This window comes from Sporosarcina gallistercoris (genome assembly GCF_014836415.1).
Classification (GTDB): Bacteria; Bacillota; Bacilli; order Bacillales_A; family Planococcaceae; genus Sporosarcina; species Sporosarcina gallistercoris.
Map to the genome: position 1 here is coordinate 1 of NZ_JACSQY010000014.1, position 54,430 is coordinate 54,430.

57 protein-coding genes, 1 tRNA gene, 1 other RNA gene and 1 riboswitch are annotated in these 54,430 nt (G+C 45.4%); of the genes, 2 read left to right on the top strand and 57 right to left on the bottom strand.

What is annotated here, in order from left to right; all coding sequences use genetic code 11:
• Window positions 1-303 precede the first annotated feature (303 nt).
• The 12 genes from lysS to H9659_RS14235 all read right to left on the bottom strand — a co-directional run bounded on the left by lysS (window position 304) and on the right by H9659_RS14235 (window position 14,177).
• Window positions 304-1,794 carry a lysine--tRNA ligase gene (lysS, locus tag H9659_RS14180; protein ID WP_191691765.1) on the bottom strand — a complete coding sequence of 497 codons (1,491 nt, stop codon included), beginning with the start codon at window positions 1,792-1,794 and terminating at the stop codon, window positions 304-306.
• A 185-nt stretch (window positions 1,795-1,979) separates the two neighbouring features.
• Entirely contained in the window at window positions 1,980-2,495 is a 516-nt protein-coding gene (gene folK, locus H9659_RS14185; RefSeq protein ID WP_191691767.1) for a 2-amino-4-hydroxy-6-hydroxymethyldihydropteridine diphosphokinase, read from the bottom strand.
• Window positions 2,492-2,860, bottom strand: coding sequence for a dihydroneopterin aldolase (folB, locus tag H9659_RS14190; RefSeq protein ID WP_191691770.1), 369 nt, complete (start codon window positions 2,858-2,860; stop codon window positions 2,492-2,494). Before folB ends, folK begins: the two co-directional genes overlap by 4 nt.
• Window positions 2,861-2,871: 11 nt before the next feature.
• Entirely contained in the window at window positions 2,872-3,723 is an 852-nt protein-coding gene (gene folP / locus H9659_RS14195) for a dihydropteroate synthase (protein WP_191691772.1), read from the bottom strand.
• A 129-nt stretch (window positions 3,724-3,852) separates the two neighbouring features.
• A complete protein-coding gene (cysK, locus tag H9659_RS14200) occupies window positions 3,853-4,779 on the bottom strand; it encodes a cysteine synthase A (RefSeq protein WP_191691774.1) in 927 nt (308 codons plus the stop codon).
• Window positions 4,780-4,909: 130 nt separating this feature from the next.
• Window positions 4,910-5,842: a peptidyl-prolyl cis-trans isomerase gene (locus H9659_RS14205; RefSeq protein WP_191691870.1), complete on the bottom strand. Its 933-nt coding sequence runs from the start codon at window positions 5,840-5,842 to the stop codon at window positions 4,910-4,912.
• Window positions 5,820-6,707 carry an Hsp33 family molecular chaperone HslO gene (gene hslO, locus H9659_RS14210; RefSeq protein ID WP_191691776.1) on the bottom strand — a complete coding sequence of 296 codons (888 nt, stop codon included), beginning with the start codon at window positions 6,705-6,707 and terminating at the stop codon, window positions 5,820-5,822. Before hslO ends, H9659_RS14205 begins: the two co-directional genes overlap by 23 nt.
• On the bottom strand, window positions 6,704-7,486 hold the full coding sequence (locus tag H9659_RS14215; RefSeq protein ID WP_191691778.1) for a type III pantothenate kinase: 783 nt from the start codon (window positions 7,484-7,486) through the stop codon (window positions 6,704-6,706). The genes hslO and H9659_RS14215 overlap by 4 nt, the downstream gene beginning before the upstream one ends.
• Window positions 7,487-7,594: 108 nt before the next feature.
• Window positions 7,595-9,601 (bottom strand): ATP-dependent zinc metalloprotease FtsH, encoded by a 2,007-nt coding sequence (ftsH, locus tag H9659_RS14220; RefSeq protein ID WP_191691780.1) that lies wholly within the window; start codon window positions 9,599-9,601, stop codon window positions 7,595-7,597.
• Between the two features lie 129 nt (window positions 9,602-9,730).
• Entirely contained in the window at window positions 9,731-10,273 is a 543-nt protein-coding gene (hpt, locus tag H9659_RS14225; RefSeq protein WP_191691782.1) for a hypoxanthine phosphoribosyltransferase, read from the bottom strand.
• A gap of 52 nt (window positions 10,274-10,325) precedes the next feature.
• Complete coding sequence (gene tilS / locus H9659_RS14230; RefSeq protein ID WP_191691786.1) at window positions 10,326-11,747, bottom strand: tRNA lysidine(34) synthetase TilS; 1,422 nt, start codon at window positions 11,745-11,747, stop codon at window positions 10,326-10,328.
• A gap of 9 nt (window positions 11,748-11,756) precedes the next feature.
• A complete protein-coding gene (locus H9659_RS14235) occupies window positions 11,757-14,177 on the bottom strand; it encodes a SpoIIE family protein phosphatase (protein ID WP_191691788.1) in 2,421 nt (806 codons plus the stop codon).
• 270 nt (window positions 14,178-14,447) lie between these two features.
• Here H9659_RS14235 and H9659_RS14240 point away from each other — a divergent pair.
• A tRNA-Met gene (locus tag H9659_RS14240) sits at window positions 14,448-14,521 on the top strand.
• A gap of 574 nt (window positions 14,522-15,095) precedes the next feature.
• Here the strand turns inward: H9659_RS14240 and H9659_RS14245 are convergent.
• From H9659_RS14245 to H9659_RS14385, 29 genes are all read right to left on the bottom strand, one after another.
• Window positions 15,096-15,521 carry a S1 domain-containing RNA-binding protein gene (locus H9659_RS14245; RefSeq protein WP_039043135.1) on the bottom strand — a complete coding sequence of 142 codons (426 nt, stop codon included), beginning with the start codon at window positions 15,519-15,521 and terminating at the stop codon, window positions 15,096-15,098.
• Window positions 15,522-15,650: 129 nt separating this feature from the next.
• A complete protein-coding gene (locus H9659_RS14250) occupies window positions 15,651-16,070 on the bottom strand; it encodes an FtsB family cell division protein (protein ID WP_191691790.1) in 420 nt (139 codons plus the stop codon).
• A gap of 56 nt (window positions 16,071-16,126) precedes the next feature.
• The gene (yabQ, locus tag H9659_RS14255; RefSeq protein WP_191691792.1) at window positions 16,127-16,594 is read right to left on the bottom strand and encodes a spore cortex biosynthesis protein YabQ; all 468 of its coding nucleotides are present in this window, start codon (window positions 16,592-16,594) and stop codon (window positions 16,127-16,129) included.
• On the bottom strand, window positions 16,591-16,887 hold the full coding sequence (gene yabP / locus H9659_RS14260) for a sporulation protein YabP (RefSeq protein ID WP_191691794.1): 297 nt from the start codon (window positions 16,885-16,887) through the stop codon (window positions 16,591-16,593). The genes yabQ and yabP overlap by 4 nt, the downstream gene beginning before the upstream one ends.
• 85 nt (window positions 16,888-16,972) lie before the next feature.
• A complete protein-coding gene (locus H9659_RS14265) occupies window positions 16,973-17,263 on the bottom strand; it encodes an RNA-binding S4 domain-containing protein (RefSeq protein ID WP_191691796.1) in 291 nt (96 codons plus the stop codon).
• A complete protein-coding gene (locus H9659_RS14270; protein WP_191691798.1) occupies window positions 17,250-18,722 on the bottom strand; it encodes a bifunctional methyltransferase/pyrophosphohydrolase YabN in 1,473 nt (490 codons plus the stop codon). The genes H9659_RS14265 and H9659_RS14270 overlap by 14 nt, the downstream gene beginning before the upstream one ends.
• Before the next feature lie 4 nt (window positions 18,723-18,726).
• The gene (locus H9659_RS14275) at window positions 18,727-20,322 is read right to left on the bottom strand and encodes a putative polysaccharide biosynthesis protein (RefSeq protein WP_191691800.1); all 1,596 of its coding nucleotides are present in this window, start codon (window positions 20,320-20,322) and stop codon (window positions 18,727-18,729) included.
• A gap of 123 nt (window positions 20,323-20,445) precedes the next feature.
• A complete protein-coding gene (gene spoVT / locus H9659_RS14280; RefSeq protein ID WP_191691802.1) occupies window positions 20,446-20,982 on the bottom strand; it encodes a stage V sporulation protein T in 537 nt (178 codons plus the stop codon).
• Between the two features lie 82 nt (window positions 20,983-21,064).
• The gene (gene mfd, locus H9659_RS14285) at window positions 21,065-24,598 is read right to left on the bottom strand and encodes a transcription-repair coupling factor (RefSeq protein WP_191691803.1); all 3,534 of its coding nucleotides are present in this window, start codon (window positions 24,596-24,598) and stop codon (window positions 21,065-21,067) included.
• A gap of 80 nt (window positions 24,599-24,678) precedes the next feature.
• On the bottom strand, window positions 24,679-24,906 hold the full coding sequence (locus H9659_RS14290) for an anti-sigma-F factor Fin (RefSeq protein WP_191691805.1): 228 nt from the start codon (window positions 24,904-24,906) through the stop codon (window positions 24,679-24,681).
• Between the two features lie 50 nt (window positions 24,907-24,956).
• Complete coding sequence (gene pth, locus H9659_RS14295) at window positions 24,957-25,532, bottom strand: aminoacyl-tRNA hydrolase (protein ID WP_191691807.1); 576 nt, start codon at window positions 25,530-25,532, stop codon at window positions 24,957-24,959.
• Between the two features lie 74 nt (window positions 25,533-25,606).
• Window positions 25,607-26,245 (bottom strand): 50S ribosomal protein L25/general stress protein Ctc, encoded by a 639-nt coding sequence (locus H9659_RS14300; protein WP_191691809.1) that lies wholly within the window; start codon window positions 26,243-26,245, stop codon window positions 25,607-25,609.
• A gap of 105 nt (window positions 26,246-26,350) precedes the next feature.
• Window positions 26,351-27,310 (bottom strand): ribose-phosphate diphosphokinase, encoded by a 960-nt coding sequence (locus H9659_RS14305; protein WP_191691810.1) that lies wholly within the window; start codon window positions 27,308-27,310, stop codon window positions 26,351-26,353.
• A 15-nt stretch (window positions 27,311-27,325) separates the two neighbouring features.
• Window positions 27,326-28,699 carry a bifunctional UDP-N-acetylglucosamine diphosphorylase/glucosamine-1-phosphate N-acetyltransferase GlmU gene (gene glmU, locus H9659_RS14310; RefSeq protein WP_191691812.1) on the bottom strand — a complete coding sequence of 458 codons (1,374 nt, stop codon included), beginning with the start codon at window positions 28,697-28,699 and terminating at the stop codon, window positions 27,326-27,328.
• A 198-nt stretch (window positions 28,700-28,897) separates the two neighbouring features.
• The gene (spoVG, locus tag H9659_RS14315; RefSeq protein WP_191691818.1) at window positions 28,898-29,182 is read right to left on the bottom strand and encodes a septation regulator SpoVG; all 285 of its coding nucleotides are present in this window, start codon (window positions 29,180-29,182) and stop codon (window positions 28,898-28,900) included.
• Window positions 29,183-29,328: 146 nt separating this feature from the next.
• Window positions 29,329-29,706: a RidA family protein gene (locus H9659_RS14320; RefSeq protein WP_191691820.1), complete on the bottom strand. Its 378-nt coding sequence runs from the start codon at window positions 29,704-29,706 to the stop codon at window positions 29,329-29,331.
• Window positions 29,703-30,536, bottom strand: a complete 834-nt coding sequence (purR, locus tag H9659_RS14325; protein WP_191691822.1) for a pur operon repressor — start codon at window positions 30,534-30,536, stop codon at window positions 29,703-29,705. The genes H9659_RS14320 and purR overlap by 4 nt, the downstream gene beginning before the upstream one ends.
• Window positions 30,537-30,594: 58 nt before the next feature.
• Window positions 30,595-31,458 carry a 4-(cytidine 5'-diphospho)-2-C-methyl-D-erythritol kinase gene (gene ispE, locus H9659_RS14330; protein ID WP_191691873.1) on the bottom strand — a complete coding sequence of 288 codons (864 nt, stop codon included), beginning with the start codon at window positions 31,456-31,458 and terminating at the stop codon, window positions 30,595-30,597.
• A 193-nt stretch (window positions 31,459-31,651) separates the two neighbouring features.
• Window positions 31,652-31,837, bottom strand: coding sequence for a small, acid-soluble spore protein, alpha/beta type (locus H9659_RS14335; protein ID WP_025783695.1), 186 nt, complete (start codon window positions 31,835-31,837; stop codon window positions 31,652-31,654).
• A gap of 124 nt (window positions 31,838-31,961) precedes the next feature.
• Complete coding sequence (veg, locus tag H9659_RS14340) at window positions 31,962-32,228, bottom strand: biofilm formation stimulator Veg (RefSeq protein WP_025783693.1); 267 nt, start codon at window positions 32,226-32,228, stop codon at window positions 31,962-31,964.
• 151 nt (window positions 32,229-32,379) lie between these two features.
• The gene (rsmA, locus tag H9659_RS14345) at window positions 32,380-33,282 is read right to left on the bottom strand and encodes a 16S rRNA (adenine(1518)-N(6)/adenine(1519)-N(6))-dimethyltransferase RsmA (RefSeq protein ID WP_225217871.1); all 903 of its coding nucleotides are present in this window, start codon (window positions 33,280-33,282) and stop codon (window positions 32,380-32,382) included.
• Window positions 33,276-33,836, bottom strand: a complete 561-nt coding sequence (gene rnmV, locus H9659_RS14350; RefSeq protein ID WP_191691824.1) for a ribonuclease M5 — start codon at window positions 33,834-33,836, stop codon at window positions 33,276-33,278. Before rnmV ends, rsmA begins: the two co-directional genes overlap by 7 nt.
• Window positions 33,837-34,042: 206 nt before the next feature.
• Window positions 34,043-35,293, bottom strand: coding sequence for a G5 and 3D domain-containing protein (locus H9659_RS14355; RefSeq protein WP_191691830.1), 1,251 nt, complete (start codon window positions 35,291-35,293; stop codon window positions 34,043-34,045).
• A 135-nt stretch (window positions 35,294-35,428) separates the two neighbouring features.
• Window positions 35,429-36,196 carry a TatD family hydrolase gene (locus tag H9659_RS14360; RefSeq protein ID WP_191691833.1) on the bottom strand — a complete coding sequence of 256 codons (768 nt, stop codon included), beginning with the start codon at window positions 36,194-36,196 and terminating at the stop codon, window positions 35,429-35,431.
• A gap of 123 nt (window positions 36,197-36,319) precedes the next feature.
• Complete coding sequence (gene metG / locus H9659_RS14365) at window positions 36,320-38,287, bottom strand: methionine--tRNA ligase (protein WP_191691834.1); 1,968 nt, start codon at window positions 38,285-38,287, stop codon at window positions 36,320-36,322.
• 279 nt (window positions 38,288-38,566) lie between these two features.
• A complete protein-coding gene (locus H9659_RS14370) occupies window positions 38,567-39,766 on the bottom strand; it encodes a M20 family metallopeptidase (RefSeq protein ID WP_191691836.1) in 1,200 nt (399 codons plus the stop codon).
• A 14-nt stretch (window positions 39,767-39,780) separates the two neighbouring features.
• Window positions 39,781-40,638 carry a MetQ/NlpA family ABC transporter substrate-binding protein gene (locus H9659_RS14375; RefSeq protein ID WP_191691838.1) on the bottom strand — a complete coding sequence of 286 codons (858 nt, stop codon included), beginning with the start codon at window positions 40,636-40,638 and terminating at the stop codon, window positions 39,781-39,783.
• Between the two features lie 37 nt (window positions 40,639-40,675).
• Entirely contained in the window at window positions 40,676-41,338 is a 663-nt protein-coding gene (locus H9659_RS14380; RefSeq protein WP_191691840.1) for a methionine ABC transporter permease, read from the bottom strand.
• Window positions 41,328-42,353 carry a methionine ABC transporter ATP-binding protein gene (locus H9659_RS14385; protein WP_191691842.1) on the bottom strand — a complete coding sequence of 342 codons (1,026 nt, stop codon included), beginning with the start codon at window positions 42,351-42,353 and terminating at the stop codon, window positions 41,328-41,330. The genes H9659_RS14380 and H9659_RS14385 overlap by 11 nt, the downstream gene beginning before the upstream one ends.
• A gap of 147 nt (window positions 42,354-42,500) precedes the next feature.
• A riboswitch (SAM riboswitch) is annotated at window positions 42,501-42,613 on the bottom strand.
• 296 nt (window positions 42,614-42,909) lie between these two features.
• Between H9659_RS14385 and H9659_RS14390 the strand changes: the two genes are divergently transcribed.
• Entirely contained in the window at window positions 42,910-43,185 is a 276-nt protein-coding gene (locus H9659_RS14390; protein ID WP_025783670.1) for an AbrB/MazE/SpoVT family DNA-binding domain-containing protein, read from the top strand.
• Between the two features lie 70 nt (window positions 43,186-43,255).
• Here the strand turns inward: H9659_RS14390 and rsmI are convergent, their stop codons facing one another.
• From rsmI to ffs, 16 genes are all read right to left on the bottom strand, one after another.
• Complete coding sequence (gene rsmI / locus H9659_RS14395; RefSeq protein ID WP_191691844.1) at window positions 43,256-44,128, bottom strand: 16S rRNA (cytidine(1402)-2'-O)-methyltransferase; 873 nt, start codon at window positions 44,126-44,128, stop codon at window positions 43,256-43,258.
• The gene (locus H9659_RS14400; RefSeq protein WP_191691847.1) at window positions 44,125-44,394 is read right to left on the bottom strand and encodes a GIY-YIG nuclease family protein; all 270 of its coding nucleotides are present in this window, start codon (window positions 44,392-44,394) and stop codon (window positions 44,125-44,127) included. The genes rsmI and H9659_RS14400 overlap by 4 nt, the downstream gene beginning before the upstream one ends.
• Complete coding sequence (locus tag H9659_RS14405) at window positions 44,378-45,130, bottom strand: tRNA1(Val) (adenine(37)-N6)-methyltransferase (RefSeq protein WP_191691849.1); 753 nt, start codon at window positions 45,128-45,130, stop codon at window positions 44,378-44,380. Before H9659_RS14405 ends, H9659_RS14400 begins: the two co-directional genes overlap by 17 nt.
• An 81-nt stretch (window positions 45,131-45,211) precedes the next feature.
• The gene (gene yabA, locus H9659_RS14410) at window positions 45,212-45,565 is read right to left on the bottom strand and encodes a DNA replication initiation control protein YabA (protein ID WP_191691851.1); all 354 of its coding nucleotides are present in this window, start codon (window positions 45,563-45,565) and stop codon (window positions 45,212-45,214) included.
• A gap of 21 nt (window positions 45,566-45,586) precedes the next feature.
• Window positions 45,587-46,405 (bottom strand): PSP1 domain-containing protein, encoded by an 819-nt coding sequence (locus H9659_RS14415; protein ID WP_191691853.1) that lies wholly within the window; start codon window positions 46,403-46,405, stop codon window positions 45,587-45,589.
• Window positions 46,398-47,405 carry a DNA polymerase III subunit delta' gene (holB, locus tag H9659_RS14420; protein WP_191691855.1) on the bottom strand — a complete coding sequence of 336 codons (1,008 nt, stop codon included), beginning with the start codon at window positions 47,403-47,405 and terminating at the stop codon, window positions 46,398-46,400. Before holB ends, H9659_RS14415 begins: the two co-directional genes overlap by 8 nt.
• A gap of 55 nt (window positions 47,406-47,460) precedes the next feature.
• On the bottom strand, window positions 47,461-47,901 hold the full coding sequence (locus H9659_RS14425; RefSeq protein WP_191691856.1) for a YaaR family protein: 441 nt from the start codon (window positions 47,899-47,901) through the stop codon (window positions 47,461-47,463).
• 21 nt (window positions 47,902-47,922) lie between these two features.
• A complete protein-coding gene (locus H9659_RS14430) occupies window positions 47,923-48,252 on the bottom strand; it encodes a cyclic-di-AMP receptor (RefSeq protein WP_025783662.1) in 330 nt (109 codons plus the stop codon).
• Window positions 48,253-48,299: 47 nt separating this feature from the next.
• The gene (tmk, locus tag H9659_RS14435) at window positions 48,300-48,929 is read right to left on the bottom strand and encodes a dTMP kinase (protein ID WP_191691858.1); all 630 of its coding nucleotides are present in this window, start codon (window positions 48,927-48,929) and stop codon (window positions 48,300-48,302) included.
• A gap of 1 nt (window position 48,930) precedes the next feature.
• The gene (locus H9659_RS14440) at window positions 48,931-50,370 is read right to left on the bottom strand and encodes an aminotransferase class I/II-fold pyridoxal phosphate-dependent enzyme (RefSeq protein WP_191691860.1); all 1,440 of its coding nucleotides are present in this window, start codon (window positions 50,368-50,370) and stop codon (window positions 48,931-48,933) included.
• Between the two features lie 102 nt (window positions 50,371-50,472).
• On the bottom strand, window positions 50,473-50,736 hold the full coding sequence (locus tag H9659_RS14445) for a pro-sigmaK processing inhibitor BofA family protein (RefSeq protein WP_191691862.1): 264 nt from the start codon (window positions 50,734-50,736) through the stop codon (window positions 50,473-50,475).
• A gap of 63 nt (window positions 50,737-50,799) precedes the next feature.
• On the bottom strand, window positions 50,800-51,030 hold the full coding sequence (locus H9659_RS14450; RefSeq protein ID WP_318240741.1) for a YaaL family protein: 231 nt from the start codon (window positions 51,028-51,030) through the stop codon (window positions 50,800-50,802).
• On the bottom strand, window positions 51,027-51,623 hold the full coding sequence (gene recR, locus H9659_RS14455; protein WP_191691864.1) for a recombination mediator RecR: 597 nt from the start codon (window positions 51,621-51,623) through the stop codon (window positions 51,027-51,029). The genes H9659_RS14450 and recR overlap by 4 nt, the downstream gene beginning before the upstream one ends.
• A gap of 11 nt (window positions 51,624-51,634) precedes the next feature.
• Complete coding sequence (locus tag H9659_RS14460; protein WP_191691866.1) at window positions 51,635-51,955, bottom strand: YbaB/EbfC family nucleoid-associated protein; 321 nt, start codon at window positions 51,953-51,955, stop codon at window positions 51,635-51,637.
• A 26-nt stretch (window positions 51,956-51,981) separates the two neighbouring features.
• A complete protein-coding gene (gene dnaX, locus H9659_RS14465; protein ID WP_191691868.1) occupies window positions 51,982-53,766 on the bottom strand; it encodes a DNA polymerase III subunit gamma/tau in 1,785 nt (594 codons plus the stop codon).
• A 195-nt stretch (window positions 53,767-53,961) separates the two neighbouring features.
• An RNA gene (ffs, locus tag H9659_RS14470) (signal recognition particle sRNA large type) lies at window positions 53,962-54,229 on the bottom strand.
• Window positions 54,230-54,430: the final 201 nt, after the last annotated feature.

Genomic DNA, 54,430 nt, shown 5'->3' on the forward strand with positions numbered 1-54,430 from the left:
GTTCCGCCGGCAGAACCGGTTTCCCAAACGATATTTCGTTGACATTTTGCTGTTCAGTTTTCAAGGTTCATAGTGTTTCTGTTGTATGCGCCAGTTGTTTTGGCAACTTTTATATAATACCACACTGTATAATCCGCGTCAACCAATTTTTTAAAGTTTGTTTCGCGTAAGCTGCAACACATAAATAGTTATGTGAAAAGCAACGTGTTCAAATATACCACGTGCGGAAAACTAACGCAAGTATTTTCTTCTAAGATAAAAGAAGCGTATCTCGATGAACGAGATACGCTTCTTAATTTCAGGTCAGTCTTTCGAACGCATTTGCGGGAATAGCAATACATCACGGATTGATTGAGCATTTGTCAGGAGCATGACGAGTCGGTCAATACCGATTCCAAGCCCGCCTGTTGGCGGAAGCCCATACTCTAATGCTTCAATGAAGTCATCATCCATTTCATGCGCTTCATCATTCCCTTGTTCTTTTTCCACAAGTTGAGCTTCAAAACGTTGACGTTGGTCAATCGGATCGTTTAGCTCCGTGAATGCATTTGCATGTTCACGACGTACGATGAACAACTCAAATCGATCTGTAAAGCGACCATCTTCTGGGTTTTTCTTCGCAAGTGGTGAAATTTCAACTGGATGGCCATAAACAAACGTTGGCTGAACAAGCTGCTCTTCCACTTTTTGCTCAAAAAATTCATTCAGTACATGGCCTACTTCCATAGTCGGTTGAACTTCCACTCCATGCTCCTTGGCTAGTGCATGCGCTTCATCTTTCGTCATTTCTGTCCAGAAGTCCACGCCTGTATATTCCTTCACCGCATCCGCCATGTGCAGACGTTTCCAACCAGGAGACAAATCAATGATGTCTTCTCCATATTGCACTTTCGAAGTGCCTAACACTTCTTCAGCGATATGTGCGATCATATTCTCCGTCAATGCCATGATATCGTTATAGTCTGCATATGCTTCATATAGTTCAATCATCGTAAATTCAGGATTGTGGCGCGTAGAGATCCCTTCGTTTCTGAATACACGACCGATTTCATATACTTTTTCTAATCCGCCAACAATGAGACGTTTCAAATGCAGCTCAATCGCGATTCGCATATATAATGTCATATCTAACGTATTGTGGTGTGTAATGAATGGACGGGCAGAAGCTCCACCGGCAATTGAATGCAGCATCGGTGTCTCAACTTCCAAGAAGCCTTGTCCATCCAAATAACGTCGCATCGATTGAATGATCCGGCTGCGTAAGATGAATGTCTCTTTACTGCCTTCTGTAGAAATCAGATCCAGGTAGCGCTGGCGGTAACGTTGTTCAATGTCCTGCAAGCCGTGGAACTTCTCAGGAAGCGGGCGTAACGCTTTTGATAAAAACGTAAACTCCGTCACCTTAATGGATAGTTCACCGACCTTCGTCTTGAAAACAGTCCCTTCAATTCCTACGATATCTCCAAGATCCGCCATCGTGAATAACTTGTACGTATCTTCCCCAATTGCATCTTGACGTACATAGATCTGAATCTGGCCACCAAGATCTTGAATATGTGCAAATCCAGCTTTCCCTTTACCACGCTTCGTCATAATACGGCCCGCAATTTTAGCAACATGCGGCGTTTCATCTAATTCTTCCTTAGATAACTCGCTATACGCTTCAATTAGCTCATTCGATAAATGAGTGCGCTCAAATCGTGCTCCGAATGGATCGCGTCCACCGTTACGAATCTCTTCCATCTTCTGGCGTCTCACCTGAAGTTGGTCATTCAACTCTTCTATATTCGACATCCTGTTCACTCCTCTGAATTGTTCATACGCTATTCGCCTATTATAGTCTTATTGTACACAATCTCAGCCTGTAAAAAAAGGCGCTGGATAAGCTGCTCCAAAAACCCATCAGGCAAGACTTCCATATATCGTTCATTCATTATCCATCACTTCTTATCAACAGAGTTTTAAATCCATCTACAGAGTCAGTTGCACTGACGGGAGCCCGCGTACTCTTCTGCTGTTTTCCACAATTTCACACCGTCATCATGCATTGCAGGCTCTTCCCGAAATGGACGTCCCTTTACCGGATCTATACACTCTGGCGCCAGTTCTGTTAGGGGTATTAACACAAATGCCCGCTCTCGCATACGAGGATGTGGAACAGATAGTGTCTCCGACTCAATCCTGTCGCTATTATACAGCAAGATATCGAGATCTGCTGTTCTCGGCCCCCAACGTATCGTCCTCACTCTTCCCAGCTCCATCTCGATGCGTTGGCATTCAGCTAGTAACTCAAGAGATTCAAGTACCGTCTCCACTCGGACAACCATATTTAAAAAGTCCGGCTGATCCGTAACCCCTACAGGCGCCGTCTCATAGATGGAAGACGTTTCAACCGACGCAATCCCATCCGTTGCACAAAGGGTAGTCACTGCAAGCTTCAAAAACTCTTCACGATCCCCCATGTTCGTCCCGATGGATATAAATGCTGTATTCATGATAACCGACCTCGTTCAATTTCAACCGACACAGATGAATAATGTCCAGGAATCGGCGGATCCGGTTTCACGACCAGTACTCGAACACCCGATACCCGGCCTTTGTAATCCGCTAGCAGTTTCACCGCAATCCGCTCCGCAACCGCTTCAATGAGCTTAACCGGCTCCCCTTCCACAATGGACTGGACAACAGAATACGCTTCCGCGTAGTTCACCGTTTTGGATAAATCGTCATTTGTTCCCGCCTCAGCCAAATCGACAGCCATGGATACAGTCACCGTAAAACGCTGTCCAAGAACAGTTTCTTCAGAAAGTGCACCATGATAGCCATAAAACTGCATTTCATTCAAATGTATAAAGTCCATCTGTGTTCCCCCTAAATCCTAATTTTCTGCTTACCTGTCAGCACATCCATCATGCGCACCATACGGGCGATCGCCTTCACATCATGGACTCGTACAATATGACACCCATGTTCAATACCATAGCAAACAGTCGCCCCGGTCCCTTCCATTCGTTCCTCAACAGGCAGGTCCAGTACTTTCCCAATCAATGACTTTCTCGACGTCCCGAGCAGTACAGGGTATCCCAGCTCCGAAAGTCGATCCAAACATTGCATCGCTGCAATGTTTTCATTCAAATCTTTTGCAAACCCGATACCAGGATCCAACCAAATATTACACTCCGCTACCCCTGCATTTCGCGCAATCGCAATACTCCCTTCGATATCCGTGATGAATTCATCTCCAAAGTTGCCTTCATAGATAGCCTGTTCTCTGTTGTGCATCAAAATGATCGGAGCACCGTACTGTTTTGCAACGTCAGCAATCCGAGGCTCACGTTTCGCGCCCCATACATCATTAATAATATGAGCACCTGCTTTCAGTGCCTCTTCTGCAACAGCTGCTTTATATGTATCAATTGAAATTGCACAATCCAATTCTTTTGCCAGCACTTCTATCATCGGGATCGTGCGTTGTAGTTCTTCATCTAACGAAACAGGTGTATGACCAGGTCGCGTAGACTCCCCACCAATATCGATAATCTTTGCTCCGTCCTTCAGCATCTCTGCAGCACGGCCAAGCGCTGCGTCCATATTGCTGTATCTCCCGCCATCTGAAAACGAATCCGGCGTTACATTCAATATTCCCATGACAACCGTTTCTTTGGAAAAATCGATGTCCGTTCCACCCAGCCGGTAAGGTTTTTTTGCATAATCCAATTCCACTGCATACACCTCTTTCTCCGCTATTCATCCTTAAACAGCTTTTTGTATCAGTTTACCGGTTACTCTCTCAATTTCCTACTGGAACGACATAAAAAAGAGGAAGCATTTACGCTCCCTCCCGTTTCTTCATTATTCTTCTTCAAATTGGTAGAGCGGCGTACTCAAGTAACGCTCACCATTCGAAGCCAAAATCGCAACGACGGTTTTCCCTTTCCCTAGTTCCTTGGCGGCTTTCAGTGCTGCAAACACAGCTGCACCAGATGAAACTCCGCCTAATATTCCTTCTTCTTTCGCCAACTTGCGTGCATACTCGTAAGATTCGTCATTCGTCACTTGTGTGATTTCATCATAGATATCGGTATCAAGCACTCCGGGAATGAATCCCGCGCCAATTCCTTGAATTTTATGGGGTCCTGGCTTCCCTCCCGAAAGCACGGGAGAGTCTGTCGGTTCAACCGCAATGATTTTCACGTCCGGGAATCGTTCTTTCAAGACACTGCCGACTCCTGTAATTGTACCGCCAGTGCCGACCGCTGATACAAATGCATCGACGCGATCGAGAGCATCTGCAATTTCAGGACCAGTTGTCAGTCGATGTACTTCCGGATTTGCTTCATTGTTGAATTGTTGGGGGAGGAACCATCCATTTTCCTTAGCCATTTGTTCGGCTTTTGCGATGGCGCCCTTCATCCCCTCAGATCCGGGTGTCAAAATAAGATCTGCGCCATATGCGCGCAGCAAGTTTCTGCGTTCCAGACTCATCGTGTCCGGCATCACAAGCACTGCTTTGTATCCCTTAGCAGCTGCAATCATTGCCAGCCCGATACCTGTATTCCCGCTCGTCGGTTCAATCAAGGTGCCACCTTCTTGCAACTCCCCTGATTTTTCGGCCGCTTCGATCATCGCTAGTGCTATGCGGTCTTTCACGCTGGAGCCCGGGTTGAAGTATTCCAGTTTCAAATAGACGTCAGCATCATTCGGGCCCACAAGACGATTCAGCTTCACCAAAGGCGTTTGACCGACTAAATCTGCAACAGAGTTTCCTACTTTCTTCATTTCCAACACTCCAATCCCTAGTTAATAGGTAGGTTTTATAATGTATTCAGTTTACAAGAGAAATGTGCCATTTGTCAAACTATACAAATCTACGCGGAATACAAAAAGCCCCGCTGCGAGAGCGGAGCTTTTACTTTCCATAGAACCAGTGCGCATCGAACTCTTTCCAGAATGTTTCCGGTGTAACCGATTGGGAGAGTTGCTGCAGAGCCAGTTCTCTACGTATATGTTCTTTTACTTCTTTCAGTTTAAACGAACGCCCTTTAAGAACATCGCGAACTTCTACAATGGCATACGTGTCGTCTGCAAGTCTGAACACATCACTTACACGATCTTTTTTCAGCTTTTCTACGGTTTTCAGGATCGCCGGATCAATCTCCTCCGTACGACTACTGATGTATCCGAGGTCGCCGCCGATAGAAGCGGAAGATGGATCGACTGAACGTTCTTTCGCGAGAACGTCAAAACTCGATCCCCCCTCCAATTCTTTGAGCGCTTGCTGTGCTTCTGATTCCGTGGATGCAACAAGCAAAGAGGTACGGTACGTCGTAGGGATTTCAAACTGATCCTCATTCTCGTTGTAATACGCTTTTACTGCTTTGTCGTCGATCACTATATCTTTCGTCAACACACGGTTCAGGATGAGTTCAGAACGCACTTTCCTACGCATCTGATCGGCGTCCAGACCTGTATAAGCTTTGCCGTCGAGCGAGGAGAGCAATGCCAATTCACGGTCGACGTCTTCATCGGAGACGTCAATTTTATATTCAGCAGCCGCCGTTTCCATGACCCTGTCATTCACTAAGTCCAGCAACACTTCACGGCCAACCTTTTTTTCCATTGCCGTCATCCATTCCTCACGTGTGATTGGTTTTCCAGCAACAGATGCCACTTCTTCACCAGCTTTGAATGGACTTTCTGCTTTGTCAGGTATAAGCCAGCCAATGAACCACAAAAGATTAGCCGCCGCTAAAATCGCAATCAGCAGCACAAGAGGCTTGGTTTTTAATCGGCGCTTCTGGGGCTCGTTCGCACCCCGATTACGATCCAGACCGGATTTCATCGACAAAGTCCTTTAACTCTTCTTTTGAATAGACATACTTTTCCAAGCAGAAATGGCATTCTGCCTCGGCCTGTCCATCCTCATTCATCATTGTAATGATTTCATCTTCCCCTAAGCTCTTGATCGCGGTTCCAAAACGTTCTTTCGAGCAGTTACAATCAAAGGCGACCTCCATCTGGTCGACGACTCGGACGTTTTCCTTCCCAAGAACTTCTTCCAAGACTTCTTCAGGTGTCAGTCCGCGGTCAATCATTTTAGAAATCGGTTCCATCTGACTGATACGCTGCTCTAATTGCGTGATGGTTTCATCCGTAGCACCCGGCATCACTTGGAGGATGAATCCTCCTGAAGCTTTTACTGTGTTATCCGGGTTGACCAGCACCCCTAGCGCAACAGCAGATGGCACTTGTTCCGAAACAACAAAGTACTGCGTGAAGTCTTCTGCAATTTCCCCAGAGACAATCGGAGTTTGCCCAGTGAACATATCCCGTAACCCGAGGTCTTTGACGACCGTGAGCATCCCTTCTGTTCCTACAGCGCGACGGACATCCAATTTCCCTTGCGCATTCAAGTCGAAATGCGTTTGCGGATTAAGTGCGTATCCGCGGATATGCCCTTTTGCGTTGGCGTCTGTCACAATTGCACCAAGAGGACCGTTTCCGTCCACTTTCACCGTCAACTTGTCTTCACCTTTCATCATAGCGCCCATCATGACCGTCGCAGTCATTGTACGGCCAATCGCAGCAGTTGCAGTGGGCCATGAATTATGACGACGCTGCATTTCACCTACTGCTTCTGTAGTTCTGGCGGCGTACGCACGAATTGTGCTGTCAAACGCTAGCGCTTTTATAAGATAATCATTCATTTTCCATTCTCTCCTTGTTGGTTACGTTCATAGATCAGTTTTAACCCTTTTAATGTGAGATAGTCATCCACTGCATCGATTACATCCGTCTCTTTGGCGATTAGTGGAGCCAGTCCTCCTGTAGCGATAACAGTTGGTACTTTCTTGCTTTCCGCTTTCATCCGGCTCACAATCCCCTCGACTTGCCCGACATACCCGTATAAGATACCCGCCTGCATTGCAGACACTGTATTCTTGCCAACGACGTGGTCCGGACGCGTCAATTCCACGCGAGGTAATTTAGATGCTCGATCGAACAGCGCTTCCATGGAGATGTTAATACCCGGAGCAATTGCGCCGCCCATGTATTCAGCATGTTCGTTCACATAACAATACGTAGTCGCTGTACCAAAATCGACAATTATGAGCGGACTGCCATATTCGTGGATCGCAGCTACTGCATTGACGATACGATCTGCCCCGACTTCACGAGGGTTTTCGTATTTGATGTTAAGTCCCGTTTTCACACCAGGTCCAACGATGACCGGTTCCTGTTTGAAGTATTTTTTACACATCTGTTCAAGCGGGAACATCACAGGTGGCACAACGGACGAAATGATAATACCAGTAATATCAGTAAACTCCAGTCCCACGTGTGTAAATAGGGACTTCACTTGCATAGCATATTCGTCTTCTGTTTTTTGTCGGTAGGTTTCCATCCGCCAATGGTGTTTCAACTCCGCGCCTTCATAGACACCGAGCACAATATTCGTATTACCTGTATCTAAAACTAAGAGCATGACTGATTCCTCACTAACCTCAATAGTCTTTTTTCCCTCACATCATACCACATATCATTTCAAAAAAAACAGCTGGCTGTCTTTTGACGGACAGTCAGCTGGATATTATTAATCTCTTCGTTTTTCGTCAATCGAGTCAAGCGGCTCGTTTGTTCCTTCGCTATTCGGTAAATCACCGACAGAAGGATCTGCAGGAGCTCCCGTAACATCTGGATTCGCCTCAGTCGATTCACTTTCAGTACCTTCGCCGACTTCCTTACGCCCATAAGGACGATCCGGAAGTGTACCGTGGTCTTTCAAGTGATTGATTTGTTCTGCATCGAGCGTTTCCACTTCCAGAAGCGTCTTCGCAATCAAATCGAGCAAGCTGCGGTTTTCAGTAAGAATCCGTTTTGTACGCTCATATTCCCCTTTAATGATTGACTGCATTTCCTGGTCAATTTCATAAGCGATGGAATCTGAGTAGTTCTGTTCGGAATTGAAGTCACGGCCCAGGAAGACGTTTCCGCCTTGCGCTTGACCAAACTGCATCGGTCCGAGCTTATCGCTCATTCCGTATTCCGTCACCATGGAGCGTGCAATACCTGTTGCCCGCTGGAAGTCATTGTGGGCACCCGTAGACACTTCACCGAGGACGATTTCTTCAGCCACACGTCCGCCAAGAAGTCCAGCGACCTTGTCGAGGAGTTCAGGTTTCGTCATGAAGTAGCGGTCTTCTTTAGGAAGCATGACCGCATAACCGCCCGCTTGCCCACGAGGTACGATTGTAACTTTATGCACGATTTCAGCATCATCGAGTATCAATCCGACAACAACGTGACCTGCTTCATGGTTCGCAACAATCTTACGCTCTTTCTCGGAAATGACACGACTTGTCTTCGCAGTACCTGCAATAACACGGTCTGTCGCTTCGTCGATGTCTGCCATATCGATTGTTGTTTTGTTGCGTCGCGCTGCAACTAGCGCCGCTTCGTTCAAGAGGTTCTCAAGATCTGCACCCGAGAATCCTGGTGTCCGCTGAGCAAGTGCTTTCAGGTTTACCGTTTCGTCAAGAGGCTTATTACGAGCGTGCACTTTAAGCACCGCTTCACGGCCTTTGACATCTGGACGGCCTACAGTGATTTGACGGTCAAAACGACCTGGACGCAGTAACGCCGGGTCCAGAATATCCGGACGGTTTGTTGCTGCTACGATGATGATGCCTTCGTTTTCACCAAAACCATCCATCTCAACGAGCAACTGGTTCAACGTCTGTTCACGCTCATCGTGTCCGCCGCCAAGGCCAGCGCCACGTTGACGTCCAACAGCGTCAATTTCATCGATGAAAATAATACAAGGAGCATTTTTCTTCGCATTCTCAAACAAGTCTCGAACACGGGAAGCACCGACACCGACAAACATTTCAACGAAATCAGAACCTGAAATCGAGAAGAATGGGACGCCTGCTTCTCCAGCAACTGCACGAGCCAGCAAAGTTTTACCGGTACCTGGAGGTCCTACTAGGAGGATACCTTTAGGAATACGTGCACCGACGGCAGCGAATTTACGAGGATCTTTCAGGAAGTCGACCACTTCGACCAATTCCTGCTTCTCTTCATCCGCACCTGCTACATCTGTAAAGCGAACTTTCTTGCGGTCATCGGTATGCAATTTCGCTTTGCTTTTCCCGAAATTCATGACCTTCCCGCCACCACCGCCACCTTGAGCTTGGTTCAACAAGAAGAAGAACAAGATGATGATAATGATAAATGGCACTAGGCCGGTAAAGAATGAAACCCAAGCGCTCGTTTCCGGCGTTGGTAAAATGTCAACTTCCGCGTTCTTTGCAAGTGCAAGATCACGAATATCGTTCATTGTCATCTCATCATTCATTGGAACATTCGTAGTGAATTTTTCATCGTCTTTCGCGTTTTTCATCTGCCCTTTAACTTCTAACACTAATTGGACAGGTTGAATCTCGACAGATTTCACTTTTCCTTGTTCTAATGCAGTGAGAAATTCATCATAACGGATCTTTTCCATCTTAGGGTTCGGATTGTTCAGCGAACTGAAAATTCCCATGATCGCTAGAAAAATCAGCCCATATAATAGAAAGTATCGAAATATTCGATTCATCCCAAGCCTCCTCATTTCTTCAACAGAAAACTATTGACAATCTTATCACATATGCAATTTGAATCACAAAGATAATGCCTTAAGAAAAAAGTCTTATGACACTCTTTCCTCAAAGGGTTCAAAAAGCACTTACGTTGTATAAATTTCTTTCTTCAAAACCCCGATATATGGAAGGTTCCGGTACTTTTCTGCATAGTCGAGCCCGTAACCGACAACAAATGCGTCTGGTACTTCAAAGCCCACCATGTCCGCTTTCAAATCGACTTTTCTACCTGTCGGCTTGTCAAGGAGGGTGACAATCTTAATCGACTTCGCTTTACGATACTTAAATAGCTCTACAAGATATTTAAGTGTCTTTCCGCTGTCGATAATATCTTCCACGATCAAAATATCGCGGCCTTCTACACTCGTGTTCAAATCTTTGATGATTTTCACTTCGCCTGAAGAGACTGTTGCATTCCCGTAGCTTGAAACATCCATGAAATCAAGTTCTATGTATGCATCGAACCGTTTAATAAGGTCGCTCATGAATGGCAATGCACCTTTAAGCACACCAATTGCAAGCGGAAACTTGTCTTGGTATTCCTCTGTCAACTGCTTCCCGAGTTCTGCAACCTTCTCTTGTAACTGTTCTTCAGAAATCAGGACTTCTTGAATATCTTTTTCCAACATGAAAAAATTCCTCCTAGAATGTGTAAGGTTGAACAAGTAACAGCGGGTGCCGTTATTTTGGCCAGACCATCATCAGTATGTACGCCTGTTCAGCAGACGGTTTTTTGGTAAATGATTCGCTGTAACGAACGCCAGGAATGGCACAGATGTCCCCCTTCTCAGATACGATGACTGGTAGAGTGTCCCGTACCGATTGTTTTACTTTCTCATCAATCAGCACGCGGCTTACCCGTTTAGGGTGTTCCATTCCATGTATTTGAATCCGATCTCCAGTACGTCTCGATCGAATAACGGAAGGAAGTGCTCTTTCTTCCGACGGAAAATAACGCCAGTCGGTCACATCGTCTAGCGCGGACGGTTCGACAGCAGAGGACTTGCACCAACATAACTTCCACTGTCCCCATTGAACCCATTCGTTTGGCGGAAATGGAATGACCCGATCGAGCGGCCCCTCCTCCTTACGCACAAACGTCGAAACGCCATAGTCCCTTTGAAGCAACCACCTATCCGGAAGGTTGATGGACGCACTTCCGGTGTCAGCAGACAATTGACGAATGAGCTGATTCAACAAGTCGGAATTATATATCGCAGGTATAGTTTCCCCATTGTAAAGATACTTTAATAGTAGAGGAACTACCCTCTTTTGTAAAGCCGGGTGCACGGTCTGGAATTCAGCAGAATGGATAACGGGTATCCCTTTATCCGTAAAGGTTAAGAGGCGTTCCAGATGTTCTTTTGCCAGGCTCTCGAGAAGCATATTGTCTTCTTGAAGTGCCGCCGCCATACGCACGGAGTTTTCAGCTGCCGCAGGGTTTTCATCTAACAAAACAGGCACAATGTGATGTCGATATCGGTTGCGGGTATAATCATCTTTTTCATTACTCGGATCTTCTCGAAACGGAAGCTTATGCAATTCAGCGTACTCATATAAGTCTGATTTTATAAGCGACAGGAATGGCCGGACGAGCCGCCCCTCACCAAATCTTCGTGAAACAGGCATTCCTCTTGGTCTTTGACCTTTTGCCAGCTGCATTAAAATTGTTTCCAATTGGTCTTCTGCGTGGTGGGCAACTGCAAGGACAGTAAACCCTCCGCTCTGCATCGTTTCTTCAAACAGCGAGTAACGTCCCGTACGACAGACTTCTTGAAGATTCCCCCCCTGCGCTTTCAACAAATCCGGAACAGGTAAGGTTGTTCCGTAAAAAGGAACGCCAAGACGTTCGCACAGTTTCTGAACAACCTTACCATCTGTTGCAGACTCTTCTCCACGAAGACAATGATCGACATGGATGGCTCCAATTTCAATATCCAACCGCTCTCTTTGTTCGCTTAAAAAATGTAATAGGACGACCGAGTCGACTCCTCCTGAGCACGCAATAAGGACTCGGTCGTCATTATGCAACAATCGTTCCTGGCGGATGAAGGCCGGGACCTTATTGAACAGATTATCCTTCACCTGAGTCACCTCCGCCATTTTCTATCTTCATCCTACCACTTTTTGGCGAAAAAGTGAGGGTGTACGAACTTTCACACTCGACCACCTTGGTACAATGTGGTCTATTTTCATCACCAAAACTGTACGGTCATCCGCAGTGGTTTTATATTTACGTTCCATTTCCCCCATAATCCGATCTGCCAGTGCATCACACTCCAGCTCTGCATGAACCTCAAGCATGTGCCGTAACGATTTCTCTTGCTGCTCAAGCGGCACATCCCCATTAAACATTCCGTCCGTCATCATGACAATGATGTCTCCTGACTTCAATTCCTCGTTCTTGGCTTCTACTGTAAAGGATGGTAAAAAACCGAATGGAACCGCTTTGCTGTCTACACGTAAGAACTCTTCCCCCCGCTTAATGTAGGTACTCATTGAACCTGCTTTCCATGACCACAGTCTTCCGTCCTGTAAATCAACAAGTGCTAAATCCAGCGTCGCATACATATCATCCAAACCATTTAACGCCATCATATAATGCAGCGTATGCATTGCTGTCTCCGGTCCCATTTTACGATCCAAACATTCTCGCATCAACCGAATGACTTTCTGGCTTTCATAATAGGCATTCATGTCTTGCCCCATCCCATCCGATAGCAAAACTGCAGTCAAGCCATCGTGGATCGGGAACACTTCATACGCATCTCCAGCGTAAAACGAGCCCCCTCCTGCCGTCGCCATAACACCGTATTGCATGGAAAAACGGACTGCTGAAGTGAAGGTTAACTGCAAGTGGGCAAATGGCTGCTCTCTCATCAGTGCTTTTTCCACTTGAAACGGTTCTTGGTACATTTCTTCAAGTACCGGGAGGATGAGCCTTTCTGCTACGGTTGTATCTGTTTCAAAAGTGGAGCGTCTTTCCGGAATGGAACACACGATACGCATGGCGCCTTTTTCCTCCGACAAAATGTCGATTTGGAAGAAGTCAATCCCTTGAGCTCGCAAATTCTTTCCAAGCTCTTCTTCAGATGGTCGATAAATTGTTACGTCTTCTTTGATCTCATTCATCATATTCTCTAAATGGGTGCTCATATCGCGTAGTTGTAACGCGAGCATTTTCCTTCCATGTTGCAATTGTCCCATCAGCAACCTGTCTGCACCGCGCTCTTCCAATTCTTCGAGCAATCCAGTATGACGTACACATTTATAGCGGATTTTCTCTTCCACCCGATGACGGGCCGCTTTTTTCGTAGCAGAGTAAGTCGACTCCCATTCCGATAGTAAATTCGCCATGCTGTCATCCTGCGATGCCCAACATTTAGTGTAGCGGAAACAAGACCGGCACGCACTTGGTGTTTCCTGTACCTGTTCCAGTTGACGCGACTCTTGAACCGGGAACTGATCGTTCACCATTGTCGACATGAAGGAAGCAAATTGCTGGAAGTCCGTCAGTTGCTCATCCAGCCTGCGCGCTAGCCATTGCTGACGTTTTTCGGATAAATCCTGCTGCTCCGGTACAAGCACTTCCCGAACAGAAGCGAGCCGTTTCGACGGAATCAGTAGAAATAGAAGTGTTGCCGCACCTATTGTCACAAAATGTGTTTCATCAAGCGGCAGCGTCAAATCATATAATAGGAAAAAGACTGATGCAAAAAGGCCTCCTGTCGCGACACCGAGCTTCCCGAACCCTTTCATAGACCCGGCTGCAAATCCGGTCATGCCGTAAACCGTCATCATGCCCGTGAACGATAGTTCAGCCATCCCCGTTATGGCTGCAATGAGCATGGCGATTGTCGTCGAAAACAAAACGCCCCCCGTTATGGCTGCAATAAGAATCGCCGTATAGAGTAATAATCCCGGAACTGAAATGTAGCCGATGATCAGATTGTTCATTCCCGTTGTAGCCATGGCGGCAACGATACAGGCGGCACCTAGTTGTTCAGCCCGCCATGGCGTATACAGTAATTTATCCACTTGAGGAAATGCGAGAAATAGAAACACGGTCATGAGTAATGCGAGGAGAGCCTCAAAACCGATTGCAAGCTGTACATGGAGAGGCGGTTGCCCCGCATACATAATAAGTTGCCAAAATACTTGCGTGAAAATCACAGTTCCCGCAACAGTAAGCGGTACCGATTTCCGCGTGAAAGAATGTCGAATGACCAGGTTGAATAATAGCAGCTGTAAGATGAATATAATAGATTGTCCCAAACCGACGAACAAACTTCCGCTGATCCCGCCAATGAAGACCGGCAACATGTATTTCGGATAGCGCATCGCGGCAAGTGCCCAAACAGGTAAGAAAAACGGTACTGCTGCGTCGAACAACACAGCCTGTGATAAAAAGAACGATCCAATCGTGAATAGAAACGTCGTCAGCAAGTGCACTTTCCGTTGTAAGATTGACCCTAACATACCTTGAACTTGTTGCCCCAGTGTTCTCTCTGTATTGCTGCTGATCATCTTCATTTCTCATTCCCCCTATGACCTATTGCCGTTAGTATACAGGCTCGTTGTCTAATAATTTGTCTGTTCCTGACACCTGGTCCTAAAAACATTTCGACGGTTTCCGGGGATGTTTTCTTTCCGGGGAGTCTGCGTATGGATAGTGACGATTTCAGCTCGACCTCGCAAGGTTTATGGGTCGTAATTTCAAATTCACAAGAAAGTGTTGACAGGGAAACGAATAATCTGTATGATGAATAAGGTCGTGAACATCCTGTTGACGAATCATAAGACGGCGGCGTAGCTCAGCTGGCTAGAGCGTACGGTTCATACCCGTGAGGTCGGGGGTTCGATCCCCTCTGCCGCCATATAAAAATGTTTTGGAAAGGACTTGTCCCCTTGGACAAGTCCTTTTTTGTGTTTCCACCTTTGTGCACGGCGCGATTGATCATAAACCTGGAGATCTGCTCATAAATCTCGAGATCTGCTCATAAATCTCGAGATCCGCTCATAAATCTCGGAATCCGCTCATAAATCTCGAGATCCGCTCATAAATCTCGAGATCCGCTCATAAATCTCGGAATCCGCTCATAAATCTCGAGATCCGCTCATAAAGAGGATTCCCTCAACCACTCCATATAGTTCTCGATCCGTACTCATGAATTTCTCAGCCACATCGTGGGATTTTCAACAAGGAGAAACAGTTCAACTACTTCAAGGGAGTCATTTGTAGCGCTTCTCTTGTTTTTGACGAGACATCATCGCATGTGCCATCCAATCCGCGCAATATTGAATCCTCCAGCAAACCCAGCAGTCCTCACTTTTCACCACAACAAAAAAGCTGAGGGTACGCAATGCGCATCCTCAGCTTTTATCTATAAGACATTTTTTCCTGCATTGAAACAGCTTAACAGGGTCGTTTCCAACCGTTATAAAGCGTTTTTAGCCTCTGCGTGCTCCGCGTCCTCCGCGTTTCGACTCAGTTGCTCGCTTAAGTGTCGTTAGGTTTTCTTCACTTTCCTTCATGAATTTCGCCATTTTCGTTTCGAAATTCTCAGGACGCTCAGGAGGACGTCCTCCTCCTTGACGAGGGCGTGACGGTCGCTGCGGACGCTGCGGTCGTTGTTCCGATTCCGGTTTTGCTTTCCGGATCGACAAACCAATCTTGCCATCAGAACCGACGTTCATGACTTTCACTTCCACCATGTCGCCGACTTTTAAATGGTCATTAATATCTTTGACGTAGTTGTCTGCCACTTCACTGATGTGGACAAGTCCTGTTACGCCGGTCGGCAATTCAACGAATGCCCCAAAATTTGTAATCCCTGTCACTTTACCCTCTAGCTTGCTGCCTACTTCAATTGACATAAAAAAAATGCTCCTCCTTAGTATTTAAGCGGGCTTCCGTTTCAGAAGCCTAGCAACCGTTTTTACGGGTCTTGCCTGCGCAAGATTCCTACTTTCATTATATCCAACAAAAAAAGAGTGTCAATAAGACTACTCTTTTCCGTCGTCTTTTTTGTTCAAATCTTTCTTCCCTTCCGGAAGAGAAAAGATGATTTCGTTCTTGTTCGAAACGAAGTATTCCTTACGTGCCAGCTTTGCAATGTATTCTTCATCATCCAGTTTCAACAACTGCTTTTTCAGTTGTTCCTGTTCACTAGTCTTTACCGCAAGCTGTTCGATCAATTCCTGTTTTTCTTGTTGTTTTGAGGCCAACATTTTTTTCTGTTGGTGATTGTAGCTCGCAATGCCTCCGAATGTAACTACAACAATCATTGCAAATATAAGCAGCTTCACTTTAAGCCGCTTCTTTTGCTTGCGTCGCCAGTCCTCTTTTCGTTGCATGGAGCGGACATATTCAGTTTCAATTGATGCAACCGATGAGGAAGTGAACTTCCTACCCTTTTGCTCCATCTCCTGCACATCCCCTCAATTACAATTTTACAGATGTCTTAATTATATAGTATACGTTACTTTGGCTTTTTTTTGAAGTGATAACTGAAGAATCTATGATAGATGAATCGAAAGGGCTGGGAGAGCAGCAAAATAAGTGCATGAATCACGCGGAATACATACCTGATGAACCAGAATATCATCTGAAAAACCAAAAGGACCGGCCGGATGAGCAAAGCAATAATAATTCTCCCAAGGAGTCTGAAAGGTCTGTGGAATACGGTGGCATACAACAACAATCCCGATAGCTGGGCGAGCGGGTCGTACATCCGCCACGCCCCATCACGAAAAACGAACAATACAGCAAATGCGAAGCCTCCCGTAAGTAACCATCCAACTGTTTCAAGCCAGATGGCCCTTCTGCGAATAATGGAAGTCTTCCCTGTATTGGCAATACCCGTTCCAAGCATATCCATGAATGCACCTGCGATGATTCCTGTCCCCATCATTGCAAGTAAGCTCACAAACTGCGCGGATATGCTCATCCGAACAATTTATGGAGGAAATTACGTGAACCAGTCTCTTCTTCATCGTACTGAAGCGTGGCAACAGAGCCTTCGAGTGTGAGAAGTCCCTTGTCCACATCCAAGTGAACGATGCGTAATTCTTCTCCTTTAATGGTCAGCATCCCTTGCGATGTACGGACTAAGAACTCTTCCTGATCAAACCGGTCAATCGTTTTAACAGATGTAAGATCCATTCGTTTACGGTTCCGCATGGTCACGACGTGATCACCGGATGGAATTGTGTAAGCTGGACTTTCAGTTTGAATTTGCATAGTCTGTCCCCCTGTCTGATTTGTACACTGCCATCCTATGCGCGTCCAACAAAAAACATGACAGGAAGTTTCCTGTCATGTTCAATCAGTCTTCGTCATCCAAAAACTCCGGATCCACTTTTTCGAGTTTTTCTTCTTTCAAAATCGTATACATCATCGCCGCATCTTCTTTTTTCGTAGATGCCTTCAGTTCGTTCACCTTAACTGTTACGATCTTTTGGCCGAAACGGATTGCCAGTTCATTCCCCGGTGCCACGTCTGATGATGCTTTCGCTACTTTCCCGTCAATCGTAATCCGGCCTTGATCCGCCACTTGTTTCGCAAGGGTTCTGCGTTTGATCAACCGTGACACTTTTAAAAATTTATCGAGTCTCATCCTGTGTTCCTCCTTCACGTTTTGCTTGTTGCCAAAATCCTTCAAGTTCATCCACAGTATAATCGTCAAACGATCCACGACCTGCAGTTACAGAACGCTCAATATAAGAAAACCGGTTCTTGAATTTCTGATTGGCGTGCTGCATCGCTTCCTCGGGAGACAATTTTAAGAATCGTGCGATGTTCACTAGTGTGAAAAAGACATCCCCCAGCTCATCTGTCCTGGAGGCCTGAGTTCCATCTGCCACCTCGTCTTTGAATTCTCGCCATTCTTCTTCGAACTTTTCGAAGGCACCTTCAACATCCGGCCAGTCAAACCCTACGCGTGCAGCGGCTTTCTGGTAGTTGAAGGACGTCAGGAGCGAGGAGCTCGACAATGCTTGTCCGTCCAGCAACGAATCCCTCTTCGGCTTCTCTTCACTCTTAATGTCTTGCCAGTTTTTTAAGACTTCATCGGCATCTGCCACATCGGTTTCTCCGAAGACATGGGGATGCCTGCGAATCATCTTATCGCCAATCGCCTGCAAAATATCCTCCATCGTGAAGTATCCATCATCTTCACCGATTTGAGCATGCAAGAACACTTGCAACAGCACATCGCCTAGTTCTTCAATCAGATCGTTATCATCTTCACGGTCAATCGCGTCCAACACTTCATGCGCTTCTTCAATCATATACCGTTTCAATGATTCATGTGTCTGCTCACGATCCCACGGACACCCCTCAGGACTCCTCAGTTTTGCGATAATCTCACGGAATGTCTGCCATTCTTTCAAACGGTCCGTCTGTTCAACAACAGGGGGCACGTAAACCGTCGTTAAATTATCTATACGCGTTTCCCGATCCAATTCAACGAGCGGCACCGTACGCACTTCTTCAGCAGACGTACCTGCAGCCGTCACAATCGTAACTGGGTGATCGACCGCGTACTTCTCCAGCAACGTCAACTTCACATCTGACGCAACAAATGCATCATACACTTGACCAATCAGTACGTGCTGTCGCATCTGTATATCATCTTGTCTCAATTCGGTACCATCCACGAGTTGGAACCCCTCAATCGGATCAATCCGAAGTGCCGCAAAAATGGGGTCTAGGAAGCTGTTCCCCCCAGCTATTTCGAGTACTGCTTGTCCCTCTTTCTCTCGCTCAATGAGCAACTGAACCGTACGCTCCGCAACGAGCGGGTGACCAGGGACCGCATAAGTCACAGGTTTCTCTTCCGCCATCTTCAGCAGCTTTGCAACGATTTCCTCATAGACCGCTTCAAACGCGTCCTTGGATTCATACACACTATCAAAACTCACCATTTGTATACCTTCAGACTTCAATTCATCCACAGCTGGATGCTGATCTGTCCGTACAACGAGTGTCTGTGCCTCTTTCAGTTTCCGATAAACCCCAACGGACAGCTGATCCAGTTCCCCTGAACCAAGTCCTACAATCGTAATTGGATACATGCCTTCACCTTCTCTTTTTCGTCAATAATAATTGTACTCGTGCGAACCGCTTACCGAACGGTAACAAATACCAGTCCTTTTCTGCCAAAATACGGGACTTCATAACAATGATTAAGAATACGGAGGCCCCTAACATCACTGCAGGAAAGGCGGACAGCGCTGCAACTGACCTTGAGTTTCCACCTTGAGTGAAGGTGCTGATGATCCATAACCACAGCTCAACCACAACAATCATTGCAATAGTTGCAAGTAATATCCAGCCGTAGAATCTACCAGGGGCCAGTCGCACTGGCCACATTCGTTTGAAGTAGACGAGCAATCCCGCCGCTGTTACTGCAAATCCGATGTTTCCGGCCAATGCAGCTCCAGTCACTCCATAAACAGGAACGAGCAGAACGTTCGCCAAAATTTTCACTGCGAGCCCAACAAGCAGTAACAATGCTGGTATTTTCCCTGAACCTGCCCCTTGCAAGATTGCACATAACGGTAATACGAGAGACAGCCAGAATATCTGCACGCAAAACACAGCAAGTGCAAAAGATTCTTCGCTCGTTTCAAATAACAGCACATTTACTTGCGGTAACAGAGCAGCGAGTCCAACTGCCGCTGCCCAACCGAACAAAATGGCCACGCGGAAGGTCAAACGAACAAATGGCCATGCACTGCGTCCCCCAGAAACCGTTGTATGGTATGAAATGAGCGGCACAATCGCCATTGCAAGTGTTGTTGCAATGAGACTGCCTAGCTGGACAAGCGGCTGCCCTCGGTCGTAAATCCCTTTTCCTGTCATTGCAACCTCTTCATGAACGCCGGAACTCATCAATAAATTCAAAATCGTAAACGCATCCGCCATCTGATACAACAGTAAAATAAGCGAACTCGCGCTGACACTCAAACTGACCAGCGTGAGTTCTTTAATTACTCTTCGTTTATCGATAGAGAATCCGATAGCAGGTGCATTCAACGAGTTGCGGCTCCACAACGCAAGCAGTACGACGCCTGCCGTCTGACCGATGACGGCTCCCCAAACAGCGATCGTTCCAGTTTCGTATAGCGATGCTCCTGATTGAACCGCTGCCCAAGTACCAATAAGGATGATGGCAACACGAATCCCCTGTTCCCCCACACCGGAAACAGCGATGGGTACCATTTCTCCACGCGATTGGAATGTTCCTTTAAATACTGCGAGAAACGGCATGACGAGCAGTACATACGCGCCAGTCCGCAACAAGGGTGCTAACTCAGGGTCTCCCATAAGAGACGCGATTAGTGACGCTCCTGAGAAAAGGGCGACGAATGCAATGATACTTAGCACACCTAAATAGACAAAAGATAGCTTTAAAATAGCACGACGTTCTTCAGGAAGTTGTGTACTTGCCAGCAACTTGGAAATCGCAACGGCCGCTCCATACGTTGTCCAGATGATGAAAATGCCGATGAAAGGATACACTTGTTGATAAATATAAAATCCTTTGTCCCCGACCAAGTTTTGAAAAGGTACGCGATAGACAGCCCCGAGCAGTTTCACAATGAGTGCAGATATCGTTAAGATCGAGGCACCTTTCATGAATGTTTTCATAGTCCATTCCGATGCTGCCATACTGAATCCTCTTTCGTCTTGTAGATGGTGTCCATTATACCATTCGAAGCTTGAAACGACAGCATGACACGATAAGCACAAAAAAACCCGCACATCCCGAGGTTCTCAGGTTGTGCAGGTGCGTTACTGTTCCATTTGTTTGGACAGAAACAGTGCTGCGGTTTCTGCGGTTTTCTGTTCGGGCTCACCGATGAAATGGACTTTTGAAAGCAGATAAATGGCTCCAATCGTATCACCGTTTACGACAATCGGCGTAACACAATACGATTTCACTTGTTCCGTTTGTCCTGGAACCCATTCAACCGTTTTCTCCATCTTTTCAGTGATCATAGTACGCTTCGTTAACATTTCTTCTGCATCTGCGGAGATTTGACGATTCATGTAGTCTTTTTTCGCAAGTCCTGCTACAGCAATCACTTCATCCCGATCACTGATGAGCGTCGGAGTGCCGAGTGTCTGATACAACGTTTCTGCATATTCGACCGCGAATTGACCTAGCTCAGAAATCGGGGAGTATTTCTTTAAAATGACTTCCCCATCACGGTCCGTAAAAATTTCGAGTGGATCCCCTTCGCGAATCCGAAGTGTTCGTCTAATCTCTTTCGGGATGACCACTCTTCCTAAGTCATCGATTCTGCGGACGATACCGGTTGCCTTCATGCATGATGCCTCACTTTCCATATGAAATCCGCGCTACGGTTTCAGTATGGTTCATACATGGGCATTTTATGCAGGGGTGGCGCTATCCGGCATCCACTTCCGTTGTTTCTTTGGATGCGTCTTGTAAAAGTCGCATAATCGCTTCCAGTATATCAAATTCAGTTTGTTGTCCAAGTCGTCGATCATCGATTGTAATAAGCAAATTTCCATTATCCATCGTGAAACCGACGGCGCGTCCGAGACTGAGCGTTTCTGACACAAGTTTCGCTCCATCAATTTTCGCAGTTCCTTCATAGGAGAAGCGAATTTCGATCATAGTTTGCCGTTTCTTGATCGAAACAACATCCGCAGCTTTCCCCCAAGCCTTTATCCGCCCAACACGAAGCAGCAATTCCGCTTCATATGGAAGATCCCCGAAGCGATCCGTCATTTCATCCCACAATTCGTTAAAGTCTTCTTCTGCCTCAATCGCTTTGACACGTTTGTACATTTGGATTTTCTGATACCCATCTTTAATGTACGTATCCGGTAAATAGGCGTTGATGGGGAGTGAAATTTCGAGATCCGGGCGATCTTCTTTCGAAATGCCTGTCTGTTTCTCTTCGACCGCGTCTTGAAGCATTTGAGAGTATAAGTCGAAGCCAACAGAGTCGATGAACCCATGTTGTTGGGATCCCAGTAGATTGCCTGCACCGCGAATGGACAAATCACGCATCGCGATTTTAAATCCAGATCCGAGTTCGGTGAATTCTTTTATAGCCTGAAGTCGATTTTCTGCGACTTCCGTCAGCACTTTGTCTCGCTCATAGAGGAAATACGCATACGCCACACGATTCGAACGTCCAACGCGCCCTCTTAACTGGTACAACTGAGAGAGCCCCATTCGATCTGCATTGTGTACAAGTAGGGTATTGACGTTCGGGATATCGATTCCCGTTTCGATAATCGTGGTCGTGACGAGAACGTCATATTCCCCCTCCAGGAAACTGAGAATGACTTCTTCTAGCGCTGCTTCTCCCATTTGTCCATGAGCGAAGCCAACGCGGGCTTCAGGGACAAGCTGGCGGATTTCATCGACCTTCTTCGCCATATCTTCTACACGGTTATACAAATAGAAAACCTGTCCACCTCGGGACATCTCACGTTCAATCGCTTCCCGTGTTAACGAAAGGTTATTTTCCATGACATACGTTTGTACAGGAAAACGATTCGCTGGCGGAGTTTCGATAATGGACAGATCACGTACCCCGATCATCGACATATGCAACGTCCGTGGAATAGGTGTTGCGGTTAAGGTTAAGACATCGACATTCGTCTTCAACTGTTTGAGTTTTTCTTTATGCGTGACACCGAAACGCTGTTCTTCATCCACAATCAGCAGTCCCAGGTCTTGATAAGCGACGTCTTTAGAAAGCAGTCTGTGCGTACCTACGACAACGTCGATCGTGCCGTTTTTTAACCCCTTCTTCGTTTCCGTTTGTTGTTTTTTGGATCGGAAGCGATTTAACAACGATACTTCTATCGGGAAGTCTGCGAATCTCGCCTTCATAGTGTCATAGTGCTGCTGCGCCAAGATAGTTGTGGGAACAAGAAAAGCAACTTGTTTGCCATCTGAAACCGCCTTGAATGCAGCACGAATCGCAACTTCCGTTTTGCCATATCCAACGTCTCCACACAGCAACCGGTCCATTGGACGTTCCTTTTCCATATCTTGCTTCACTTCCACAATCGAGCGGAGCTGATCTTCAGTTTCTTCGTAAGGAAAGGCATTTTCAAACGAACGTTGGAGGTCATCATCTTCAGAAAACGCATAACCTTTTTGCGCCTCGCGTTCGGCATACAACTTTATGAGATCATCCGCAATATCTTTTACCGCAGCAGTGACTTTCGTTTTCGTCTTCTTCCACTCAGCTCCGCCCAGTTTATGAAGTTTCGGTTCCTTCTCACCAGAAGCCACATATTTTTGGATTAAGTCGATTTGATCCGCCGGGACGAACAACTTGTCTTCGCCCCGGTATCGGATATCGAGGTAGTCTTTACTGATCCCACTGACTTCCAGCGTGACAACGCCATAGTACTTACCAATACCATGATTGACGTGTACGATGTAATCGCCAGGTTGGATCTCCGAATAATTTTTGATGCGTTCGGCATTCGATGCTTTTTGAGGACGTGTCCTCCGCTTCGGCTTCCCTTTGAATAGCTCCCCGTCAGTAAGAACGGCAAGACGATGCAATGGAAGTTCAAAGCCGGCATGCAGACTGCCATCTAACACCGTAATTATTCCTTCTTTTGTCGCGACTCCGTTCTCTGTCGCATCTATATCATAATCCCTCAAAATGGAGTGGACCTGATCGACACGTTCCTTCCCTTCAGCAAGGATGAAGACATTGAACTGATTATGTCGCCAACGTTCCATTTCCGATTTCAACAAGTTCATTTGACCGTGAAATTGCTGCATCGGTTTACATGAAGTCGAGATGATTTCCTTCACCGTGATTCCAGGCAGACTTCTAGTGAATAAAGAGAGATATAAAGTTTTCGTATTCAACGCGGCATGGGCTTCGGTAAATGAAACAGAGAGCTTGGCATCATGGACGATTTTCCCCTCTTCCAATAAGGACAGCCGCCATTCTTCTTCATCTTTTTCGAGAGTTGCTGCTGCTTCTTGTATGCGATTGATTTCATCGAAGACGACCAGTGCATGTTCCGGCAAGTAACTTCCGATCTCCGCTACTTGGTCTCCTGCAAATCCAGCATACTTCACCATGTTCTCAGGCTGAACACCAGCTCTCATCAGTTCAATATCCCCTGAGATCGCCAGTAACAAATTCTCCTTAACGAGCTCATCTTTCACTTTTTTCAAGCTATTTGAAAGAGCGCCTTCCAGTTTGTCCGCCATCTGCTGGAGGTCTTCTGCAGACCACGTAAACTCGGTTGCAGGTAACAGCGTCAGCTGTTCCAGCTTCCCCTTAGAGCGCTGATCTTCAGCCGAAAATGTTCGAATGGAATCGATATCCGTATCAAAGAGTTCAATCCGTACAGGATCTTCTGTTGTGAGTGGATAGACATCCAAAATACCGCCGCGCAAAGCAAATTCACCCGGTGCTGTCACCATTTCCTGACGGGTATATCCCATACTCGTCAGACGCTGGAGCCACTCACTTGTTTCAATCGAGTCGCCGACCGCAGCAGATAGTGTGCTGCTTTCCCATCTTTCCTTGGAGGGAACAATTTTTTTCAAGCCCGCAACAGGTGTGATATAAATGCCTTCTGTATGTGTTGCCAAATGGTTCAATGTATCAATACGTCCCGCACGGAGTTCGAAGCTGGCAAAAGCGAAGTCCGCAGCAACAAGCTCCTCTGCCGGATATAAGTGGACATGAGTTTCGCCCAACAGCTTGACTAGGTCTTCGTATGTACGCTGCGCTTGCAACATATTCGGAGAGACAATGAGCATCGGACGGCCCGTTTCTTGTTGCAGCGCTTGGAAGAGGAGTGTCTTTGCACCACCCGCTAATCCAGTGAGCAATTGGCGATCGTGCCCTTGTTTCAGTTCACTCGTCAATCGCTGAATCTCTGCAGTTGTTTCGTAGTAGTTTACTAGTGAATCCATTCGAATCCGTCCCTTTCTCCATGAAATGGATAAGCACAAAAAGCTTTGCACACCCTCAAAAGGTGCCAAAGCCAGGCTTCTTATTGAAGCCACTTATCAACTGTGTAGTAATTCGGAGACGCTTCCATCGAACACTCGCACTGTTCGCAAATACAACGAACTTCGAGTCCTCCATGATGAGCCACTTCGACAAAGCGCTCCTTGTTCGTTTCATCAGCCTTTAGTAATTCACGGATCGTTTCCTCGACGGATGCGAACGGAATTGAACCGATTTCAGTCTGGCAATGTTTGCAACGATAAGAAATCACCCATCAGACCGCCTCTCTTTTTGTACAAGTATAGGCAGATGTGGGCAGACTTATGCTTTTGCTCCGTTATATTCGTTCATAATTTCAAGAAATGGTCGGTCAGTCCCAGTCCATGCACGACAAGCGGACGCACTTCTTTCCACGGCTTCTTGAATCATCGGCTGTTCCTCTTTGCTGAATGCGCCTAATACATAATCCGCTACATTCATCGGTCCATCAGGTCTGCCGACACCAATGCGAATCCTATTGAATTCGTTCGTCCCCAAGTGGGCGATCAATGATTTCATACCGTTATGACCACCCGCACCACCTTTTTCTCGAAGACGCAGCTTTCCGGGGATAAGGTCCAGATCATCATAAATGACGACAATTTCGTCGTCGTTCACTTCGTAATAGTCCATGAGAGGACGTACGCATTCACCGGATAGGTTCATATACGTTAATGGTTTCACAAGCATGACTTTTTCCGTTCCTACATGCACCGTGGTGATCATTCCATTGAATTTTGTTTGCATAGCAGGGGCGTTCAGTTGTTCTGCAAGTAAGTCGATTGCTTGAAACCCGACATTATGACGGGTTGACACATATTGTTTGCCCGGATTGCCGAGCCCAATTATCATTTTCATCTAATTACTCTCTTTCTTTCAAAAAATCGACAAACGAAAAAACAAGCGCACGGAATGCCGTGCGCTCCTTGTAATTATTGTTGGTCTTCATCTTTCTCTTTTACAACTTCAGGTTCTGCAGTTTCACCAGCAGTCTCTTCATCGAGTGCTTCTAGTTCTTCAGCAGTCCGTGGAGCAGAAATGAGAACGACCGTCTCTTCATCTTCGTTCAGGATTTCATACTTCGCACCTGCGCGGAGGTCAGAAATTTGAATCGATTCACCAATATCCAGTTTGGATACATCTACATCGATGTGTTCTGGAATGTCAGATGGCTTCGCTTTCACTTTCACTTCCCAAAGTGGCTGTTGAACAACGCCGCCTGCTTTTTCACCAACAGACTCTCCCGTTAAGTGGATAGTAACATCCACTTCAAGCTCTTCAGACATGTTGATTGCCAAGAAGTCTGCGTGCTCGACTTTCCCTGTCAATACGTCAGCTTGATAGTCACTCAACATGACGTCTACTTGCTTTCCATCCACATTCAATTTGAATGCTCCGTTACGACCATGTGCTTGAATCGTTTTAAGGAGGTCTCGCTCTTCAACAGTGATGGATGTTGGATCTGTATTAAAACCGTATACGACGGAAGGAACTTTCCCTTCGTGACGTAATTGACGCAATGCTGATTGTGGTGCAGTTTCTCGTTTTTCTGACTGTAATGCTGTACTCATATGTTTAGTCCCCTTTTTTAGATAAAGTTTTCCTACATACTAAATACCCGCTACCAGACGTTCCAAAACATTTCGTGCACAATCACAGCCAACTTTGGTGCCGGCTCAGTCGAATAGTGTGCTCACTGATTTCTCTTCGAACACACGGACAATCGCATCACCAATAAGTTTTGCAACAGATAGCTGCTTGATTTTAGGTGAGTTCTTGTCTTCCGGAAGTTCAATTGTGTTCGTAATCACCAATTCTTTGATCTGTGAGTCATTAATACGTTGAATTGCTGGTCCAGATAATACTGGATGTGTACAACATGCATAGACTTCTTTCGCTCCACTTTCGATAATCGCATTTGCACCCGCAGTAATCGTACCTGCAGTATCAATGATATCATCGATTAGAATTGCGATTTTACCATCTACATGCCCGACAATGTTCATGACTTCACTGACATTCGGTCTTGGACGGCGCTTATCGATAATTGCAATCGGTGCTTTCAAGCGATCCGCCATCTTACGAGCGCGTGTCACGCCACCATGATCCGGAGATACAATTACGATATCGTCACCTTTGAAACCTTGGTTCTTGAAGTAGTCCGAAAGCAAAGGTACGGCAACCAAGTGATCGATCGGGATATCGAAGAACCCTTGGATTTGTGGTGCGTGCAAGTCCATTGCAATTACGCGGTCCGCTCCTGCTTTTTCAAGCAAGTTTGCAACGAGCTTCGCTGTGATCGGCTCACGGGAACGGGCTTTACGGTCTTGACGTGCATAGCCGTAATAAGGCATCACGACGTTGATCGTACGAGCAGATGCTCGGCGTAATGCATCGATCATTATTAGGAGTTCCATTAGGTTGTCATTGACAGGATACGATGTCGACTGAATGACAAAAACATCACAGCCACGGATACTTTCTTCGATGTTGATTTGAACTTCTCCATCACTAAAACGTTTTACAGAGCATTCGCCGAGTGGTCGACCAATAACGTCAGCTACCTCTTTTGCTAAAGGTTCGTTTGCGTTCAAAGTAAAAAGTTTAAGTTTGTGATTTGGATACTGATTGCCCATGATGGACCTCCTGTTTTATCGTTTAGAGTTTAGTTTTGCTGCATATCCTACTTTGTTCTCTTGGCGAGCACGTGCAATTGCAAGAGAGTCTTCCGGCACATCTTTAGTAACTGTTGAACCAGCAGCAATATAAGAACCTTTTCCTACTGTGACAGGTGCTACTAAGTTCGAGTTACAACCGATGAACGCTTCATCTTCAATGGTTGTCTTGAATTTGTTTTTACCATCGTAGTTGACTGTAATAGATCCGCAGCCGATGTTGACTGAAGAACCTACTTCCGCATCCCCGATATAGCTGAGATGGGAAACTTTACTTCCTTCTCCAAACGATGATTTCTTAATCTCGACGAAGTTTCCGACTTTTACATGGTTGCCGAGATCCGTATCTGGGCGTATATGAGCGAATGGACCAACTGTCGTATCCGAACCGATTCTGCTTGACTTGACTACAGACGAGTGGATCGATGTCCGATCACTGACTTCACTGTTTATAATGTGGCTATTCGGTCCGATTGTACATTCTTCGCCAATCTTACTGCGACCTTCGATAATGGTCCCGGGTTGAATGACCGTATCGCGACCAATGATTGCATCTGCACTGATCACAGTTGTTTCAGGGGCAATGATAGTCACTCCGTTGCGCATATGTTTTTCAGCGATACGGTGACGCATGACAGCCTCTGCTTGTGCAAGCACGACGCGATCATTAACACCTAGCGTCTCGCTGAAATCATCGGATACATGCGCTCCGATTAGCGCACCCTCAGATTGAAGGATACCCATTACATCCGGTAAGTAGTATTCACCTTGTGCATTGTCGTTCTTCACTTTTTTAAGTGCATCAAAAAGAGCACGGTTATCGAAACAATACGTTCCTGTGTTGATTTCAGTGACTGCTTGTTCTTCAGGCGTTGCATCCTTTTGTTCCACGTTACGAAGCACTTCGCCCTGTTCACCACGGATAATCCGACCATAGCCAGTAGGATTGTCTGCAATCGCTGTTAGGATAGTCGCTTTTGCACCAAGCTCTTTGTGCTTGCGTACAAGCGCATCCATTGTTTCGGAACGGATCAGCGGCGTATCTCCGCAAATAACGAGTGTCGTCCCTTCCAATTCACCTAGAAGCTGTTCTGCTTGCTGAACCGCATGTGCTGTTCCTAACTGCTCTTCTTGAAGGACGTATTCACTTTTTTGACCAAGCGTCTCTTCAACGAGTTCCGCTCCATGTCCAACAATTGTTACTACTCGATCTGCTCCAATACCTTTCACATGATCAATCACGTGTTCTACCATTGGTTTACCGCAGACTGGGTGAAGCACTTTATATAAATTGGATTTCATGCGTGTGCCTTGACCAGCCGCCAAAACAATTGCATATGTATGTGTCATGAGCCGTCCCCCATCTATATTTTCATATATGACTATAGCTGAGTGAAGAGGATTTTTCAACTATTGCTACTTGACAAGTTGATGACATTATTCTATTATTAATATCTTTTTTCCATTATAGAGTAGCCGCACTCGCGCGGAAAGAGCCGCTGCTCAAAATAGCCGCGGCTCTGTGACGATTCATCGACAGATAGTGGGTCATACAATTGCTTCTTCAAAAACCGGTTCTTTTTCTTCTGCGAAATAGGCCTCTAAAACAGCCTCTTGGATCTTTGTTCGGGATGCAGGATTGATAGGATGTGCCACATCACGAAACTCTCCATCTGGCGTCCGTTTGCTTGGCATTGCTACAAAAAGACCATCATTTCCTTCAATAATGCGTATGTCATGCACGACAAATTCCTCGTCAAAAGTAATAGAAGCGATTGCACGCATTCTCCCATTGGTTTCAATCTTTCGTAAACGAACATTAGTAACTTGCATACTCGTCTCCATTCCCCTTTCTCGAAAACTGTATGCAGTACATTTTCTACAAAAGTTTTTAAATCCCTCTATTCAATTTTAAATTTTTCCGATTATTTAAACTTTCTCTGATTGCAAAAAAACGCTCCCAAAAGGAACGTTTAGTGTCATTCTGCTGCAACCGCAACCACTTCGATCTCAACTTTCACATCTTTCGGAAGACGTGCCACTTCCACGGTTGAACGAGCTGGTGTGTGCTCACCAAAATGTTTTGCATATACTTCGTTGAGTGCTCCGAACTCATTCATGTCTTTAATGAAAACTGTCGCTTTGACGACTTGTTTCAGAGAAGAGTTCGCTTCTGTAAGCACAGCTTTCAAGTTTTCAAACACTTGGTTCGTTTGCTCTTCAATCGTTGTCCCGGCCACTTCGCCATTTGTATTCAATGGAATTTGCCCAGATGTGTATACCAATCCATTCACTTTCACAGCTTGCGCATAAGGTCCGATCGCCTTTGGTGCTTGGTCAGTCGCTACATAGTTCATCGTTCATCTCCACCTTCCAAAAAGTAGTTTCCGTCTTCCAGTTCAATTGTTCGATCTCGTTCATTCACTTTACATAACTTTACGAGGGAACGATAGCTTTCGACAAGTACCTCTTCTGTATGTTCCGACTCAACGAGTACGGCGGCACCTGCCAGTTCACAATCGAATTCTTCGACTAGGTGACGCATGCCGAGCATCGTACCTCCAGCCTTCATGAAATCATCTGTCACTAAAATCCGCTGTCCGCTTTTCATACTGCGTTTGGACAAGACCATCGTTTGGATTCTCCGTGTCGATCCGGAAACATAGTTAATGCTCACTGTCGATCCTTCGGTCACTTTACTATCCCGTCTCACAATCACGACAGGAACATTCAAATGACGTGCTATCGCTTGAGCGATGGGGATTCCCTTTGTCGCTACTGTCATAATGACATCAATGTTGTGATTCGCGAAAGCCGAGGCGAACACCCTTCCCACTTTATCCATCAATTGTGGGTTCCCCAGTAAATCAGTCATATATAAGTATCCGCCTGGCAATAACCGATCCGAGTGACTTAATTCTTCAATCAATTGTGCGATCACCTCTCGCACCGCTCGATCGGACATTAGCGGAATATACTTCACTCCGCCAGCGGCTCCGGAAACTGTCAATAGTTTTCCGGTTCCGCTTTCTTCGAATGTCTCTTTAATAATCGTCAGGTCTTCACTGATTGATGATTTTGCTGCCTGAAAACGTTCTGAGAAAACCGTTAGCGGGATGAGTTGGTGAGGGTTCTCCAACAGATGGCGTGTCATCTCTACGAGACGTTCACTCCTCTTCCATTTCATGTCCAACAACTCCTAAAACCCGAATATTATACCTTCAGACTACCACAATCGTCCGTTTTCAAGCAAGGTTGATACGCTCTCCCATCATCCGGACTGCATACACTTCGGGACAGAAACCTTTCAGTCCATTATAAATGCGAGCAACTTGGGATTCGTGTTCAACGAGTCCGAATACAGTGGGACCACTTCCACTCATCAGCACTGTGTCCGCTCCGAACTTCAACATTTGTTCTTTCAGTACGCTCACTTGAGGATGAAGACGCATGGTAACTGGCTCCAATGCATTCCCTACCTTTTTACACATGTTTTCATAATCGGCTGATGCAAGTGCCTCCATCATGCCTGCTGTGTCTGGATGTTCAATACTTTGAATATCCAGACCTCCATAAATATCAGCAGTTGACACTGAAATCGGAGGCTTCGCTAACACTACCCAACAATTAGGCGGAACCGATAAATGTTGAATCTGCTCTCCGCGACCGGAAGCAAGAGCGGTTCCACCATAGACACAAAACGGAATGTCCGATCCAATACTTGCACCGAGTACCGCTAACTCATCCAAAGAAAGTCCAAGGTTCCACATTCTATTCAATCCACGTAAAGTGGCAGCTGCATCGGAGCTTCCTCCCGCTAGGCCAGCAGCTACCGGGATGTTTTTGTCGAGAGTGATTTCAACACCACTTCGGATATCGAATTTCTTGCGCAAAATATCCGCTGCCTGCCATGCTAGGTTACGTTTATCATTCGGTACAAAACGTTCTGAAGAACGGATTGTAATTCCCCGATCTAAAGGCTTTAGCCAAATCCGATCCGCAAGGTCCACGGTTGTCATAATCATTTCAACTTCATGAAAACCATCCGGACGTTTTTGCAGGACATCGAGCGTTAAATTTATTTTAGCTGGCGCTTTTTCAGATATCATACTCATCTGGCTGCCTCCATTCAAACTTCATTGCTCACTATTTTACCATAGGCAGTTATAAAATTGCCTAGATTCGCTAAAAAAACAATGGAGGAGCAAAAAAAAGCTGTGCTCGGCACACAGTGTGCGTAGCAACAGCCTCTTGTGTCAGCCATTCGTTGGATTTGGGTAGTACAACAGGGTTCAATGAACATTATTGCGGTCGATCTTTATCCGCCATCCCTTGTCCTGCCATCTCAATTGCGCGTTTCACCATATTTCCAGCATCTCGCGATTTGATGCCTCCCCAACCTTCACGTTGAACCACATCGTAAAACCCGAGTTCTTTTGCAATCTCTTCTTTTAATTGCTCAGACATTACGCCGTTTCTTCTCGCCATTTAGGTTTCCTCCTTATTGGCTGACACGTGTAGTATGAACATGAACCAGAAAAAAACACCTCCCACTTTCGTTTGAAAGTGGGAGGTGTTTTGTTTAGAAATAAATCAAAAAATGATAAAAGTGCTATTTAATCTCAAACGCTGTGGTGTCTCCACCGTCCAGTATCGTTATTTCAACTGCTTCAGTTAAAATATCCGCATAGCTGTATGATACCCGTTCAAAAGCATTTTCGTCCTGATCAAGTTCCACTACAAATACCGCACGATACGTGTCACGAAGGATACCAGCTCTTTCGATCGTTTTTTTACGACCGCCGTTTGCACGAAGGTGCAGACGTTTTCCTAAGTGAGCATCCAATGACTTTTTAATGTCCGCTAATGTTTTTGGCACGTCGCTTCCACCTCACTGTGTATTATCATAACACAGTTAAAAAGTTCTGTCAATTAAAATTTAAATTTTAACAGGTCGAAATCATCTTTGTCAATCCTTTTGCAGCAAATTTTCATCTTTCGACATTCTTTTTTTCTTAAAATAGTCATAACTATAGGACGTCTTGTTTTTCGCTTCCGCCAAACTCTTCATACAGCGCATTCGACAGGTTTGCGAATTCTTCAATAGAGAGAGTTTCTCCCCTTCTCACTGGATCGATGCCTGCTGTGGAGAGCGCTGCAAGGATTGCTTCCTTCTTCGCTTTCCCTTGAGGAAGTGATGTTTGCAAGTTGTTCAGAATGGTTTTCCGTCGCTGGACGAAAGATCCTCTCGCCACTTTGAATAGAAATTCTTCATCGATAACTGAAGCAGGAGGTTCTGTTTTCCGGGATAACCGAAGGACCGCAGACTCTACATTCGGTTGCGGCATAAAGACAGTTCTTGGGACAATCATCGCCACTTCCGCATCCATATAATACTGAATTGCAATCGAAAGGGAGCCATATGCTTTTGTCCCCGGAACAGCAGTAATACGATCTGCAACTTCGTGCTGCATCATGATGACCATTCGTTCAATCGGAACTTTCCCCATCAGGAACTTCATAATGATCGGTGTTGTTACGTAGTAAGGGAGGTTTGCGACTACCGTCACTTCGTCAACATCCGAGAAATGCTCTTCGATGGCCGCATTCAAATCGACGTCCAGTATGTCTTGATGAATGACCTTAACATTTGAATAGGGAGATAGGGTATCCTCCAAAACCGGCAATAACCGATCATCAATTTCATATGCAACCACTTTTCCAGCAGCACGAGCAATATGCTCCGTCAGTGCTCCAATACCTGGTCCGATTTCGATGACACCAGATTTTTTATCGATGCCTGCGTGATAAATGATGTTTTTTAATATGTTCGGGTCGATCAGAAAGTTCTGTCCTAAACTTTTCTTAAAGGAAAATCCGTGTTTTTCCAGTATTTCCTTTGTTCGCCCAGGAGTTGCAATGTCTTTCACCATTCCTGTTCCTCCTCGTCTATCGTTAATAGGGCCTGCATAAGAGCAGTTTCGCTAATCCGAAACATGGTTAGACGCTTCTGTAAACCCTTGCCATTCACTTGACCAATTTGTAAGAGTTCACTTAATCGGTCACGACGCTTTTTAGCTTCAGGATGCCCAATTAACCGTGCTTCAATTAGCAGATCCCGCGGTGTTTCTTCTATTGTAGTTGTATCGACTGTATAGACAGATTGGAGAGCATTACGGATATCTTCATCCGTAGCGTGCTCGATTCCAACTTTCTTTCCATTTTTCGCAATCGCGCGATCTTTAGTTAAGAAAGCGTGTTTGACGTCTGGTATTTGTTGTTCAATGATCGCCCGAATTCGTCTGCCTGGATAATCGGGATCAGTAAAAACGATAACGCCCCGTGTTTGTTGAGCGTGGCGGATTTTAGTGAGGGCTTCCTGACCGACTGCTGAACCATTGGTTTCAATCGTATCTGCACCAGTTGCCCGTTGAATGGCAATCGTGTCAGACTTCCCTTCGACTACGATGACTTCTTTTATATCCACTGTATTCCTCTTTCCTGCAAGGTATGTTCATACGTGCTTTTGATTTCTTTTTTCAGACTAATACTTTCCTGAAAACAATTCTTCTTCAATTCTAACGGCTGCGCGTGCTATTGTACAGAATACCTCTATGACCGCAACAATCCGCATGGCTCGTATGCAGCCATGCGGATTGTTGGTGCTGATTATATAGTCTGTGCGTAGAACTGTCAGTTTAATACTTTGATTTTCACTTGACGTCTGCCGAACTGTTTAGCAGCCGCGTCATTGGGTACGTGCAAGTCGATGCGATTGCCTTTAATAGCACCGCCGGTATCGCCCGCAACTGCGTAGCCATAGCCTTCCACCCATACTTTTGAACCCAGTGGAATGACACTTGGATCCACCGCGATGACTTTCAAGTTCGGATTGGCACTTAAGTTAATGCCAGTAGCTGTAACTCCACTGCAACCTGTGCAATGTGCTGTATAAGCTGTGGCGTTCATATACATCACTTTGCCGGACTCACTGCCATTTCCACGTGAAACATTTGTCTTACTCGCAGAAGCTGTCTTCACTGCAGAAGCTTGCGGGGATGCATCCGCAAGTGCCACTTTCGAGCCTACAGAAACTACTTTAGCTTTTGGATGTGCGACAACGTGCTCCCGGATCAGCTTACGTGATACTTCTTTTCCGTTCTCTTTGACGATTTCGAATCTCTTTCTGACTTTCCCTTTTTCACCTTCTTGGACAACTTTTTCTCGTCCTTTCAGCAAACTATCGTCAGAACTTGTTTTCACGTCAAAATCCGTTGTCTCTTCCACTACATCGGTGACCTTTTCCACACGAACAATCGAGACAACCGATTTCGGCAACAACAATTGCTCCGAATTGCTCTCTACTCGATCCAATTCACTTAGCTGGATGTTTTCGTTCTTTAAAAAGTCAGCGACCGTAGTCGAAGTGGACCACACTTTTGTAGACTTTTTTCCGTCTTTCAACGTTACTTGAAAAGCTTTATCAATCGTAATTTCACTTTTCTTCTCGACTTTACTTTCTAGACTCGGTTTAACTGAATCATGCTCTGACAGTTTAACGCCAGCTTCTGTCAGTATGTCTTTAACGGTATTCTTTGTTGTCCAGATTGTCGTCGAGTCGTTATTCATATTTATTGCAACGGGGTTCGCCTGTTTCCAATCAATCGTCATTCCATCTTTGATGGACGTTGTTGCTGAGGGGGAAATTACGTCGTGTGACCCAATTTCTATATCACGCTGTGCCAATACATCTCCTACTGTGTTCGCGTGTGTTTTCAGTTCCACTGTTTTGCCACCCGCTTCAAGCGTGATGTTTTTCTTCGTGCCTTCAAATAGGACAAGAGAAAGAACAGTTATAAAAATCGCTAGAATCGCTGTGACAGCTGCGACTTTTTGTATCCTCAGTGATTGAAAGAACGGGTTTCCCATGGTACGTTTCGTCATGAAAAAATCTCCTCCTTATTCACTCGGCTGATTATATAGGCTCAATTTCACGCTGTCAACCGATCAAACTTTCCCGCATAGGAATGCCGGAAGTCCCCTTCCTGCAAAGAATGGGCGATTCTTCCGGCATTCAAGTCAGTTGATGGAAAATAATTTCATAGCGTTTTGAGTGGTAGTTTTCTCTACCTCTTCGAGTGATATTCCTTTTAGTTCCGCGATTTGTTCTGCAACAAGTGCCACAAATGCAGGTTCATTTCTTTTTCCGCGATGTGGATGAGGGGCAAGGTACGGTGCGTCGGTTTCTATCAGTAAATACTCCAGTGGAATTTCAGTTGCAACTTGTTTTGGCATCTTGGCATTCTTGAAGGTCACCGGGCCGCCGAGAGAGATCATGAAGTTCATCTCCATGCATTGTTTAGCGGTTTCTACACTTCCACTGAAGCAGTGCATAATACCGCCTGTGATTCCTGCTTCTTCTTCTTGCAAAATTCGTACGACGTCCGCTGTTGCATCTCGATTATGGATGATAATCGGTAACTCCACTTTTTGAGCAAGTCGTATTTGCTTTCGAAATAGTTCTTGCTGAACTTCTTTCGGTGACTTATCCCAATGATAATCGAGTCCAGTTTCTCCGATTCCTACAACTTTGGGATGTGCAGCTAACTCTTCAATCCAATTTAAATCATCTTCCGTACAATCGATAGCATCAACCGGATGCCATCCGACCACCGCGTATATGAAGCTATGTTTTTCCGTTAGCTCCATTGCCCTGCTAATGGTGGGGCGATCAAATCCGACGACCACCATCCGCTCAACACCTGCGTCGAGCGCTCGCTGAATAACTTGGTCTATGTCTTGTTCATATTGTTCATCATTTAAATGGACATGTGTGTCTATTAACATTGCATTCGCCTCACATAAGATATAGTGTACTGTCCTGTCTTTACATAGACATCGCAGTTTCATTACAAAACGGTTACAAACAAAAGACAGCAGCGGCTCTCCGAAGAAAGCCGCTGCCCTATATTATTTCACTCGTGATCCATTTGCAAGAGATGCGTCTGCTGTTGCAAGCTTTAACACACCATCTGAAGTACCCGCCAAAATCATCCCTTGAGATAGTTCCCCGCGTAATTTTACTGGCTTTAAATTGGCTACCACAATTACTTTCTGACCAACTAACTGTTCAGGTTCGTAGTGTTCTGCAATACCTGAAACAACTTGTCGCTTCTCGTAACCCAGGTCAACTTGCAGCTTGAGTAATTTATCCGCTTTCGGTATTTTTTCACATGCAGTTACCGTCGCAATTCTCAAATCGATCGCATTGAACGCGTCGATTGTAATTTCCGATGATTCTTCCATCGGTTGTTCTTCCTTAGACTCTTCTTTTTCAGACTCTTTAGGAGCGCTAACCGCCATTTGTTCTTTAATATATTGAATTTCAACTTCATTATCCAATCTAGGGAAGATTGGGACGCCCTTTTCAATCACTTTCGTGTTTTCAGGTATAGTGTTGAAATCACCTAACGTAGACCAAGCCAAGCGGGATTCGTCTAAACCGAGTTGTTCCATAATCTTTTTAGGAGACTCCGGCATGAACGGCTGCAACATAATCGCGATGTGGCGTAACGACTGGACTAAGTGGACCATGACAGAGGCAAGTTTCCCTCGATCCGCCTCTTCTTTTGCAAGAACCCAAGGCGTCGTTTCGTCGATGTATTTATTGGTACGCGATACGAGTGACCATAGTTCTGAAAGAACGATGCTGAACTGCATCTTTTCAAGAGACGCTTCGTACTTTTGCACGGTCGATGTCATCGCCAATTGAAGACTTTCGTCAAACTCCGTCGGCTCAGCAATTTCAACGGGCACGACACCGCCAAAGTATTTGTTGATCATGGAAACTGAGCGATTCAACAGGTTTCCTAAGTCATTTGCTAAATCATAATTTGTCCGTTCAACGAATGATTCCGGGGAAAACGTGCCATCTTGTCCGAATGGCAGCTCGCGTAATAGGAAGTAACGAGTTGCATCCAGCCCGTAACGTTCTACGAGCATGTCAGGATAGACGACATTGCCTTTGGACTTAGACATTTTACCGTCTTTCATCATGATAAAACCGTGTGCAAATACTTTCTTTGGCAGCGGTAAGTCTAACGCCATCAAGAAAATCGGCCAGTAAATCGTGTGGAAACGGACGATGTCTTTACCAACCACTTGAACATCAGCTGGCCAGTACTTGTTAAATAACGATTCGTCATCCGACAAGTATCCGAGTGACGTAATGTAATTAGTTAACGCATCCACCCATACGTAAATGACATGCTTAGGATCTCCTGGCACTTTAATGCCCCAGTCAAAGGAAACCCGTGACACCGATAAGTCCTCGAGACCCGGCTTGATGAAGTTATTGATCATTTCGTTTTTACGTGATTCCGGCTCGATGAATCCCGGATTGTCTTCGTAATATTGAAGAAGGCGATCGGAATACTTCTTCATGTTAAAGAAATACGATTCTTCTGCTACACGTTCTACCGGACGACCGCAATCCGGACAATTACCATCGACTAGCTGTGCTTCAGTGAAATAGGATTCACAAGGAATACACTTCCACCCTTCATATTCCCCTTTATAGATGTCTCCATTATCAAGAAATTTTTGGAAAATCTTCTGTACCGCCTTTTTATGACGCTCTTCCGTCGTTTGGATGAAGTCATCATACGTAATGTCCATCAACTTCCAAATACGCTTTGCGTAGTCAGCGATATCATTGACGTATTCTTGAGGAGGACGCCCTGCTTCTTCCGCTTTTTCTTGAATCTTTTGTCCGTGCTCGTCCATCCCTGTCAAGAAACGTACATCAAAGCCTTGAAGACGCTTGTATCGTGCCATTGCATCGGATGCTACTGTTGTATAAGCCGTACCGATATGAAATTTACCACTCGGATAATATATCGGTGTTGTAATATAAAATGTCTTTTTCTGTTCAGCCACTGCAATTCCTCCTGTACCCTTATCGATTACTTCATTTTATCGAACTTCTGAAAATTTAGCTACGGTGAGATGCGCAAAGAATATATCGATACTACAGAAAGTCTGTCCTTTGACTACCATACAATGTTTTTCATCGATGAACCTTTAACGGAACCTTCCATTGAAATAAATATGACTTTCCCTTCACTATAGAAGATTGCCAAAGTAAAAACAGCTTATTCCCCTTATTGAAGGAAGAATAAGCTGTTTAGAAGAACGAGATTATTTAAATGGAGGTACTTACTGTTTGGCATTCAAACTTTTTTCAAACGCCTTTTTCACGCGATGCAGAAGCTCAGCATCTGTTAACAGTCTATATCCAGTTGATGCCAACACTTTCGCCCCTTTAATGAGCGCTTCGTCGCCAATGGATGATTTTGCGGCTTCCCTAAATTCATCCGTATGTGCTATTAACTCATCAGGTCCGATTTTTATATGAGGATGTGCTGTAGGAACTTCGTAACTAATATTTCCTGCGTCCGTGGATCCCTTACCGGTCGACTTTTCAGTATGGACAATTTCACCGACTGCCGCTAATTCCTCGTGCAGTACTTCATCTAAAACAGAGTTCAACACAAAGTCTTTGACCTCATTTTGAAATCGTTTAATTTGAACTTCAGCCCCTGTCGCAAGAGCTGCACCTTCAGCTATCGCCCGAACCTTGGCAGAAGTTTCGACAGTTTTCGACCAGCTCTCGGCACGGATGAAAAAGCGCGCGGATGCATATTCAGGGATAATATTAGGTGCATCTCCGCCATGTGTAATAATTCCATGGATTCTAACGTCCGATGGAAGCTGCTGCCGGAGTGCATTTATCCCATTAAAGAGTTGAATGACAGCGTCTAATGCATTAATTCCTTTTTCAGGTGAACCCGATGCATGAGCAGGCTTGCCGTAGAAGTGGAAGTCTAGCGGATCGACAGCTAACGTCTCACTCGTCAATGAAGTCTTCCCAGATGGGTGAATCATTAATGCGGTGTCAATTCCTTCTAAGTAGCCGTGTTTGACAAAACTTCCTTTTGCACTCCCATTAGGCCCCCCCTCTTCAGCAGGTGTCCCCAGCACAACTACCCGTCCTCCACTCTCGGAAATTATCTTAGACAAAGCAATACCCGCAGCTACACTGGCTGTGCCAATAATATTATGTCCGCATGCATGACCTAACCCTGGTAGCGCATCGTATTCGGCAAGGAAAGCAATAGCAGGCCCTGGAATGCCACTGTCTTTCACTGCATAAAATGAGGTTTCGTGTCCAGCTACAGCTGTTGTCACTTCAAAGCCTTCATCCTTTAACAGATTGACATGTTTTTCACTAGCAAAGAATTCCTGGTTTCCGATTTCGGGGTTCGCATGGATCTCCTGACTGGTTTGAATGTATAGATCCCGGTTGGATTCAATGGAACGGATAATAATATCTCGTTTAGAAATTAATGTACTCATAATAGTTTCCTCCTTTATAGTCCTTTGTAGACTTTAAGTAATTCTTCTTTTGAAATGTCAACCACAATGGAGCCACCATTTGTATCGGCCTCGACCGCTTTTTTCACCTCTTCATCGTGATATAATTCAACAATTCGCTGGTAGGTTTCGTTGTTCTTATCTGATGATCTAGCTGCAAAGATATTTACATACGGCAATGTATTTTCATCCTCACTGTCTTCCAGATAGATTGGATCTTTCACTGGATCGAATCCCGCTTGCCCTGCAATTCCATTATTAATGACAGACGCTGCTACATCCGGCAGTACACGCGGTGTTTGTTGGGCTACTATTGGATAGATGTCGAGTTTCTTCGGATTTTCGACAATCTTCGACGGATCGCCGAACAATCCGAAATCATCTGCCAGTTTAATCAAGCCTGCGGATTCCAATAGTTTCAAAGCGCGCGCCTGGTTAGATGGATCATCCGGGATTGCGATACGGGCTCCATCTTCGATCTCTTCGATTGACGTTAATTTTTCAGAATAGATACCCATCGGGGCAATGAGCGTCGCACCGATAGGAGTCAAGTCTGCTTTGTTTTCTTTTGTGTATTGCTTGAGAAATGCAATGTGTTGGAATGAGTTCAGATCGATATCTCCATTTGCTAACGCCTGGTTCGGCAATGTGTAATCTGAAAACTCGATGAGGTCAATTTCAATGCCTTCAGCCTTAGCTTTCTCTTTTAGGATTGGCCATAATTCTCCATCCGACCCGGTTACGCCGATCTTTACAACATTTGCATCTTTTTCTTCTCCTGAACTCTTCTGACTGCATGCTGCCAAAGTCAATACAACTAGAACAGTTGCTAAATAGATAATTGCTTTTTTCATCTTATAATCTCCTCCTAATATGTGTTAGATCAAAAAACTACCGTCTCATAACTTTTCGGGACAATGTATTTCCTATCCACTGCGCTACCTGGACCAGAATAATCAGAATGACTACCGTCACCAGCATGACACTGCCATCGAAACGCTGATATCCGTATGTCATCGCCACATGTCCCAATCCTCCTCCGCCAACAGTACCTGCCATTGCAGAGAAATCTATTAAACTGATGGTGACGAACGTCAAACCAAGAATCAGAGGACCGAGAGCCTCTGGTATAAGGACTGTAAAAATGATTTGAAATGGACTTGCCCCCATTGCCTTAGCTGCTTCAACAACACCAGGATCTATACCGACCAAGTTATTTTCTACAATCCTAGCGATACCAAAGGATGCTGCAATGGTCATTGGAAAGATAGCCGCCCACGTTCCGATTGTCGATCCTACAACCGCTCTTGTTACAGGACTTAACGCAACAAGAAATATGATAAAAGGAATTGGACGAATGATATTGATAAGGATATTCAGTATTTGAAACACCCATTGTTTTTCTAAGATGTTCCCTTTTCTCGTTACGTAAAGCAGTAAACCTATACTAATTCCTAAAACCGAGCCTAAGATGAGCGTTGCAATGACCATGAGGACCGTCTCGCCTGTCGACTCCACAATTCTCGGCCAAAATGTTGTCCAATCAACTTTCATGAACAGCAACCTCCTCAATCTCTACCGTTTCCTTCAATGCAGCTATGAGCAGGTCCACAGATTGCTCTTCTCCGTCGAATGATACTAACAAATTCCCAAAAAACTTCCCCTGCAATTCACGGATGGACCCATACACAATATTAAAATTCACTCCAAATTTTTGTGTGAGCCTCGAAAGGACAGGATCGCTCGCTACCTCGCCCTTAAAAATGACGCGATACAATTTCCTTCCTCCCTTTTCGCGCCACTCCAGAAGCAATGCATCCGACGGAAGGTCTTGTTGCACCGACTGGATGAAACGTCTTGTTGTTGGATGCTGCGGATTTGTAAAGGTGTCAAAGACAGATCCCGATTCAATCACTTCTCCATCTTCCATCACAGCGACACGATCGCATATTTCTTGAATGACGTGCATTTCGTGTGTGATGAGCAAAATTGTGATTCCAAGTTCTTTGTTCACTTTTTTCAGCAGTCTGAGAATGTCAGCTGTCGTATCCGGGTCTAACGCTGACGTCGCTTCATCGCAGATTAAGATATCAGGCGATGTAGCCAACGCTCTCGCAATGCCCACACGCTGTTTCTGACCTCCGGATAGTTGTTCAGGATAATCACTTGCTTTATCAGAAAGTCCGACAAAGTCCAAAAGTTCAGCTACGCGTGCATTCACTTCTTTTTTCGCACCTCCCGCAAGCTTTAAAGGATACGCCACATTCCCTGCAACCGTTCGGGATGTAAACAAGTTAAAGTTCTGAAAAATCATCCCGATACGGCGCCTAAGCTTTCTCAGATCTTTTTGAGAAAGAGAGGCAAGGTCTACTCCTTGTACTTGAATAGAACCAGTGGTAGGTCGCTCCAGCATATTAACGAGTCGAAGCAATGTACTCTTCCCTGCACCACTAAACCCGATAATTCCGAAGATTTCTCCTTGTGCAACGGACAAACTCACGTCATTAACCGCCGTCACTTCTCGCTTTCCTAATTTAAATGTCTTAACCGCCTGTTTAAATTCAATCATTCCGGGTCCCTCCGTTCCTTACTGTAATGATTCTGTGCAGCAACGAGCGCAGTCATCGAACTTTCTTTGGTTGAACGAAAAAAGCCCTCTTTTTTCTCATGAAAACGAGAAAAAAGAGGGCTTCACTATATTATGAAACCATCTCCGTTCTCATCTTCCAAATGCATTATGCATTTGCAGGAATTGGCACAGTGTTCATGTGTAATGAACCCGCTGCCGAGATGTCATAGGGCCTGCCCCTCGATCTCTCTGGATAAGAAAGTGATGTATTGCTATTCGATTGTGCAAGAATTGTTCTCTACTATAAAGTGAATATCGCAGGAAGTCAACCTCTTTTTAATTTTTTAAAAACTTCCCGCAGTCTGCGTTATGGTCAATCCAACTTGCAACTTTCATTCACTATTTTGTGTGTTTTTCGTGTATGTATTATTCATTAAATAGTTTATAGCCTTCTCTATTGACGTTAAATGGAAGACTTGGTATGATAATAGACAGACAAAAGAAAAAAATGTCGAAATCTGACGAATCACTATTATATTTTAGGAGGAAACTTGATATGAAATCTACTGGAATCGTACGTAAGGTCGACGAACTCGGCCGTGTAGTTATCCCTATCGAATTGCGTCGGACACTCGGCATAGCTCAAAAAGACGCGCTAGAAATTTATGTGGATGACGATAAAATCATCTTGAAGAAATACATGCCTAATATGACATGTTCAGTTACTGGAGAAGTTTCAGATGATAATTTGACACTGATCGATGGTAAACTGATTCTCAGTCCTGAAGGCGCTAAGCAACTAATTGCTGAAATCGAAGACAAAATGTCTTGATTTAATGGTTTTATTTTAATAACATCTGTGCCTTTTCAAGTAGGCACAGATGTTATTTTTTTGCTATTTTTTATTCAACATGGTATGCCTGGTATACCTCCCGTTTACTCATACCCCGATCAGCTGCTGTTTCACGAATTGCCTCTTTGGATGTATATCCTTTTTGTTCCATCAACTGTTCAACGTGTTCAACCAGTGTCAGCGCACTCCACCACGCTACTTCTGTTTCCAATTCCGACTGATCTGCACCTTCTACGACTAAACAAAACTCGCCGCGAATCTCTGTTGACTCAGCCCAGTTAAGCGCCTCTTCAATCGTGCCTCTGACGAACTCTTCATATCGTTTTGTTAGTTCCCTCGCAAGGGTGATTCGGCGATCCGGGCCAAACTGTTCTAACAGAGCACGCAACGTTTCTTTCAATCGATGCGGTGCCTCGTAAAAAAGTAAGGTTTCTTGCCGATTCTGTAACAACTCCAGTTGAAGACGACGCTTTTTCTTCTGCCGATCTAAAAAACCGAAAAACAAGAAAGGCTGTGTAGGAATCCCGGACGCAACTAATGCGCTAATTGCGGCATTCGGTCCAGGAACAGGTACTACTGCGTATCCTTCCGCAATCGCTTTTTCTGCAATATCGGCACCGGGATCTGAAATACATGGCATCCCTGCGTCACTAACTAGCGCGACTGTTTTACCTTCCGCCAACAGCTCTAAAATTTTTCTCCCGCCCACCTCAAGATTGTGCTCATGATAGCTCATGAAGGGGGTATCTATTTCAAAGTGATTGGACAACTTCACTGTGTTCCTTGTATCCTCAGCTGCAATCATATCCGCTTCCTTTAAAATGCGGATTGCACGATAACTCATGTCTTCTAAATTCCCAATGGGTGTACCGACTAAATACAGCACACCTTGTTCGTTTTCCGCGCTTCTTTGCGTGATCATCCGTCTACCTCCTCTTGTTCCAGATAACGTTCTTTTGCAGGACGCGTCAACTGTTTGAAGCGATACTCAGCTTGCATCGCTTCCCGCTTCGTGTCAAACTTTTCATGATGAATACAGCGAACTGGCCTTCTCGCACGCGTATACTTCGCACCTTTCCCTGAGTTATGCATGGCAACCCTACGGTCAAGATCCGTTGTGTATCCCCCATAATAAGAGCCATCCTTACATTCAAGTACGTAAAATAGGTGGTCATACTTCTGTTCCATACAACAACTGCCTCACTTCTTCTGTATACGTGCCGTCCTGTTGATAGACATACAATGGCGGAAGTATTTTCAAATCCGGTTTCCCATCCTTGGTCGCCTCAATGAGCAACGTATTCGCTTCTTTTCCTTCTTTCGGATAAACAAACTGAATACGCTTCGGCTCCAGCCGATTCGCCCTCATCGAAGTGATAATATCCAATAGTCTTCCGGGACGATGAACAAATGCTGCCTTTCCGCCTTGTTTAAGCAATTCACTTGCTGAACGCACTGCTTGGTCGAGCGTAAGTTTCACCTCGTGACGGGCAATGGTCAGCGGTTCCTTTTGATTTTGTTCGCTATTCTCATACGCTTTGAAATAGGGAGGATTACATGTCACTACATCGTATTGATCAAATCCGATCTTAGATGCGATACCTATAACGTCGTCACATAACATTGTAATCTGCTGCTCCAGCTGATTATAAGCAATACTGCGACGCGCCATATCTGCTAATTGTTCTTGTAACTCCACCGCCGTAATATCAGCAGAGGTGCGTGCACTTAAAAATAATGGGATGGCGCCATTGCCTGCGCACAAATCTACAATTCTCCCACGCCGAATGGGCATATATGCAAAACGCGCTAAGAGCACAGCATCTAATGAAAAGGAAAAAACCGATGGGCTTTGGATAATTCTCAAGTCTTCTGCAAGTAAGTAATCGAGGCGTTCGTCGCCTCGTAATTCAATTGGTTCCATTGGGTACTCCTTTAAGAAATAATAGTGACTCCATGATATAGAAAAACCGACACCTAGTTGAACATAGGGATCGGCTAAAATTCACACATTCTGTTTACTTAGAAATGAGAGACAAAATAGGCAATCTTCGCCCTTACGCGTGCTTCCGTAGTGGACATTGCATACGTGGAATCCCTCATTATAAATACGTGCCAAATTGTCTACACCTTCGCCAACATCTGCCCGCTGCGAGCGTTCCGCAGTTTTTTTATCAGCAGCAGCTTGTTGATCCAACTCTTCAAGACGCGCGCGCAGATGATGATTCTCAAGTTGAAGTGAATGGTTTTCTTCCGTCATCTTGGCAACAAAACCGATGATTTCACGGAATTGCTTGTGCATAGAGTCGAGTTGTTGTTCGTATTCGATTACCTTATCGAGAAAGTTCCCTTCTTTCAACTTTGTCACCTCATCACTTCATCAATTGACGGGCTGACCCGTCTTCTTAGACAGTTCTTCCCAAGCATATTCAAGTGTTTGGTCTTGATCGGTCAATTTCACTTTCAGCAGACGCTCGAGTAGGTTAAGACCGACAACCTTTCCTGGCCCATCTGGTGTGTCAATACGCGAACCGATATCAGGCATAAGAGCTTTCGCTTCCTCATATTCGTCGTTTTCGTATTTCAAACAGCACATAAGTCTTCCACATAATCCCGAGATTTTAGAAGGATTCAGTGATAAATTCTGGTCTTTTGCCATCTTAATAGAAACTGGTTCAAAATCACCCAGAAATGTAGAACAACAAAGCATTCTGCCACAAGGACCAATCCCGCCAAGCATTTTAGCTTCATCTCGAACACCGATTTGGCGCAGTTCAATCCGAGTTCTGAATATGGAAGCCAAATCCTTCACCAAGTTTCTGAAATCGACTCGACCTTCAGCTGTAAAATAGAAAATCACCTTATTACGATCAAATGTATATTCCACATCGACTAGTTTCATATCAAGTTTGTGCTCTTGGATTTTAGCGACACACGTAGTGAATGCTTTTTGAGCGTCCAATTGGTTTTCTTCCACCTTATCCATGTCCTCTTTACTAGCGGGACGAATAACTTTCTTTAGAGGAAGAACTAAATCGGAACCATCCATATCCACCATCATGCTAACTACTTTCCCATACTCTGTGCCACGTGCAGACTCGACGATTACATAATCATCTATTTTCAAGTCATAGTCCATTGGTTCAAAATAATGTATTTTACCCGCTTTTTTGAAGCGGATTCCTGCAACGTTATACAACGAATAACCCCTCCTGCATACTGAGCACTAATTGCTCCATTAAAAGCGTGCGGTGCATATTGCGATGCAATTGCTTTTTTGCCTGCAAAACGGATTCCAAAATGGAAGATAGCTGATCATAAGTCATTTTCATTGCGAGACTAGTTATGAATTCATCTAAATCCGGATATGCGGGTGTTGCAGACAGTCCCGCTTTCTTCGCCACAATATCACGGTACATGTATAGAAGCAAGTCCAGCCCCATCTCGGTATCTTCTTTTTCCTTCAAGAAAGGTGCCCAATCAGACTGGATCAGTAATAACGCATCAGACACGTGATGATCGATGGCTTGAACTAATTTTACCACTGTTTTCCGTAAACTTACAAACTGCTCGTCAGATGCGAGTTCTGCAGCACGGCTCGAATCTGCAGTAAGTGCTGTGACAGTAGCTGCAAGTGATGGAGAAATGCCTTCAGCTTTCAAGGCAGCTAAAAGTTGTTCCCGATGTGGCGGGAGAAACGAGATACGCTGACATCTGGACTGGATTGTAGGCAATACCATATGATAGGCATCTGTCAGCAATAGTGCTGTCACATCACCTTCAGGTTCTTCTAAAAACTTGAGCAGCGCATTGGCTGCTGCTGTATTCATTCGGTGAGCTTGCCCAATCATGTAGATACGTCGTCCACCCTCATATCCTTTTTTCGTCATAACTGAGAGTAATCCTGCCATTTGATCTTTTTTTATATCCTGCCCATCCGGCTCAATCGTTAAGATATTCGGGTGGTTTCCCGATGCAACGCGCTTGCAGGCGCTGCATGTTCCACATGGAACATTCTCTTTTGGTTGCTCACACAACAATAATTGTGAAAAATATAACGCAGCTTGGTGTTTTCCAATTCCTTTTTCACCATCGAATATATACGCGTGGCCAATCCGATGATTGCGGTAGGCAGCACTGAATCTAGCAGCAACTGCCGGCTGTTCGGCAGCGATTCGACTGCTCAACTGATTATCCATGTAGCTGCCCCCTTTCGTATAAAAAAGACGTTTTCTTATGTATCAGAAAACGTCCTCATGTATATAGATTGATGAGAAGTCCTTTGATTTCACCAATTTTAGCGAGAAGATCCAAAGACGACTCTTCCTCTTGAAGCAATTGTTCAGCCAATTCAATCAGCTTTTGGTCAATTGTTTCAACAATTTTTAGTCGCCGTCCTTCTCCGTACTGGTTCCACGTATGTGACTGCTTCAGACCGAGACCGGTTTCAACAGACTCTTTTAGAAAACGTTTGACGAGCATCTTGAATTTAGCCATGTCCCGCAGGTTGCGTGACCGGGCAAGGCGGTCACCTGCGCTGGAAATATCGCCAAGCAGACGAGTTATCTGTTCCCCGTGCAGGCGAGATTCCTGTTTTTGAACCATTTGACCAAACCGCTCCCCGCTTTGAGGAGACTTCAAAGGATCGTTACGTAATTTATCCAGCCCCGCACGATACTCATTATTAACTTTCATTTAAATTCACTCCGATATGGATCAGAAATGACGGAATTGTTCAATTGGCAGAACGAAAACCGTTGCCCCACCGACTTCAACTTCAACTGGGTACGGAATATAGGAGTCAGCGTTTCCGCCCATTGGTGAGACGGGAGCTACCATTTGATCACGCGAACGACAGTTGTCTCGAATGAGGTCCAACGCTTTCGGGACAAGACTATCGTCTGTACCGATTAAAAACGTCGTGTTCCCTGATTTCAAGAATCCACCTGTACTTGCCAATTTCGTTGCACGGAAGTCACCTTTCGTCAATGCAGATGAAAGTCGGTTACTGTCTTGGTCTTGTACTACTGCCACTATAAGTTTCACGGGATATCTCTCCTTTTCCGCTTTCTTTCATTATATCATGAAATGACTTAAGAAATGAGTGATGCAACTGTTTTCCATACAATTTCTGTAACCTCTTCTACTGAACCGCTGGCATCAATGGGTTGAATCCTTTTTGGAAATCGTTGCTGTACCAGCCGATAACCTTCTACAACGTCTTTATGAAATTGCAGTTTTTCATTATCCAAACGGTTCTGTTCACGTTCACCACTCGCTGCAATTCTTGCTAAACCGGCTTCTGGCGACACGTCAAAATAGATGGTATGATCCGGCATGAGTCCATTAATCGCAAATTCATTGATTGCGAGCACCTCGTCGATTCCAAGACCTCTTGCATATCCTTGGTACGCGAGGGAACTGTCAACGAAGCGATCGCAAAGGACAATTGCACCCTCTTCCAGTGCAGGAACGACCTTTTCGGTTAGATGTTGCCGCCTTGCAGCTGCGTACAACAATGCCTCTGTCCGACCGTCCATTTCTTCATGGTCATTATCCAAAATAATCGTCCGGATTTTCTCTGCAATCCGGATTCCACCCGGCTCCCTCGTTAAAACCGAGTATTTTCCTTGTTGCTGCAAACGGTTATGAATTTCCTTGATAACCGTTGTCTTCCCTGCCCCTTCCGGTCCTTCGAAAGTGATGAATATTCCTTTAGTCATTTCAATCTTCTCCTTGTGCACGCAACACTTCAAATTCCGTTGTCGGCCCATTTACTCGAACTGCTCCTTGAAAATTTGCACCTGAAACCATCATCTGACAGATCTCTTGAATTAGTTGGGGATTCAATTGCTCGCCACTTAAGACGAGTGGAATTCCTGGTGGGTACGGAATAATTGCCGCAGCTAGTTCTAAACCAACTGCTGATTCAGCAGGTACCCATGCCGTATTCTTTTTTGAATGGGAACTCGTTGTAATCACCAGCTTGCGTGACTTTTCTTCAACCGATTCATCTTTTTCAGGAGTCTGTTCAACGTCTTTTTGCAACCTTTGCACGGCTAAATCGATTGCTTTGCAAATGGGTTGGGTTGGGTATGAGATTGCTGATGTGAGTAATGGAAGTACGAATAACACTTGTCGTTCATCTGCGAGTTCTGTATAGATCCCCTCCTCTTCCAATGAAAGCTGAAGCGTATAGCCAGAGGCTTCTTTTTGTCGCAGGAGAATTTTCAACGGATCCTCTGTCTCAATCACTTCAAGCGCTTTTATTGTACTGAGCTGGCCGATGAATTCACGACGCCATGCGAGAAATGCTTGCTTGTCATCCTCTGAATAGGTAGCAATCATCGCGCGGGCGTCGTCTAGCGACGCGAGCAGCAGGTAAGATGGGCTGCTTGTTTGCAACATGGAAAGCGTGCGTGTGAGCCGGTCAACATCCACTAACTGTGAGTTTACATGCAAAAAAGAAGCCTGTGTCATCGCAGATAACGTTTTGTGTGCCGACTGAACAACGAGATCTGCACCAAGTCTGAGCGCAGATGCTGGAAATGGGTCACCTGCAATAAAATGCGCGCCATGGGCTTCATCTACAAGTACAGGTATCCCCCGTCCGTGCGCAATTTCCACGATTGTCTGCAACTCGGTACCCGTCGTTCCATAATACGTCGGGTACGTGACAACTACCCCTTTTGCATCCGGATACCGTTCTAACGCCTCTTGAACAGTTGCAGATGAAACCGGGCCCGCTGTGCAAGTCGTTTCGTCCCACTCCGGTGTGAGCAGGATAGCTTGTACAGCTGCTAACTCCAATGCATGGAACACGGATTTGTGGGCGTTACGTTGAACGAGCACTGTATCCCCCGGTGTACAAACTGTCCTGATCATGGCAAGGTTGCCAACTGTAGAGCCGTTCACAAGGAAATAGCTTTGGTCCGCCCCATACACATCTGCCAACATCATCTGTGCTTCTGAGAGCATTTCAGCAGGTGCGTGCAGATCATCCAGTCCTGACAATTCCGTTACATCATAACGGAGTGCGGTTTTGAGATCCTCGGGTAGTTTGGAGAGCAAGCCATGCTTGTGTCCAGGTACATGAAAAGATACAGGCTGTGAGGCTAGAAAGGTTTGAAGTGCTTCCACTACAGGTCTTTTTGTATGATCCATCCGTTTCTCCTCCTTTCTCATGGAACTTTGCTGCGTTTTCTATGTAAAAAAAGTCAGCACACGTTGGCTGACTTCAAGCGGGACATCTTTCACGATCTATCCTTACAGAAAAACTGCCAGGACGAGTAAAGATGCCAATCCTGGAATTCCAAGCACTGCCAGTAAAAAGCCGGATCCAATATTAATCGGCACGTACAATCCAACAAACCCACCTGCGATATTCAGGATGAACAGAACTAAAAACGCAAAAGCGAGTCTAAACCATAAAATGGACAGTTTTTCAGCCGCTATCTGCAGTTGGGGCTTGGTCAAACGCAGGATGAAGAGCAGGACAACACCGAGTGCAAGAATGATTGCAACTTTCATAGCAGAAGTTGCCCCCTTTACAATAGACTAATAGCAGTCTATGCAAAGTAATCGTTGTTTAGTTCACTCGATGCCAAGATTTCTAATTTTAGCTTCCTTATACAAGTAGAAATGATTGCTTTCAGCGATTTTTCTTCGAATCACTACCTCTTGGTCGAATTCGTCCGCATACTTTTCAATCGATTTCGCCTGTTCCCACTCTTCTCGTGTATCGATCATCAATGCCCGTAATTTTTCATCGTACTCTCGTTTCAACTTGTGCTTCCGACGAAACAAACCGCCTGTCCGTCTCACAGTTGGCGCCGCCCTTCTAATGCTTTAGACAACGTCACTTCGTCGGCATACTCCAGATCTCCACCAACGGGTAAGCCGTGAGCGATCCGGGTCGTTGGAATACCCGATGGCTTTACGAGACGTGAAATATACATAGCAGTTGCTTCGCCTTCAATTGTCGGATTGGTTGCTAGAATCAGTTCTTCCACTTCTTCGTCTTGTAGACGTTTCAGCAAATCGGGGACGTTAATATCCTCCGGACCGATACCATCCATCGGTGAAATCGCGCCATGAAGGACGTGATACAGTCCTTTGTAATCCCGCATTTTTTCCATAGCAATGACGTCTTTCGGATCTTGGACTACGCAAATGAGAGAGCGATCACGCGACTGATCCTGACAAATATGACACGGATCGATGTCTGTAATATGTCCACAAATCGAGCAAAACCTCAGATTACGTTTGGCATCGACCAATGCTTTCGCAAAGTCGAGCACCGTGTCTTCTTTCATACTTAACACAAAAAATGCCAGCCGGCCCGCAGTTTTCGGGCCGATGCCTGGCAGTTTCATAAAACTGTCAATCAGTTTAGATATCGGTTCAGGATAATGCATGGTTTTGCCTCCTAGAACATCCCTGGAAGGTTCAATCCCTTCGTGAATTGTCCCATCGTAGAGTTCGTTAATTCTTCTGCTTTTTCCATCGCGTCATTCGTTGCAATCACGATCAGGTCTTGTAGCATTTCAGCATCTTCAGGGTCGATAACGGATGGGTCGACGATAACTTCAACAACCTTTTTGTCGCCAGATACGATTACCTTCACCATACCGCCGCCTGCTGCACCTTCCAAACGTTCTTCACCTAGTTTTTCTTGAGCCTCTGCCATCTGTTTTTGCATCTTTTGCATTTGTTTCATCATACCTTGCATATTTCCCATTCCACGCATTGTTGTTTCCTCCTCTTTTAGTTAAGTTACTCGTCATGGACGGTAATGAATTCTTTACCAAATAATTTCTCTGCTTCCGATACAATCGGGTCCTCTTGTGTCAGCTCTGCACCTTCCAGGAACGCCGGGGGTTCTTCAGACCCTGAAACTTCAGAAGGTTCACCGTTATTTCCGGAGTTCTCTTCTGTTTGCGAAGGTTGCTTGGACATTCCACTCTTGCGGATGAAATCCTCTCTGACTTTAAGCCATCCCTCTTCAGGGACGTACACGACGTCGTAGGCTTTGCCTGTTTGTTGACGCAGCGCTTCTGCGAGACCTGAACTTAGGGATGCGTTTTCAGACGCCATGAGACAATGGATTTCATATTTGAATTTTAACACAAACGCGCTATCCGATGCTGCTACCGGCTCCGTTTCTTCAAGAAGAGCAGAATGTGAACGCTGCATCGTCTGCATCATACGCGCCCACTCTTCCCGGATTACTTGAATGTCCTGTTTAGTCGCAGCACTAAGCACTTGATGGACTTTTCCGGTCGGAATCTTATAGGCACGAGCATTGTTTGATGAATTTTTTCGTGCTGCCGGGGCCTTCTCTCCTGCTTGTGCAGCATGTCCTCCACCGTTAGCGAGCTGTTGCTGCAATTCTCCGACAATCCGTTCCAGTGCAGCGATCTTTTGTTCCAATTCAGGAGATGCAGCTGTGCCACTTGATACTGATGCAGCAGTTCCGCGTGTTTGAACCATCTTCAATAACGCCGATTCAATATACACTTTGGCATGATTGGAGAAGCGCATTTCTTGCTGGGTCTCTCCTAAAATATCGATATAGGCGTATAAAGTATCCGGCTCAAACGCTTGAGCTAATGCAACGAAGCGTTCATCCCCCGAAATGACTTCCAGTAAGTCTGTAAGATCAGGTGCTGTCCGTAATAACAGCAGATCACGGAAGAATGTGATTAAATTCTCTGCCAAACGAGAGACATCTTTACCTTCCGCTATGAGACGGTTTAACAATGTCAGTGCAGCACCTGCGTCTTTCGTAAGCAATGCTTCTGCAAGCTGATGGAAGATGTCTTCCCCGACAGATCCTGTGACAAGAAGCGCCTCTTCTGCAGTCACTCGATCACCACTGAAAGAGACGACTTGGTCCAGCATACTGAGCGCATCCCGCATCCCGCCCGAAGCGGCTTGCGCAATCACTTTGAGTGCACTGTTGTCAGCCTCTATGTCAGCGTCTTTTAGAACGTGCGTCATCCTCTCAACAATATCCGAAGCAGTAATCGGCTTAAAATCGAATCGCTGACAGCGGGAGATGATCGTAAGCGGGAGTTTGTGAGGTTCTGTTGTTGCTAGGATGAATACCGCATGAGCAGGTGGTTCTTCTAATGTCTTTAACAGTGCATTGAAGGCTGAATTGGAAAGCATATGCACTTCATCGATAATGTAGACTTTATATTTGGAAGAAGCCGGTGCATACCGGACTTTTTCAATGATGTCACGCATTTCTTCAACACGGGAATTGGACGCTGCATCAAATTCAATCACATCTGTATTGGATCCTTCTGTAATCGTTCGGCACGTCTCACATTCGTTGCACGGTTCTTTGGCAGGTCCGTTCTCGCAATTCAGTGCCTTGGCAAAAATTTTAGCGGCACTCGTCTTTCCCGTTCCGCGGGGACCTGAAAACAAGTAGGCGTGGGTCGTTTTGTTATGGAGGAGAGCGTTTTGAAGTGTTTGTTTAACGTGTTGCTGTCCTGACATTTCGTGGAATGTCTGAGGCCGGTATACCCGGTAAAAAGCTTGATAACTCAACCGTCCGCTCCCCTTTCTTTTCGCTTGATTCATTCCTATAAGTATACCACAAACGAAGAGATAAGACGTTGTTTGAAAGAGGTGTTTTCTAATGAGTTTTTATGGAGACGAAGAAGTATGGATTTTGAAAGAATCTGCTTAAAAACATGCAAAAGCCTCTCATCCACATCGGGATGAGAGGCTTTGCTATGTACGCCGTGCACCTTCCTTCGACCGCCGCACATAAGCGTTACTCTTGTCGTTGGCTCGATTTAGGCGACCCCGCGGCACATGAGAAATTCCACTTAATGCTGCTTCCTTCCGGACCTGACATGGTTCATGGGTTCCCATTGCGCGGGACCCAAATGTCAACACTACGTGCAAAAGGCAGACCCTACAATACGGACGGCCTCAGGAAAGGGATTCAGTCTTGCTAGAGCGGATTGCAAGTTATAGGGCACCGCTACCTCCCCACCTAGCACGGCAACTTTTATTATACGAGTAGCCCGTAAAAAAATCAACTTTAACCTATTTGTCTACCGCTCTAAATTTTTTAATGAAAATTGTTGACTTCTTTTCTGATGCCTGATATATTATTACTTGTCTAACACGGAGGTATACCCAAGTTCGGCTGAAGGGATCGGTCTTGAAAACCGACAGGGGTGTCAAAACCCGCGGGGGTTCG

Coding starts and splice junctions, on each gene's coding strand:
- glmU (WP_191691812.1), bottom strand. CDS start 28,699: ATGACACATACATATGCAATTGTTTTGGCGGCTGGTCAAGGCACACGC.
- H9659_RS14385 (WP_191691842.1), bottom strand. CDS start 42,353: ATGATTGAATTTAAACAGGCGGTTAAGACATTTAAATTAGGAAAGCGA.
- ftsH (WP_191691780.1), bottom strand. CDS start 9,601: ATGAATCGAATATTTCGATACTTTCTATTATATGGGCTGATTTTTCTA.
- tmk (WP_191691858.1), bottom strand. CDS start 48,929: ATGACTAAAGGAATATTCATCACTTTCGAAGGACCGGAAGGGGCAGGG.
- H9659_RS14460 (WP_191691866.1), bottom strand. CDS start 51,955: ATGCGTGGAATGGGAAATATGCAAGGTATGATGAAACAAATGCAAAAG.
- folB (WP_191691770.1), bottom strand. CDS start 2,860: ATGGACTTTATACATTTGAATGAAATGCAGTTTTATGGCTATCATGGT.
- H9659_RS14400 (WP_191691847.1), bottom strand. CDS start 44,394: ATGGAACAGAAGTATGACCACCTATTTTACGTACTTGAATGTAAGGAT.
- H9659_RS14380 (WP_191691840.1), bottom strand. CDS start 41,338: ATGAAAGTTGATTGGACAACATTTTGGCCGAGAATTGTGGAGTCGACA.
- tilS (WP_191691786.1), bottom strand. CDS start 11,747: ATGGCGGAGGTGACTCAGGTGAAGGATAATCTGTTCAATAAGGTCCCG.
- pth (WP_191691807.1), bottom strand. CDS start 25,532: ATGAAAATGATAATTGGGCTCGGCAATCCGGGCAAACAATATGTGTCA.
- rsmA (WP_225217871.1), bottom strand. CDS start 33,282: ATGGTGAAAGACATTGCAACTCCTGGGCGAACAAAGGAAATACTGGAA.
- H9659_RS14300 (WP_191691809.1), bottom strand. CDS start 26,245: ATGAGTACAGCATTACAGTCAGAAAAACGAGAAACTGCACCACAATCA.
- cysK (WP_191691774.1), bottom strand. CDS start 4,779: ATGAAGAAAGTAGGAAACTCTGTTGCAGATTTAGTCGGTCAAACGCCT.
- lysS (WP_191691765.1), bottom strand. CDS start 1,794: ATGTCGAATATAGAAGAGTTGAATGACCAACTTCAGGTGAGACGCCAG.
- H9659_RS14320 (WP_191691820.1), bottom strand. CDS start 29,706: ATGAACTATGTAGCGACTGACCAAGCACCAAAGGCGATCGGACCTTAT.
- H9659_RS14375 (WP_191691838.1), bottom strand. CDS start 40,638: ATGAAAAAAGCAATTATCTATTTAGCAACTGTTCTAGTTGTATTGACT.
- H9659_RS14335 (WP_025783695.1), bottom strand. CDS start 31,837: ATGGCGAGAAGAAACGGCGTAATGTCTGAGCAATTAAAAGAAGAGATT.
- H9659_RS14425 (WP_191691856.1), bottom strand. CDS start 47,901: ATGAAAGTTAATAATGAGTATCGTGCGGGGCTGGATAAATTACGTAAC.
- H9659_RS14370 (WP_191691836.1), bottom strand. CDS start 39,766: ATGAGTACATTAATTTCTAAACGAGATATTATTATCCGTTCCATTGAA.
- H9659_RS14305 (WP_191691810.1), bottom strand. CDS start 27,310: ATGGGCAATCAGTATCCAAATCACAAACTTAAACTTTTTACTTTGAAC.
- H9659_RS14215 (WP_191691778.1), bottom strand. CDS start 7,486: ATGCTCTTAGTTTTAGATACAGGTAATACGAATATTGTGCTCGGTGTC.
- H9659_RS14205 (WP_191691870.1), bottom strand. CDS start 5,842: ATGAAATCCGGTCTGGATCGTAATCGGGGTGCGAACGAGCCCCAGAAG.
- recR (WP_191691864.1), bottom strand. CDS start 51,623: ATGCATTATCCTGAACCGATATCTAAACTGATTGACAGTTTTATGAAA.
- H9659_RS14405 (WP_191691849.1), bottom strand. CDS start 45,130: ATGGAACCAATTGAATTACGAGGCGACGAACGCCTCGATTACTTACTT.
- H9659_RS14265 (WP_191691796.1), bottom strand. CDS start 17,263: ATGAGACTCGATAAATTTTTAAAAGTGTCACGGTTGATCAAACGCAGA.
- H9659_RS14440 (WP_191691860.1), bottom strand. CDS start 50,370: ATGGATCATACAAAAAGACCTGTAGTGGAAGCACTTCAAACCTTTCTA.
- H9659_RS14445 (WP_191691862.1), bottom strand. CDS start 50,736: ATGAAAGTTGCAATCATTCTTGCACTCGGTGTTGTCCTGCTCTTCATC.
- spoVG (WP_191691818.1), bottom strand. CDS start 29,182: ATGCAAGTTACTAATGTTCGTTTACGAAAGATTGAAACCAATGGGAGA.
- purR (WP_191691822.1), bottom strand. CDS start 30,536: ATGAAATGGAAGAGGAGTGAACGTCTCGTAGAGATGACACGCCATCTG.
- yabQ (WP_191691792.1), bottom strand. CDS start 16,594: ATGAGCATATCCGCGCAGTTTGTGAGCTTACTTGCAATGATGGGGACA.
- H9659_RS14235 (WP_191691788.1), bottom strand. CDS start 14,177: ATGAAGATGATCAGCAGCAATACAGAGAGAACACTGGGGCAACAAGTT.
- H9659_RS14355 (WP_191691830.1), bottom strand. CDS start 35,293: ATGACGAAACGTACCATGGGAAACCCGTTCTTTCAATCACTGAGGATA.
- hslO (WP_191691776.1), bottom strand. CDS start 6,707: ATGAATGATTATCTTATAAAAGCGCTAGCGTTTGACAGCACAATTCGT.
- H9659_RS14270 (WP_191691798.1), bottom strand. CDS start 18,722: ATGTATCCAATTACGATTGTAGGACTTGGTTCAGGGGAACTGGATCAG.
- ispE (WP_191691873.1), bottom strand. CDS start 31,458: ATGATATCTGAAAAAGCGCCAGCTAAAATAAATTTAACGCTCGATGTC.
- yabP (WP_191691794.1), bottom strand. CDS start 16,887: ATGCAAATTCAAACTGAAAGTCCAGCTTACACAATTCCATCCGGTGAT.
- spoVT (WP_191691802.1), bottom strand. CDS start 20,982: ATGAAGGCAACCGGTATCGTCCGCAGAATCGATGACTTAGGAAGAGTG.
- mfd (WP_191691803.1), bottom strand. CDS start 24,598: ATGGATTCACTAGTAAACTACTACGAAACAACTGCAGAGATTCAGCGA.
- H9659_RS14275 (WP_191691800.1), bottom strand. CDS start 20,322: ATGGCAGCATCGGAATGGACTATGAAAACATTCATGAAAGGTGCCTCG.
- H9659_RS14245 (WP_039043135.1), bottom strand. CDS start 15,521: ATGTCAATTGAAGTAGGCAGCAAGCTAGAGGGTAAAGTGACAGGGATT.
- rsmI (WP_191691844.1), bottom strand. CDS start 44,128: ATGATCACGCAAAGAAGCGCGGAAAACGAACAAGGTGTGCTGTATTTA.
- H9659_RS14250 (WP_191691790.1), bottom strand. CDS start 16,070: ATGGAGCAAAAGGGTAGGAAGTTCACTTCCTCATCGGTTGCATCAATT.
- H9659_RS14360 (WP_191691833.1), bottom strand. CDS start 36,196: ATGTTAATAGACACACATGTCCATTTAAATGATGAACAATATGAACAA.
- holB (WP_191691855.1), bottom strand. CDS start 47,405: ATGGATAATCAGTTGAGCAGTCGAATCGCTGCCGAACAGCCGGCAGTT.
- folK (WP_191691767.1), bottom strand. CDS start 2,495: ATGAATACAGCATTTATATCCATCGGGACGAACATGGGGGATCGTGAA.
- hpt (WP_191691782.1), bottom strand. CDS start 10,273: ATGTTGGAAAAAGATATTCAAGAAGTCCTGATTTCTGAAGAACAGTTA.
- H9659_RS14390 (WP_025783670.1), top strand. CDS start 42,910: ATGAAATCTACTGGAATCGTACGTAAGGTCGACGAACTCGGCCGTGTA.